The organism is Listeria marthii, from assembly GCF_014227425.1.
Classification (GTDB): Bacteria; Bacillota; Bacilli; order Lactobacillales; family Listeriaceae; genus Listeria; species Listeria marthii.
In genome coordinates, this window is the sequence record NZ_JAASWB010000007.1 from 56,624 (window position 1) to 114,294 (window position 57,671).

Sequence of the window (57,671 nt, forward strand, 5' to 3'; positions counted from 1 at the left end):
GGTGCAATCTTTTCATTTCTGAGAAAGCTTGGTAAGAAATACTTTCTTCATCAAAATTCATAATTAACACTGTTTTTTCTTTTTTCATCTGTTGTACCCCTCTCGCCTCATAAGTATTGTATTTAGGTACGTTTTATCATACCCATCTCTTATTCTACTCGCACTAACCTGCAAATAGCAATCAATAGCATTATTAAGATAGAATCACTACTTTTACAGACCTTTTTTACCAATAAAAGGGAAAAATTTAGACGTTTTGTTCGCGTAAGCTTCGAAATCTTTTCGACCTTGATATTTTTTCTCTAGTAAAGGAACACCTGAAACAAACAGTAGTAATAACGTGATAACAATCGGGCTCGTAATCAACCAGAAATCTGTCATTTGCGTTAATGCGACTAAAAATACGCCCCACCAACTAAGTGCTTCCCCGAAATAATTCGGATGCCGCGTAACAGACCAAAAACCGGTTGTTAGTAATTTTCCTTTATTCGCTGGATTCTTTTTAAAGTTCTCTAATTGCAGATCCCCGCCAACTTCAAAAATGAAGCCAATAATCCAAATAACGATACCGAGCATTTGCCACCAAGCAAAGGTTTCGGCTTCATTAGCAAAACTATGTGTAATCGGCAAAGCGATAATAAATAATAGTACCCCTTGCAGCACAAAGACATTCAGAAAGGCTTTCAAATTAACGAGTGTCGTTCCCCAGCGTTTGCGCATATTGACGTAGCGATAATCTTCTGGCTTATTCCAATTACGGCGCGCCAAATGCCAAAACAAACGGACGCCCCATATCGTAACTAAAATAAGAATGGTTATACTTTGGGCAGTTACGCTAAAAGTAGTTAAAAATCCAGTCCAAGCGACAACAACAAACCCTCCGCCCCAAGCAATATCAACGAGTGAATATTTACCCTTTATTTTCGAAATAATAAACCAAAATATAAAATAAACAAGTAAAGCAAGTGCTACTATCCCATACATCATCTTGTTTCCCCCTTTTTAATCCCTGCGACCGCGACACTTCCAAGCCCCGCGCTAATCGCAATTGCTGCCGAACTATCCACTAGATATCCAGCTTTCCCTGTTTCCTTTTCAAATTGCTTCTGCCAAATTTCCGCATCACGCTCCGAAGAAACATGCGTCATCGCCAGCTCTTGTAGTTGTATTTTCGCGACCTTTTTAATGATTTTTTTCATACTTTGTTTTTGACTAAACGATACGCCAATTAATTTCCCGTCCCCTGACTCGTCCAAGCTTACAATCGGATACAGCGATAATTTCTGTGCGATTTTACCCAAAACACGCGGAATTCTTCCAGATTGCACCATTGGCGACAAGTCCGCAACCGCGACATAAATGAAAGTCTGCCCGATTAATTGTTCGATTTTCTGGAAAACGCCTTCCCAAGCTTCCCCAGTTTCGACTAACTCCACCGCTTGCTTCACTAAAAGACCTTGCGCGACCGAATTTAGTTTCGAATCAATCACGCGAATCCAGTCCGAAGACAAATTGCGCGCTTTGATTCGCTGCTTGATCAATTGATACGTCCCACTTAATTTAGCCGAAACCGCGATAACTAAGACATGCTCATATTTATTTTCTAAAAAAGATAACAATGCATCAACCGTTCGAATCGTTGGCTGCGCTGTACTCATATCACAATGTTGCGCAAGTTTCCCTTGCATCATCGCCGGTCCAATCGTTAATTTATCAAGAAAATTTTCCTCTCCCGCTAAAATATTCATTGGCAACACATGCACTTGATGTTCCAGTAAAAATGCTTCTGGCAAATCAGCAATCGAATCCGTCACTATCGCAATCTTCGCACGTGGTTTTTTCGTTACTTCATATTGAAGCCGCATATCATCGACTTTTTGATACGTCATCACGCCATATTCCGCGAGACTACGCAAAACTTCCTGAGGCTCATTTGTATGGATGTGAATTTTTATTTGTTTTTCATTACCGGCAATTACGAGCGAGTCCCCTTTAAACGCCAGAACTTCACGTAACGTTTGGTGCGAGACAGTCGCTTGTTTGATAATAAATTCTGAACAATAGCGATAAACTGGCTCACTCGTCTCAAAATGGACATGTTCTTCCAACTGTTCTTTTACTGCCACACTGACTGGCGCAGAAACCGCTCCGCCGCAATAAGCATTCGTTAATCCCGCAATAAAATAATAAAAGCCTTTCGCCCCCGAGTCCACCAAGCGATTTTTGCGTAAAATTGGCATTTGAAATTCCGTGTTAATTAACGCTTGTTCCGCGACTATTTGCGCATTTAATAATGATTGTGGAAAAGAACGCTCCACTTCATACGTCCCAGCAAGCGCCTCAGACCAAGCTTTCATCACTGATAAAATTGTCCCTTCTTTCGGATCTAACAAGGCATCATAAGCTTTATGGACAGCCTTTTGAAACGCTTGAACTAATCCGTCAAAAGTAGATTCAAAATGATGGTAACTTTCCGCAACGGCATTTAAATATTGCGCAAAAATCATTCCGGAATTACCGCGCGCTCCGATTAAAGCCGCACTAGCCACTTCTTCCAGTAACTCCTTTGTTGAATAGTCTTTCGGGGAAACATGATCAATAATCGCTTGCATTAACGAAGCTAAATTACTACCAGTATCGCCGTCTGCTACAGGGAACACATTAATTCGATTCAGCTCGTCTTTTTTACTAATTACCTCCGCTGCCCCGTTTAGCATACTTTGTAATAGACGTTTGCTCTCGGACTCCATCATCACGAACCTGCCCCCGAGAAGAAATGCAGATTAATAAAATAGACAATTATCGAAGTCACGGTTGTTACAGATGTTCCCCAAACAAGGTCAATAATCGTCATCGTAATTGGCCAATCTTTTAATGTCGCTAAGTTCGTCAAATCATAGGTTGCATAACAAACTAAGCCAAAAAGCGCTCCTGCCAAAATCGTATAACCTAGACTTCCTTTCTCTGTCCCAGGTATTAATACAAAAAAAGTAACGCCGACAACATAAATAAAGTAAAAAATAACTGCTGGCGCTAACCGAACATCCCCCATTAAGTCCCCAATAAATTGTTGATACATTTTCTTAGAAGCTACGAGTAACCAAAAAAGATCAAAAATCAAGAACACTACTGCACTCGTTAAAAATAGCTTTAAAAATTGCGTCATTGTGATTCCCCCTTATCACTTGATAAGTGAATTTTAACATACCTCTATCCCTACTCCTAGAAGGTTGCTCAAGACTCACCGTTTGTGAATACTGCCACAAAAAAATCAACCATTTAATTAAATGATTGACTCATTATCTATATATTTCCCCTGTAATGCTCCTTGCTAAACTCATAGCGTGCAATGGCTAATTTCCGCCGTTCTTTATGGTCAACGATTGGTAATGGATAGTCTTTTCCTACCATTAAGCCATACTCGTTTTGCTCTTTTTCCGACATTTTCTCTGGTTGATGGATAAATTTATCCGGCATATTCACCAATTCTTTTACATACGTTCGAATAAATTTGCCAGTCGGATCAAATTTTTCTGATTGCGTTGTTGGATTGAAAATTCTAAAGTACGGCACCGCATCCGTTCCAGTCGAAGCCGCCCACTGCCAACCACCGATATTACTCGCCGGGTCATAATCAATCAACATTTGCTGAAAATATTTCTCGCCAAAACGCCAATCAATCAGCAAATCTTTCGTTAAAAAAGAAGCCGTAATCATTCGCAGACGATTATGCATCCATCCAGTTTCTTTTAACTGGCGCATCGCTGCATCAACGAGCGGAAATCCCGTTTGCCCTTCTTGCCAACACTTGAAAAACGCACGGCTATTTTCCCATTCAATATAACGATAATTTTCTTGGATTGGCTCATTTTTTTGATCAGGAAAAGAAACATAAATCATATTGTAAAAGTCGCGCCAACACAGCTCTTTTTCGAAAGTCGCTCGGCCTTCTGTGGCTTCCGTTTGTTGAAGCGCCTGCCAAATCGTCCGAATCGAAATTTCACCTGTACGTAAATAGCGTGATAAATGGCTTGTTTTATCCAATTCCGGAAAATCCCTCGCTTTATCGTAATCGGTTAAATCTTCTTTAATAAAGCTCGCTAACCGAGCATTTGCAGCTTGTTCGTCGGCATCAGACACGGGCAAATCATGAACTATTTCTGCAAACTGTTCTTCATATTTTGGAAATAAGCTTTCTTTCCTGATATTTTCCGGTTTTAATGTGACTTTTAATGGCATTTCTTTCATTTCTTCGCGCCATTTTTTATAGTATGGGGTGAAAATTTTATAGTATTCCGTGGGGGATTTTTTTACTTCTTCGGCTGAATGAAGATAGCTGTCGTGAAAGGCATGAACCTCGATTTGCCGTTCATCAAAAAACTGTTTCGCCGCCGCGTCCCGACTTGCTCCGTAGCCAGTTTCATCGCGATTGAAAAACACTTTATCCCATATGGGTACGGCTTCTTTCAGTTGTTGCAAACATTCCATCGGGTCGCCAAACATGATTTGCAAACGGGCAGTTTTAGCGAGTTCTTGCTGAAAATGAGCCACACTTGCAAAAAAAGCTTGGTGACTAGGACTTCCTGTGATGAACTGGGCTGGATTTACTTGGAATAACAAAATCAAATCGTCCTCTTTACTAGCATGATAGAGAGCTTTATTATCACTTACTCGGAGATCTCTTCGAAACCACATTACTGAAGTCATGCTTTCCCACCTTTCGCAAATTACTTATCGTTATTATACGAAAATCTATCGCATTTAGAAAAACAAAGGGCTTATAACACTAAAAAACCTGTTAATTTTTGCTAACAGGTTTTCTAAGGAGCATCCGTCAAAGTCCACTCAATCGTTGTCTCATAACTTTCATCTACATATGCTTCCGCCGCATCCACTTCCACAAGAATTCCGCGGTCAGCTGCCCATTCAATCGGAACAATCATCTCACTAGCCGACTGCGACTGAAAAATGGTAATTGGTTCATCGGAAAGTTGCTTTTTCTCTCCAGTGTTATCAATGAAAATCAGTCCATTTGGCAAAACATGAGCTGGATTTGTCGTTGAAGTAAGCGGTGATTTCACTGTCGCTGTTACGCTAAACTGACTGTCCGCCCCTCTTGAATCAAGCACGGATAAATCAAAGTCCGCGTTTCGTTTCGCGATATTGTTTTGCTTATTAAGGGCGATTGACTCAAAAGAAATCGTTTCTGGCACATGGTTGAATTTCAACTCTCCCGTGACTTGAATCGCAATTTCTTTCGTTAATGTACCCATTTGAATCGTCGCCGTGTAAGAACCCGTTTCTTTTTTCAAATTAGTACTAGTTACTTTCACTTGCGCCGTCAAGTCCTCGCCAGTTTCGATATTAAACGCTTTTGCAGCTGATTTCGTTAAAATTAATTGCTGCATTTCTGCATCATTCAGCTCAATGATTTCTTTTAAATTCACGGAAAAGTCAGCCGCTCGTAAGGCTTTACCATCTTGTATTTCTGTCAGATCATCTTTGATAAAAACTGGTACGCGGATGTCGACATAATTATGCGCCTTATCTTCTAAGCGAACAATTGCTTCTGCCGGCCCAAATACGCTGGTGTCTGGAACGCTTCGTAAAGTCGTTGTCACCCCTGCACCAACCGTGTTATCGGAGTGATCACTAATATTGGTTACTAGTTTTGATACATCTGGAAATGGGTCGCCGATATTTAAAATTTGCGTAACGGCCTCCCCACTCGGCGGAGTTACGTCTTCTACGGTCACACTATCTAACGTAATTCGTTTTTGATCTTGCGTAATCGTAGTAGTTAAATCAATGTAAGGCTTTATAAAACCACTGGGGATAGCTATTCGATAATCCCCCGCGCCATCTGCTTGTCCTTTTAAAAGCTTGTTCTCGCCATTTTCGGTATAAGCAATACTAATAAATGCATTCGGTGTTGCGGTCCCGGTGACTTCGTTATCTGCATCGGTCACTGGATTTATCGTTCCTTCAAGGTATCCCATCGCAATCATCCGAGCTGTATTTTGATTAAAATTCGTTGGCGTCATTCCCGCATTACTAGCAAGAATTTTCGTAGTTGTCCCCGTATAAGTCAAGCTCCCAGTAACATTTTCCCCGTTCGGTAAACTGAAAATCTGCGCTGGCAAATCAGTTCGATCAATCGTTCCTGCCGTATTCCAATAATTCACCATTTGCGCATCTAAATTAAATGTATTTCCATAAGGCCAATAAAACATTGGCGTATTCGAATTCGTCGCAATTAAAAAGCTCCGCGGGTTTTGAATATCTAACTTTGCAGTCGCATTATTAAACTGGATAACATAACCCGTCCCGCCTGTTTTATTCAAAATTAAGCGCGCATCGGGACTTACCGTAATATCATCTGCCGACCAAAGTAGCGGGTTTCCGCCAGCTGTTTTCGTCATCGTCACATCCGCACCTTCAGCAATTTTAACCGCCCCGCCCGGTGTATCTCGAAAAATATTATTGTTAGAAGTAATATCCAACTTCGCATTCTTTTTCACATCAATATCGATTGGCTTCGTTCCCGAACGATAAAACATTCCCGTCCCATTAGAAAGCACCGTCACATCGGCATTTTCTTCAACAGTAAAAGTGTTTACTTCCGCAGTTCCACCACCAAACCAAAAAGCGCTATTCGCATTGGAACTTGCATGATTAATGTTTAGCTTCCCTGATACACTCACACCTTTAATTTCAGCCACTTCATTTGGTGTTGCGGAACCACTGACAACCGATGCTATCGTTACATCATTCGTTCCTTTAAAATTTGCTGTACCGTTCAGATTATAAATCATCTGCGGCCCTTGGTAGCGAATATTTTCGTAGTTTTGCACGACATTTTTCGCCGCAGCATAAACCGAAATCGTGCCATAATAATTTTTCCCAATAATATTAATATCTTTTAAAGTCGTTTCTTTTGTTCCCGCGTTTGTATTAACGGTAATAACACTGCTTTGTGCGCCTGATGATGCCATCGTTTCTGTTAACGTATGGATTTCACCCGTTGCAGGATTTTTCCCCGATAAAGTGAAAGTGCTTTTCGAAGCCGGGATGACAATGCCTCCCGATAACTCAACATCCGCGCCTAAATAAACCGTATCAATCCCGTTGTCTTCTGAAATTGCTGTTTTCAATTCTGTAAAATTGGTCACTACCGCTTCATTCCCCGCCAATTTGGCACTCCCATTTTCCGCTGCTGTAACTACTTTAAAACCAAGAAAAAGAGCCGCCATGGTCAATACAATGATTATTTTTTTGAAAGCCATTTCGCCAGCCCCTTTCTTTATTGTTCTTTTCTTCGTTTTCTAATAAGGAAAATAATCAGCAGTAAGACAAGTAAAACACCCGCTGCAATTGCAACATAGATCCATTCGTTCGTTTGTTTTAAATCAACGGCTTTATTATTTAAAGCTTGTCCTTCTTTACCAATGGTGAAAGTTTCATCCCACTTCCATGTTTCTACGCCATCCGTGGCCGTCATTTTCAGTCGGTATTTACCTTCTTTTAGCGGCTTGTTTCCCCAGTCAATTCCAAAATCAAAATTGGAATTTGGCGCCATTGTCATATCTGCTTTTTTCGTTTGATAGAGCATTTTGTCTGAGTTATGTTGGTAAACTTTCGCGTCAATACTTAAATTTTTGATAATAACAGGTTGGTCGTTTTGTAATTTGGCAGCAACTGCAGTGTGATAGTTGATTAGCGTTGGCTTGATACTTAGTAAATTCATATGTGGTTTGACTAGTTTGTCGGTTTCAGATAACTGCATGCCAACAATATAGGAATATTCGTTTTTCAGTGAGACGCCTTTTGTTTTTTTCGCCTCGGTTGTGTTTTTCTTTTTGAATTGTATTGCGCCCAAAACAACGCCATCTATGGATTCTTCTGGCATTTCAATCGTAACTTGGACGGTTTTTTTGCCATTTACTGGAATAGTTAGGAGTTGTTGGTCGTCTGGTATTTTAGCTAGTTCTGGAAGTGGATATTTTAAACTTTTATCTTTTTTAGTTAGGTCGTTTTTCGTGTAATCTATGACGCCTGTTCGATTGGTAGATGCGTAGTTAACGGACGCTTGTACTTGAATTTCTTCACTTGAGCTATTCATTACTTCGATTTCTACGGTTTGTTTTTGTTTAGGTTTCATTTCCAAATCGAAGTAAGTTTGCTTTTTGTCTATTTGATTGGCAGGAATTTTAGCCTGCACAGAGTAGCCAACATCACCCTCTGCCGCTTTTGCTTCTGTAAAATTGCTGAATGTCACTAGTAGTGGAACAATGAACAATAAACTAAGAAAACTTTTTTTCAATTAAACCTTCCTTCCATCGTCTTTAATAAAAATTTTGCGTCTAGAAGTGAAATTCTAAACGCAAATTTTTTAAACTCCTGGCGCGTCAGATAATGTCCATGTAATCGTTGCTTCATGGTCTCCAATTGTTGCGCTCCCTGCTGGTATCGTTAGTTGTACATTGTCATTTAAACTTGCTGCGTCATTCGGTGTAGCACCAAACCAGCGATTAATCCATGTTCCCATACCTTCTGATGCTTTCGCGGAAACAACACTTACGATAGAAGTTCCATCTGTTGGTAGTTCTACAGTTTGAGCCGCAGTCGGTGTTGTCGCGGTTGTACTCGCAGAAGCAGTTTCTCCATTTTTAAAAGTTAGTTTTGCTCCTGATAGAGAAGCTGCACCATTTTCATCTTGGAATGCAGTAGCTGTGGCAGTAACTTTCCAGCCAGCTCCTGTTCCACGACGGTCAGACACTTGAATAAATGGTTTTCTGGAAGTCGATGAATAGCTTTGTTCTGTCGTCGCTACTTCTTGTTGTCCGAAATTAACCGAAGAAACGTAATCCATTGTTAATGAACCAGTGTTACCAGTTCCCGGGTCAGTTGGATTACTCGGATCTAACGGGTCAATCGGTTTCGTTGGATCTTCCGGATCAACTGGATTGACAACCCCAGTCCCCGCTTCAAATGTAATGGAAGCCTTTGATTCTCCCTCAGAAGTTACTGCAAAAGCTGATGGTGCAAAAAGTGTGACTGAACTTATGCCAATTAATCCTACAATTAATGTTTTTTTGATAATCATTTATTATTTCCCCTTTCGTCATGCGTTGGCTTCATATTATGATGAAAAAGGAGTCAATTCAATGTACAATTTATTAAAAATAGAGAAAAACATCATATACATTACATGTTTTTGTAATATTTTTTACAACGAATCGGCACTATTGCTGAGATTAGCTTGTAAAGAGAAAAATTATGTCTTTTTTGTGAACAATGCTTTTTCTAGCACAAAAAAAGCACTATCAGTTAGAAAAATCTACTTTTCTACTGATAGTGCTTTTTGTTTATTATTCTTTTTCTTCTGCAGGTGGTGCCACATATTCGCTTTCGGGTTGTTCACCGTAAAGTCCGGAAACTCGTTTGAACCAGATGAATACATGCGTTACGATTACTTTTAGTACCGCGTAGCCTGGTACTGCGAAGATAACACCTAGGATACCGAATAGATTTCCGGCTACTAGAATAACGAATAGAATCGTGATTGGGTGTACTTTTAATGTTTTACCCATTACTTGCGGCGAAATAAATTTACCTTCAAGTAATTGAACGACACACCATACGATGATTAGTTTAATTAATAACCAAGGAGATGTCACAATCGCGATAATAATTGCTGGTGTAATGGCAATTGCCGGCCCTAGGTATGGAACAATACTAGTACATGCCGCGATAATAGCAAGCGTTAATGCGTATGGTAAACCGATAATTAAATAACCGATAAATAGCAAAATACCAATACATAAGCTAACGATAATTTGTCCACGGATGTACGAACTGATTTGGTGGTTTGCTTCACCAAGTACTTGGCGAGTGTGCGCACGACCATTTACTGGTAGCATTTTAAGTAGAAAGTCTGGCAGCTTTTTCCCATCTTTTAGTAAGTAGAATAAAACGAGTGGTGTTGTAACGATTGCTAAGATAACTTCTGTTACAGTCCCGACAATGCTGCCAATGCTTGAGATAGCACTGTTAATTACGGACGTTCCTTTGGTAGAAACAGTCTTCATTATATCGCTCATATTCGTGTTTAATTTATCTTTTATTTGATCAAACAGGCTCGAGCGACTGAACTCGTCAAATTTCTGTGTAATTTGGTCCCAGTATCCCGGGAACGATTTGAACAAGCTAACGATCTGATCCTTAACAGCCGGAATAACAAAGCTAAATAGCAGAATGATTAAACCAATAATCACTAAGTATAACAAGGCAATTGCCCAGCCACGCTTCCACTTATGTTTCTCCAACCAATCAATAATTGGATTAAATAAATAGTAAGAAATCCCCGCTAAAATGATTGGTGCTGCAACGGTTTTAAGAATAACCATTAGTGGGTCGAAAATAAAGGAAATCTTCGTTAGCACATAAATATCAAGTGCCACTAATAGAAAAATTAGCAACCCTAGCACAAACTTGTTCTCAATAAAAAATTGTTTAAACTTTGTGAGTGAACCCTTCACTTTACCACCTTCTTTTGTCTAAATTTATTTTCGTTTGGTACCATTATATAGATTAATACCCTCGTTCACACTAAATTACCCATAAATTTGAAAAAAATCAGGCGTGAGTTGTATTTTTAACCTTGGATTAAACCATCTGGATCAAGTTCAAGCAACGCATGTGCAAAATAGAAATGATAATCTGCTTGGAATTTCTCGAATAATTGCGCACCTTCTTTTTGGTACATCACAAGTGGATCTTGTTGTCCGTATGCCCGCAAATGAATTCCTTCGCGCAGTTGCACCATTGCGTCCAGATGCATAACCCACATTTGGTCCATCAAATTCAAATAAACTTCGCGTTCTATTGCCACAATCGTTTCAACTGGGAATTTATTACGTTCTTTTTTATGCCAAGAAACGATTTCTTCGACAACTTCTGCTGGTTCCATTAAGGTTACTTGGTCAAAAGAAATTGGGAATTTAGTTCCGCCAAGTAATTCTTTTTGACGTGAATAATATTTCTCCAATTCTTCTTCTGGAACATCAGTTGGATGAATAAACGAATATTCGGCGACTTCACGCAGAATTTTTTCGGAAGATACACCAAGTTTATTTCTTTCTAGTAGTAAGTCGCGCTCTTTATAGACCATTTTGCGCTGTAAATCGATTACTTCATCGTAAGAAAGCAAATCTTTACGAATATCGTAGTTGGCTCCTTCTAAGCGTTTTTGCGCATTTACAACGACTCCGTGGATTTTCCGTGAGTTAACTGGTTTGCCGTCGCGTGGCGCTTTTCGTTTCAATTTCGTGGAAAGTTTCTCCCAACTTTTACTTTCAAATTGCTCTAATAAATCATCTTCTAAAGAAATCATAAACTTACTAAAACCAGGGTCTCCGCGTCGGCCAGAACGTCCCATAAGTTGTAAATCGATGCGGCGACTTTCATGGCGTTCCGTCCCGATAACAGCAAGTCCTCCAAGTTTATGCACGTCTGGATCAAGCTTGATATCCGTTCCCCGACCAGCCATATTCGTTGCTAGTGTTACCATGCCGCGTTTACCGGCTTTCGCAATAATTTCCGCTTCTTGCGCATGGTTTTTCGCGTTTAAGACTTGGTGCGGAATTCCAGCAGCATCGAGCAAGCCACTAATCCATTCGTTACTTTTAATAGAAGAAGTCCCGATTAAAGTTGGCTGCCCTTTTTCATAGCGCCATGATACTTCATAAACAATCGCGCGTCCTTTTTCCTTTTTCGTATAGAAAATATCATCCGGCATATCTTCCCGGTTTACGCGTAAATTGGTCGGAATAACTACGACGTCCATATTGTAAATTTGACGGAATTCTTCTTCTTCGGTTTTAGCAGTCCCTGTCATACCAGACAGTTTTTTATACATTCGGAAGTAATTTTGAATCGTAATGGTCGCTAGTGTACGCGATTCTTCTTTTACTTCAACGCCTTCTTTCGCTTCGATTGCCTGATGCAGCCCGTCATTAAAACGTCTCCCCGGAAGTGCACGTCCAGTATGTGGATCAATAATTAACACCTCATCATCAAGCACCACATAATCCTTATCTTTATGCATCAAGAAATGAGCCCGCATTAACAACATTGTAATCCGTAGCTCAGACTGCGCCTCTGCAGAATAAAGTGATTCCACGTGCCAAAACTTCTGCGCCTTCTCAATTCCCGCATCATTTAACCAAACAAAGCGTTTATGTTCTTCTATTTCATAATCATCTTTCATCATCTTTTTCACAAGCTCATTAGCTGTATGATAAAGTGACAAATCTTCCTCTTTACGGTCAGAGATAAGCAAAGGAGTTCTTGCTTCATCAATTAAAATTGAATCGGCTTCATCAATTAAAACAAAATCAAGTCCGCTTTGAACCTTATCTTCTTTTTGACGAACCATGTTATCACGTAAGTAATCAAAGCCAAACTCAGAAGCTGTACCGTAAATAACATCTGCTGTATAAATTGCCTTTTTTTGGTCTTTATCTAAACCAGATTCATTTAGAGCAACCGAAACGCCTAAATATTCAAGCACTTGACCAATTTCTTCCCGGTCACGTCTCGCTAAATATTCGTTGGCAGTAACAAGATGCACACGATTACCGCGCATTACTTCTATAAACATCACAAATAATGACATCAATGTTTTACCTTCACCGGTTTTCATTTCTGCCACTTTGCCATCACCAAGAACAAGTGCGCCGATTAATTGCACTACAACCGCGTCCAATCCGATAATCCGACTTGCCGCTTCTCTTGCTAATGCGAAAATATTAATTTTATCCCGATCAGTCATTGGTTTCGTCTTGAACTTTTCACGCCAAAAATTGGTTTGTTCACAAAGTTCGGATTGGTCCATATTTCTATATAAGCCCTCTTTTTTAACAATTTGGCGGGCTATTTCTCGGTACTGTTTTACTATTTTGCGATCATCATAATTCTGTCTCATTATATAATATCCTCCATACCTTCTATTATAGAATACCATAAAGTCATCTGGCAATTCATTTCGAGTCAGGAAAAGTCGCAAAACTGCTGATTTTAATATTACAAATGTATTAAATATTTCTGTTGCTAAAAATCAATAGGTTTCCCGAAGCGAAAGTTGTTGCTTAATGTTCACATCCCACTTACACCATAAAGGTCTACCTAGCAGTACATCCCAAGCCCTAAGAATGCACGTTCGCTTTTTGTTTGTTACAGAATTATTACAAATAGTTGGTATAGTCCGTTTTCCCGTTTAGAAGCGTTCCCTTGGTATTTGTTTTTTAGGTAAAAACTGGGTAAACTTAGTATTAATCACTAATAAAATTAATTCTCAAATACTAATTACGTACTGGGATTTTCTGAAAAAAGAGAGGGGTTTTATGAACATGAAAAAAGCAACTATCGCGGCTACAGCTGGGATTGCGGTAACAGCATTCGCTGCTCCAACAATCGCGTCCGCAAGCACTGTAGTAGTTGAAGCTGGAGATACTCTTTGGGGTATCGCTCAAAGTAAAGGGACAACTGTTGACGCAATTAAAAAAGCAAACAATTTAACAACTGATAAAATCGTACCAGGTCAAAAATTACAAGTAAATGAAGTTGAGGTTGCTAATGCAAAAACAGAGAAATCTGTTAGCGCAACTTGGCTTAACGTCCGTACTGGCGCTGGTGTTGATAACAGCATTATCACATCAATCAAAGGCGGAACAAAAGTAACTGTAGAAACAACTGAATCTAACGGTTGGCATAAAATTACTTACAATGATGGCAAAACCGGTTTTGTTAACGGTAAATACTTAACTGACAAAGTAGCAAGCACTCCTGTAACAACTACTCAAGAAGTGAAAAAAGAAGCTACTACTCAACAAGCGGCACCTGCTGCTGAAACAAAAACAGAAGTAAAACAAACTACTCAAGCAACTACACCTGCTCCAAAAGCAGCAGAAACTAAAGAAACTCCTGTAGTAGACCAAAACGCTACTACATACACTGTTAAAAGTGGTGACACAATTTGGGCATTATCCGTAAAATACGGTGTTTCCGTTCAAGACATTATGTCATGGAATAATTTATCTTCTTCTTCTATTTATGTAGGTCAAAAAATTGCTGTCAAACAAACTGCTAACACAGCTACTCCAAAAGCCGAAGTGAAAACTGAAGCTCCAGCAGCTGAAAAACAAGCAGCACCTGCAGTAAAAGAAAACACAAACAAAACTACTGCAACTACTGAGAAAAAAGAAGTTACAACTGAAAAACAAACACAAGCAAAAGCTCCAGTAGAAGCTGCAAAACCAGCACCTGCTCCAGCTCCAGCACCATCAAAAAATACAAACACTAACACGAATACAAGTACACCATCTAAAAACACAAACACGAATGCTAATACTAGCCAAGGTTCTACAAACAATGCGAGCGCAAGTGCTATTATCTTAGCCGAAGCTCAAAAACACCTTGGAAAAGCTTATTCATGGGGTGGTAACGGACCAACTACATTTGATTGCTCTGGTTACACTAAATATGTATTTGCTAAAGCTGGTATCTCGCTTCCACGTACTTCTGGTGCACAATACTCTAGTACTACAAGAATCTCTGAATCCCAAGCAAAACCTGGTGATCTAGTATTCTTCGACTATGGTAGCGGAATTTCTCACGTTGGTATCTACGTTGGTAATGGTCAAATGATTAACGCGCAAGATAATGGCGTTAAATACGATAACATCCACGGCTCTGGCTGGGGTAAATATCTAGTTGGCTTCGGTCGCGTATAATTAATAACTTAAAGTAACCTGTGGAGCAAGCAGTTCGCTTCACAGGTTTTTTGTTGGAAATTTTATCTTAATGAAAGACGGTGCATGATGAAAAACCAAGTAAAAGTAAAAATCTTCCCTAAGTTCACAAAAGGCTATAAAGAAGGCTATCCTTTAATTCTTAAAGAACGTATAGAAAAATGGCCGAAAGAGTTACAAGAAGGCGATGTATTCGAATTAACAGATGCCAATGGCCAATTCATTGCCAGAGGATACCACGGAGAACAAAACAAAGGCAGTGGCTGGCTTTTCACATGGGACAAAAAACAACAACTAGATGAAGACTTTTTAACTGATTTAATTACCGCTGCTATCGAAAAACGTCAATTTCTTTTTGCAGATGACTCTACTACCGCATTTCGAATTTTTAATGGTGAAGGCGATGGACTTGGCGGTTTCACGGTTGATTATTATGACGGTTACCTTGTCATTCAATGGTACAGCTTAGGCATCTACGCTTTCCAAAAAACGATTCTTGATATCTTCCTATCTTTTCCCGAGATTAAAGGTATTTATGAAAAAAGACGTTTTCAAGAAGATACAAAAGATGATTTCGTTGCCGGCCAAAAAGCAACTTTCCCACTTATTATTAAAGAAAATGGTATTAACTACGCCACTTACTTAGATGATGGTTGGATGACCGGTATTTTCCTAGATCAGCGTGATGTAAGGAGACGTATTAGTGAAGACTATTCGGTTTCAAAAAACATCCTAAACACCTTTTCTTACACTGGGGCTTTTTCTGTAGCTGCTTTATTTGGTGGCGCAAGCAAAACGACAAGCGTAGATGTGGCTGGTCGTTCGCTTAGCAAAACAAAAGAGCAAATGGAAGTGAACGGATTAGATCCAAGTGGGCAGTCTATTATCGTTGAAGATGTTTTCCATTATTTCAAATATGCCGCGCGGAAACAATTAACATTTGATTTAGTCGTTGTCGATCCACCAAGCTTTGCACGCACAAAAAAAGTAACTTTCCGTGCAGCAAAAGATTACCCGGCTATGCTTCGTGAAATCATTGACATCACTGCTCCAAACGGTACTATCATTGCTTCAACAAACTACGCAGGATTTGGTATGAAAGCATTTAAAAAATTAATCGCGGAAGCCTTCCAAACTAGCGACCGTACTTATAAAATTGTCGAAACTCATTCCCTGCCTGCCGATTTTACAGTTAATAAAAACTTTCCAGAGGGAAATTATCTTAAAGTACTTTTTCTTACTTTGGATATTTAAAAAACCAGCGACCGGATATGGTCGCTGGTTTTTATTTATTTTTCACTGGTTGGTTTGGCAAAAAACTTTCAAACCAGCTGTATAAGTCGTCCTCTTCTGCTTCGTTAACATTATGCCCAACAAAATAGCTATGCTTTTCGACATTACAGCCCATTTTCTCGAAGAATTTAGCAATATCATCTGCTTCAGCAATTTGAACGACAGCATCTTCAATACCGTGGCCGATAAAAATACGCTTATCTTTCAACATTAAATTTGCAGGTCTATCTTCTATATAATACGGCAAACGCCCGCTTAATAAGGCTGCAGCTTTATACTGGCCACCGTAACTTTGCATTATCGATATCGTTAAAACAGCCCCTTGGTCAAATCCCACCAGAAAAACTTGTTCGCGATCAATCGAAACATAGTTATTACAAATTTCATCGATAAATTGCGCAACACGTAAGCTTGCATAATCTACCTCACGCGGATTAGGGTCCCCTTCTGTTACCATATGATAAAAGCCATAAGTAGGGCCATATTCAACGTCTCCACGCATGGAAACAACAACAAAGCGGTCCATTAATAATTCTAGCTGTCCCGCCATATCAAGCTCATCTCCGCCGAAACCATGGAGTGCAAAAATCACCGGGAACGTGTCCCCATCTTTTCTACCAATTGGTTCATAAATATCATACGCAAACATTCTCATCCTATACACCAGCCCTTACTATAACAGTTTTTTTAGTTCTTCTGCCTCTTCATCAGTTAGTGTAATCCCTTTGCCCATTTTCTCGTGATCGTCTGACCAGTCGCGGATATCGTATTTCGGTGGGCGTCCGTTCCAGCTCACTTTGTTTAATTCTTTCCGCCAGCCACGTGCATTTTCAGATAATACGCCAATTTCTTCTATAATTTCATATTCAATATTCGCCAAAATAATCCTTATCCTTTCCGGTGCTATATCTACCATACTATCAAATATTTACCCCAAATCACATCGAAACAATCGCAAATTCAAAAAAAGCATCCTTCCTACTAGAATTTTTGATTTGATTGCGTTACGATTGAGAAGGAATAAAGGGTTGGAGGTGCTTAGTTATGTCGACGGAAACAACAGATTATTTGCTAGAAACATGCTTAATGGCAGGCAAAATAATGATGGAAAGTGGCGCGGAAATGTATCGCGTAGAAGATACGATGAACCGCATTGCAACCGTCGCTAGTAATAAAAAAGGGATTAGTTTCGTGACGCCGACTGGGCTTTTTATGTCGCTTGAAGGAGAACGTAATGTGCAGTTACAGCAAATTCCGACAAGAACAATTAATTTAGAAAAAGTATCAATGGTCAATGAATTTTCTAGGGATTTCGCGGAAAAGAGAATTTCCTTGCAAGAATTACATACAAAGCTTGTTAATTTAGATAAAGATGTGCGCTATTTCCCTATTTGGTTGCAGATTATCGCAGCATCACTTGTTAGTGGATCGTTGATGGTTATTTTTGGTGGCGGTTGGTTTGATTTTATTCCAACTTGTATCATTGGTGCTATCGGTTTTATCATTTTTTATTATACGCAGATTTTTATGAAGGTGAAGTTCTTAGCTGAATTTTTAGCTTCATTAACTGTTGGTCTCTTAGCTGTTTTGACGATTTCGATTGGTTGGGGAATTAATTTAGATACGATGATTATTGGTGGCGTGATGCCGCTTGTTCCCGGGGTGCCGATTACGAATGCGGTTCGGGATTTGCTTGCTGGGCATTTGCTTAGTGGAATGGCACGCGGAACGGAAGCGCTACTTACTTCTTGTGCAATAGGAATTGGAATCGCGGTTGTTTTCCGCTTTTTCTTATAAAGGAGGCGCTATGATGGATTTAGTTTGGACAATTATTATTCAATTAGTGCTGAGTTATGTTGCGACTGTAACGTTTGCGATTATTACAAATGTGCCAAAAAGAGCGCTGAATGCTTGTGGTATTACAGGAACATTCGGCTGGATGGCTTACTGGACTTTAATGCAAATGGATTCTGGGACAGGAGCATCTTCCCTAGCCGGAGCTTTTGTGGTCGCTGTGCTGAGTCACTTTTTTGCGAAACATAAAAAAATGCCGATTACGATATTCAATGTTCCGGGAATTGTGCCACTCGTTCCCGGGGGACTTGCTTACCAAGCTGTACGGAATTTTGTGTTAGGTGATTATACGGAAGCGATTGGCTTTTCTGTTCAAGTTACAGTGGTTGCTGGCGCGATTGCAGCGGGGTTAATGCTCTCGGAAGTATTCAATCATAGTATTAGGGCATTTCGTGGACGGAAAGAACGTATTTAAAAAAGCAATCTCTAGACGAGATTGCTTTTTTATTATCGAATAATTTGATTTACTTATGGCTCAGGAATCAAAACTCCATAAACAAGTATCTGGTACGTAACCACCACATCTTCACTAGTCAGTATTCCTTCGCGATTGGCTGGTATACTTTGGTAGTTTTCCCATCTCTCAATCCCGGTACTACTGAAATCGGCATTTTGCGAAATAACATAGGGAATTTGTTTCCCTTGATCATCCAGTATATTAAAGGTCATTCTTTCTGGTAACGAATACGTTTCTCCTTCTTTAGCTGGAATAACAATATCAGGCACTGCTTCACCTTGATTATAAATTTGTTGATTGTAATTTAGTCTCATATGATATTGGTCTAAATTAGGATAAACAGGCACTAAACCGCCGTTTTTATAAGTTGTTAAATCCGTTAAAACAAATGGATTTCCATTCCTATCAACAAATTTAATTGTTATTTTAACATCTTGTGCTTCTTTCGTATAGATATACATTACTTCTGTAGCTTGATTAGTAAAAGTACCATTTGCATTGTTTGGCAGTTTCGTTGTATCCAATGTATATCCATCAATTTGTAATTTGTATTTATCTGTTGAAGCATCATATGGTTCGCCAATATTACCGCTAATTGTTTGTGGAGTATGGATTTGTTTTCCATCTTGGTCGAAGTATTTAACCATTACGGTAGCTACAGGTACTTTTTGATAAATATACGTAACAACTTGCGCTTTTTCTGTAAAAGTTCCTGTTGTATTTCCGTTCACTTCTTTTAATTGGTAGCCCTCGATATTTTTCGTTGCAGTCTGATATGGTTTGCCAATGTCGCCTTCGAGTGTTTCACTAGTCGCCAGTGAATTTCCTTGTTCATCCTGATAGTTTACAGTTACAGCCCCTTTTTCAACTACGGGTGGTGTATTATTTTTACTTGTGTGTATATATCCTACATACGTATACCCTTCCATTGATTCAGGTTGTTTCGTTTCTTTCGTTCCTTTTATGACTGTTCGAGATTCTTGGGTTTTTAAGTTACTATTTTCTGTTGCTTGAACGATTGATCCAACTAATAAGCTACTACCGCCAAGGACAAGAAGAAAAAGTAACAGCTGTTTGGCGTGTCTTTTTTTCAAAGTAAGAAGTCCAATACCACTTCCTAATAAAATAAACCCTAGGATGATTAAATAACTATTTGGGCCAACATCTCCCGCTTTTACTAGTGTCCCATTTTGATTATTATTATTGTCAGAAGTATTATCTGTATTTGTAGTTGGTCCTGATGTGTTTTTTTGATACACAAAGGAATAATTTTCATAATCACTTGTAAGTGTTTCGTTTGGATTTCCTTTGATAATACTATTTTTTTGCGTTGCTGTTAATGTGCTGATATCAATGTAACTGTACGTAACATTGCTCGTATCAGTTTCAGCAGCATTCACCGGTGGATTTTCAAAAAGAAAACCTGTGAAAAATAATATTACTGCGAATACGCAAAGAAAGTATTTTTTCCTCATAGTACTATCCCTCCTCATATAACTAATTTCTCATTCTAACTGCTCACTCTTCCTATCAAAAGGGAGAGCCAAACTCGCGCTTAATTGAGCTAAGCAATTATATATTAGGCAAAAAACATTATCAATGGGTTGAGATATGTCTATTTTGTGAACAAAAATATTTTTTTTAAACTATTTAAATAGTCTTATACTGGGAGTAATATTATTTCTTTCCACAGTTCCGTATAGCCTAAACAGCAGAACTATATTTAAAATCTGTACATAATTGGGCTAAGTATTATATAAGAATCCTAAATTATTATCAAGTATATAAATATGTCTATTTTGTGAACAAATCCATATTTTTATACAAATTACACCCAATAATAATTTAAACTGCTTTGATACTCAAAAAAGAAGCTAGATAAAATGATTTCTCACTTTCTCTAGCTTCTTTTTATTTTAACGTCTAGCTATATTCACTGTTGTAAACACGAATTTATCATAACGGTGGCGCGATCTGGAAAATTCAAACGCGAGACCATTGTTTAAATACACGGTTTGTTCTACTTCGACAACGGGATCATCCGAAGCGCAGTCGAGATACTGCTGATCAAGCAGTGTCGCTTTATCTGCGCGAATTTGTTTATACGAACTTGCAATTTTTAGGTTCAAATCGTCTTGAATATACGAATAAATTGATCCTTCTAAAATTTGCTGATTGATGCCTGGGATAACCCCAACTGGCATATACGTATGTTCTAGCACGTATGGTTCATCTTTGACCAAGCGAACCCGAAGAATATCATAGATTGGTGTTTCCATCTCGATATGAAGACGTTCGGCAATTTCTTCGGTTGGAAAAATGACTTTAAACTCAATTACTTTGCTAATAACTTTTTTTCCGTTCAAAAGTTTAGTGAAGCCATTTACTTCTTGATTGTGAATCTGTAAGCGGTCCGCGTCCAGTGCCGATTTGATAATGAAAGTACCATGTCCGCGTTTCCGGTATAGTAAGCCTTCAAGTACGAGTACCTCAAGCGCCTTTTTCATTGTCATTCGACTACAATCAAACTCTTTCGCCAAAGTTATCTCATCAGGAATAGGTTGATTTAGCGGATAGGCGTGATTCATAATTCTTTTGCGGATTTCTTCAGCAATAAAGCTATATTTCGTCTGGTTCTGAGCCACGGAAGTTCACCTCTTTACACATAATACTTTTATTTTATCACATTTAGTCTTCAAAACCATTGTTTTCTGAAAGTTCTTTGTACCAATGGCCGGATGCTTTCACGGTACGTTTGAAGTCATTGTCCAAATCAACTTCCACTAAGCCATAACGGTTTTTGTAAGCATTCGCCCAGCTCCAGCAATCCATGAACGTCCAAAGGTGATAACCATGACAGTTAGCGCCTTCTTCAATTGCTTTATGAAGCCATTTCAAATGACTCTTAATGAAGTCAATTCGGTACGTATCTTCAATCATTCCGTCTGCATTACGATAGCGACTTTCGCCTTCCACACCCATACCATTTTCGGAAATAAAGAACGGAATATTATCGTAGTTGTCGCGCAGATTAATCGCAATATCATAAATCGCTCTTTCGAAAATTTCCCAGCCACGATACGGATTCATTTTACGGTAAGGCATTTCATAATTATCAAAAAGATGTTCTGGCATAAATGGCGCATCCGGGTGAGCTGCGTATTCTTTCGCTTTCACACGGCGCGGCTGGTAGTAGTTCACACCAAGAATATCAATAATGTTGTTTTTAATAATCGCTAAATCCTCTTCCGTATATTCTGGAAGCGCATCATGCTCGCGGATAATTTCTACTAAATCAGCCGGGAATTCCCCTTTTGTAACAGGATCAAGGAAACTGCGGTTGAAAATTAGATCCGCAATATGAGCCGCTTTTAAATCAGCCGGATTTTGGCTTCTTGGATACGATGGTGTTAAGTTTAAAATGATTCCGATTTGGCCTTCTGGAATTTCCAGCGCGTGGAATTCTTTCACAGCAAGCGCATGTGCCAAAGTAGTATGGTAAGCAACTTGTGTCGCGCGTTTAAAATCAACGACATTCGGATAGTGCATATCATATAAATAGCCCGCTTCAACCGGAACAATCGGCTCATTAAAAGTAAACCAATGTTTCACACGATCACCGAATAATTCAAAACAAGTTTTCGCAAAAGTTGCATACGCGTCCACTACTTCACGGCTTTCAAAACCGCCTTTTTCTTGCATCGACATTGGCATATCAAAATGATATAAATTCATAAATGGTTCTACGTCATTTGCAAGCATTTCATCAATAACACGATTGTAAAAATCAACTGCTTTTGGGTTCACTTCGCCAATACCATCTGGAATAAGGCGTGACCACTGAATCGAGGTACGGAAAGAATTATGTCCCGTTTGCTTCATCAAAGCAATATCTTCTTTATATTGATAGTAAAAATTAGATGTATTTGTAGGACCAACATCATTAAAGAAACGACCTGGCTCTATTTTATACCAATGATCCCAAATGCTTGGTTTTCTGCCGTCTACATCTGCTGCGCCTTCTGTTTGTGGGCCGGATGCCGCACTTCCCCACCAAAAATTCTCTGGAAATTTATAAGTCATTTTTTTACCTCCAACTATTATTTGTTTTTATTATACCTTATTTATTTAAAAGTATAAACTTATTTATCCAAAAGTTTGTTTTTAATTTTTATTTCTTACACGTATTGCCAAAAATCGGCTAATCCGCTACAATAATAGAGTCGTATAAGTTCGGTAATATGGACCGTTCGTTTCTACCAGGCAACCGTAAAATGCCAGGCTACGAGCTATTGTAAAATTTAATAGGGATTTTTTTGCTATTTTTATTTATTATTCCCTTTTTTACCTAGGCTCTTTCCGTTATGTGCGACAACATAAATAGGGAGGCTTTTTTTAATGGATAAATTTTTCAAACTACGCGAGAACAAGACGACTATTCGGACAGAAATACTCGCGGGGCTTACGACTTTCTTGTCGATGGCTTATGTACTTTTCGTCAATCCATCCATGCTTGCAACAACCGGAATGGAATTAAAAGCAGTTTTCGTGGCAACGATTCTAGCTTCTGTTGTTGGATCACTTGCAATGGGACTTATTGCTAATTACCCAATCGGACTTGCTCCGGGAATGGGATTAAATGCGTTCTTTGCTTATACAGTTTGTGCGCAGTGGGGAATTCCTTGGCAAACCGCGCTAGCTGGAGTACTTGTTTCAGGTTTAGTGTTCATCTGTTTAACTCTTTCCGGAATTCGTGAAAAAATTGTAAATGCAATTCCAACTGAACTAAAATTCGCTGTTGGAGCCGGAATTGGCTTTTTCATCGCCTTTCTAGGTCTTAAAAATGCGGGAATTATCGTGCCAAATGAATCCACTATTTTAGCACTTGGTGACTTGCATTCTGGCCCGGTTTTACTAGCTGTTTTCGGGATTGTTATTACCGTGGCTTACATGACGATTGGTTGGAAAGGTGCGATTTTCTTTGGGATGGCGACGACTGCTATCGCCGGAATGTTATTTGGTTTAATTGACGTGCCTACACAAGTTGTGTCATCTGTACCAAGTATTGCGCCAACTTTTGGTCAAGCTATTATCCATTTGCCGGATATTTTCACACCGCAAATGTTGATTGTTATTTTGACATTTTTCTTCATTGATTTCTTTGATACCGCTGGAACGCTTGTTGCTGTTGCGACACAAGCCGGCTTTATAAAAGATGATAAAATCCCGCGTGCCGGTCGTTCACTTTTCTCTGACTCGATCGCAACTGTTTTTGGTGCGATTTTCGGGACATCGACAACCACTTCTTATGTAGAATCTACTGCTGGTGTTGCGGTTGGTGGTCGGACTGGTTTAACTGCCGTTGTTATCGCCATCTGTTTCTCGCTGTCACTATTCTTCTCGCCGCTTCTTGGTGTAATTACAAGTGCGGTTACGACGCCGGCGCTTGTTATCGTTGGGATTTTAATGATTGGAAATGTGGCTCATATTGACTGGACAAAATTCGAAGTAGCCGTTCCGTCCTTTTTCGTTATTTTAATGATGGTTCTTACTTTCTCTATTGCAACAGGTATCGCGATTGGCTTCATTTTCTACCCAATCACAATGGTACTTAAAGGTCGTTATAAAGAAGTTCATCCGATTATGTATGTGATGATGGTGCTGTTTATACTGTACTTTATGTTTGTCGTTTAGACAGCAAAAAAACCGGGGATTCCGCATCCTCGGTTTTTTCTTTTAATCGTAATACACTATCATGTAGCTTTTGCCTTTTTCCTCGTCATACCCTTGCACAAAATCGGTTTCTTCGAGCTGCTCTAAATCCTTCACGACAACCGAAATATTTTTGCCAAGTTTGATCGTTTTGCGAATTTTTTTCGATAATTTTTCACGTTTTTCTTCATCTAATTGGAACATTTCTGGAAAACGGACATTGTTTTCGCGTTCGAACGTATCGACCATTGTATTGAATTCGGTAATTTCCTCTGGTTTTTCAATCGTCGTACGGGCAAATTCAGCAATATTTAACGTCTCTTCCCCTGCCAAATATTCCGTCGTCGCTTTGACAAAATTAGATTTATCTAGCAGCGACTCCTCGCGTTGCTTAATATAATCCGTACAAACCTCCACAAAACCTTCCGTATAAAACTTCTCATCGGTAATCTTATCAATACTTAAAAACTTATCTTTCCAATAAACAGAATCACCACGGTTAAGCCGATCTAAAATCAACACTTTATTCCCCGTGTCATGATCCACATTAAAAATCAAACAACCTTTATCCAAATCTGTTCCAGTAATCCCTTTATCATAGCCAATTTGGAATTCTCTGCCATTAAAATCATTTTTCAGAAAGACTTCTTTGTTTTCGACTTTGAAAATTCCGATGCCATTTGTGAAATCACCATCAACGACGCAACCTTCAATAAAGAAAATCCAGACGTCACCACTTTTAATATTCGGGTGGGTTGTTTCGCTGTATAAATGCTCTAAAATTTTCTTCGATTCATCTAGAAACTCTTCCTCCGCTATAAACATATTTGCAGCAAAAGTTCGGACTTCGTTAAAATCCAAATCAGTTTCGTGACTAAATTGGTAATATTCATCTTTTGTAAATGGTTCTAAGAAAATAGAAGATAATGTTTGGTTCATTTCTGACCCGATATCAGCAAGTACATTCGCTGAGACTTCGGTTCCTTCTTCTCTCGCTTTATTTCCAGCAAAGTGGACCACGAGTTTCGTAATTTTTGCGTAAGAAAAATCTGGCATTCTTGTATCATCCTAACTTTTATAAAATAGGTATTTCCTGTATACTAAATTTATTATGAACAAATGGAGGTTACATAATGATTCCAGCTGATTTTGAAGATCGCGTCTATACGGTCGTGCGCCAAATCCCGCGCGGTAAAGTGACGACTTATGGGCAAATCGCCTATATGATTGGTTTTCCGAAAAACGCCAGACTCGTTGGTGCTACGCTAAAACATTCAAAGCGTGACCAAATTACGCCGTGCCATCGTGTCGTAAATGCAGCTGGCAGGCTTGTCCCAGGTTGGGAAGAACAACGCGAACTGCTTTTACTTGAAGGAGTGACGTTTAAAGAGAACGGGCATGTCAAAATGAAAGATCACTTTTGGCAATAAGCACTATATCCGCGCCCAATATCTTGAACGCCATGCGAGTCGGATCCATACACAAATGGAATCTGTAACTCTCTAGCTAACGCCACGATTTCTTTTGGCGGATACGTTTCCCCGCAAAGTGGCTTAAATAGGCCTGCTGTATTAAAATCAAGCTCATAATCCCGCTTTTTCACTAAAGCAAGCACCGCCTGAAATTCCGCGATTACTTCCGCCGAAAAATCACGTCCATCCGCTCCAAAAAACTGCTGAAACTTCTGACACAATGAAATATGTCCAATTCTCCGCGGCTTAAATAGTCCTAAATCCGCTTCAATCGACCGTTTCACACCTTCTAAATAAGTGAGTTGTGCCTGTTCAAATCCACCATAAAACTGCACAATTCCTTCATTATAATCTTCCGCCGAAAAATCAATCGAACGAAAACCGCCTTGCCCCTCTAAAAAATGCAGCGACAACACACCATCATCCGTTTCTGGCCCATATTCATTCAAAAAATCGCGTGTGAAATCCTCATAGCCAATCAAATAATCCACTTCAAACCCGATATGTATTAACAAATCACTCGCATATTTTTTCTTCATCTGATTCATTTTCTTAAAATAATAAGGTAAATCACTCATTGCCATGCTCGCCGTTGTCACTGCTTCACTATCCCCAGCAGTATTTTTCATAAATTCACTCGAAAGCGGCGCGTGCTCAACAATAGAATACTCATCAAAATCCAGTTCAATCGCTTTTAAAATCATTTCCTCCACATCATCATGCGTACCGTGGGGACAAAACTCTGTATGCGTGTGCCCGTCTCTTTTCATATTCAACCCTCTTTCAAAATTCTTTTCCCTAAGCGTGCTAAATGGTACACTAATTATACCATATGGAACTATTTTTCTATTCATTATTTACAAAAACGCTTTAACGTGCTAATATGCTAATAAACTAAAATATCGTAAAGGAGCTAACCAGATGAACTTAAATAAGAACTTGCCAACTGGAACACGTGATAAACTTTTTCGCGAAGCACAGGCCGCATACAAAATTGAGCAACAAGTGAATCATTATTTTGAAAAACGTGGATTTAAGCGGATTGAAACACCTGTTATCGAATTTGAAGACGTCTTTTCTTCGGAACATCAAGCTGACGCCAAGTTATATCGTTTCTTTGATGAAAAAGGTCGCTTGACAGTTCTTCGGCCAGATATGACCCTTCCAATTGGTCGAGTCGTTAGTACAACTGGTGTCACGCTCCCGCTCAAACTTTCTTACAGCGGAAAAATCTTTCGCGCAAATGAAGATTTTGGTGGCGAACAAAATGAACAGACCCAAGCCGGAATTGAAATTATTGGTTATCCTTCCATTAAAGCTGAGATTGAATGTATTTTAAGTGGCATTGGTGTTTTAAATACACTAGAAATTCCGAATTTTCAAATCGAACTCGGTCATGCCGCAATTTACAGGCGTGTTGTACATCTTTTAAACCTTCGCGAAACAGCCGAAATTGATTTCCGCCTGCTGATTCAAAATAAAAGCCTCACTGGCATTCAACAGTTCGTTGCTGATAATCCGAGCACGCTGGACGATTTTATTCTGGCATTACCACGATTATTTGGCCCAGCGACAGCGATTTTACAACAAGCAAAAAACTTAACCACAGATAAAGGAATTTTAACCGCACTGACCGAAATGGAAACTATTGTAGGAGCTGTTTCTTACGCAGCCGATATTAGTGTTGACTTAGGACTCGTGCAAGATTTTCATTATTATACAGGTATTATTTTCAGAGGATATGCCGACCTTGCTGCCGATAATTTTTTAAGTGGCGGTCGTTACGATCACTTACTAGAACAATTCACCAGCTCCCCCTCTCCAGCAGTTGGTTTGGCACTTAATCTCGACTCCCTCACAACCCTACAAAACCGCGCTGGCATCATCAAGAAACAACCTCCAACAACACTTTTAATCCACTACGACCTAGACGCACTCCAACAAGCCGAAAAACTCATGCAAGAAACACCAAACAGCGAATTAAGCTTTTTTGAAACACCAACAAACGCTATCTCTTTTGCGAAAAAATGGCACATCCCAACCGTCGTTCACGTTTCCAGCCAAGGAAGCCAAACTATTTTTCAAAAGGAGGCGGACCTATGAAAGCTTTGAAAATCGCTTTAACGAAAGGCCGACTAGAGAAAGATGCCATTGTCCTTTTGGAAAAAGCAGGGATTGATTGTTCTTCGATGACTGATAAAAAGCGCAAATTGATTTTCCATAGCAGCACCCAGCCGATTTCGTTTATTTTAGTAAAAGCGGTTGATGTCATGACTTACGTGAAACACGGCGTCGCGGATATTGGTATCGTTGGAAAAGACGTGCTGATGGAAGCCTCCAAATCACATTATGAAATGCTCGACCTTGAAATCGGCAAATGCCAGTTCTGCCTTGCTTCTACGCCAGATTTTGATCCAAGCAGCTATCGTCGAAAAATCATCGCCACCAAATATCCAGCAGTGGCTTCCAAATTTTTTCGCGAAAAAGGCGAAGATGTAGAAATTATCAAAATCGAAGGCTCCGTCGAAATCGCGCCTGTACTCGGTCTTGCTGACGCCATCATTGATATCGTCGAAACCGGCTCCACTTTAAAAGAAAACGGCCTACTTATTTACGAAAAAATGTATCCCATCTCTGCCCGCCTGATTGTCAACAAAGCTTCCTTAAAACAAAATAAAACGCAAATTTTCCATTTAATCGACCAATTAGAACAAGCGATAAAGGAGGAGCGTACCCCGTGAAAATTCTAACCGGAACAACAGCGTCCATATTAAACGAACTCAAAACTGAAACCACAACGAGCACCTCACACCAAGTCGAAACCACAGTAAAAGCGATTATCGAAAAAGTAAAAACAGCTGGCGACCAAGCCTTACTCGACTACACAGCCCAGTTCGATGACGTCAACCTAACCGAACTTCGCGTTTCAAACACCGATATCCAAGCAGCCACAGCCAAAGTCGAGCCCGCCTTCCTAGAAGCCCTTCACCAAGCAAAAGCAAATATTGAAAGTTTCCACAGCAAGCAAAAACAACACGCATTCCTTGATAGCGAAAAAGATGGCGTCATTCGCGGCCAATTAATACGCCCACTCTCAACCGTCGGCGTATATGTTCCCGGTGGCACCGCAGCCTATCCATCATCCGTTTTAATGAATGTTCTACCTGCCAAAATCGCTGGTGTGGAACGGATTGTGATGATTACGCCTCCCGGGAAAAACGGCATCAATCCTCACGTTTTAGCAGCCGCACAACTTGCTGGCGTGGACGAAATTTACCAAGTTGGTGGTGCGCACGGAATTGCCGCACTTGCTTACGGAACCGAGTCCATTCCTAAAGTAGATAAAATCGTCGGCCCGGGAAATGTCTATGTCGCCGCCGCTAAACGAGAAGTTTTTGGCTTGGTTGATATCGATATGATTGCCGGTCCATCCGAAATCGTCGTGCTCGCAGATGAAACGGCTAATCCTACTTTCATCGCTGCTGACTTACTCTCCCAAGCAGAGCACGATACATTAGCCCGTGCTATTTTAATTACCACAAGTGAAAACATCGCCCAACAAACAAAAGCCGAAATAACTAAACAACTCGAAACCCTGCCACGAAGAGCCATCGCCCAAGAATCCATTGAGACGCAAGGCAAAATTATTATCGCAACAAACACGAAAGAAATGTTCGATATCATGAACGAAATTGCTCCAGAGCACCTAGAAGTCCAACTAGAAAATCCAATGAATTATTTGCATCAAATTAAAAACGCCGGCTCTATTTTTCTAGGAAGCTATGCCTCAGAACCACTTGGCGACTATTTTGCCGGACCGAATCACGTCTTACCAACAAGCGGCACTGCCAAATTCTTCTCCCCACTTGGCGTAGAAGATTTCACGAAACGTTCCGCTTTTATTTCTTATACGAAAGAAGCACTTGCAAAAGAAAAAGACGCCATCATCCTACTTGCTAATAAAGAAGGTCTCGACGCCCACGCCAAAGCTATTCAAATTCGTTTTGAGGAGGAAATTTAAATGAGAACCGCAACTAAAACCAGAGTTACCGCCGAAACTTCCATTGAGCTTTCCATTAATCTTGATACCCAAACAGAATCCACTATTTCCACTGGAGTCGGATTTCTAGATCATATGCTCACCTTATTCGCCAAACACAGCCGCATCACTTTAAATGTAAATGCAATTGGCGATACATACATCGATGCGCATCATACGGTTGAAGACATCGGCATTACACTCGGTCTTTGTCTAAAAGAAGCACTCGGCGATAAAGCTGGCATCAACCGCTACGGTTCCGCTTATGTGCCAATGGACGAAGCACTTGGCTTTTGTGCGCTTGATTTAAGTGGCCGTTCCTATCTTGTTTTTGACGCCGAACTAACAAACCCCAAACTAGGCGATTTTGACACAGAATTAGTAGAAGAATTTTTCCAAGCAGTCGCCTTCAACAGTGAAATGAACCTCCACTTGCGCGTTCTTTACGGTAAAAATACTCACCATAAAATCGAAGCTCTTTTTAAAGCATTCGGTCGTGCTCTCCGTGAAGCAATCACAATTAATCCTGAAATCCAAGGCGTAAATTCGACTAAAGGGGTTCTGTAAATGATTGTTATTATCGACTATGATACAGGAAACACGAAGAGTATCAGCAAAGCACTGGATTTTATTGGACTAGAAAACAAAATTTCTAGCAATCAAGCAGCAATCAAACAAGCCGATGGTGTTATTTTACCCGGAGTTGGCGCCTATCCAGAAGCTATGCAAGAACTCACTCGGCGTGGGCTTGATGTGACCTTAAAAGAAATCGCAGTCGCTGGAAAACCAATTCTCGGCGTTTGCCTCGGTATGCAACTTTTGCTTGAATCGAGCAGCGAGCATACTTTCACAAAAGGACTCGGTCTTATTCCTGGTCGTGTCGAAAAACTACCTGACAAACCCGAATTTGCCGTTCCTCACATGGGCTGGAATCAACTAGAAATCAAACGCACAACCCCACTCACGAACCAACTCGGTGGCGAATATGTTTACTATGTCCATTCCTATTATGCCGACTGCCCAGCGGAGTACATTATCGCAACAAGCAGCTATTCCGTCGAAGTTCCCGGCATGATAAATAACGGCAATATCTACGGCGCCCAGTTCCACCCAGAAAAAAGCGGCCAAATCGGACTAGAAATTTTAAAAGGTTTTAAGGAGGTCATCGAATCATGCAAATCTTCCCAGCAATAGACTTGAAAAATGGACAATGCGTCCGGCTTTTCCAAGGTGATTTTTCCAAAACAACCGTGGTAAATGAAGACCCGATTGCTCAAGCAAAAGCCTTTGCAACAGACGGCGCCACCTATTTGCACATTGTTGACCTAGACGGTGCGCTGGAAGGACGTCCAGTCAACCTCGAAATCATCCAAAAAATGCAAACAGCTGCCAAAATCCCCGTCCAAGTTGGCGGTGGAATTCGTAGCATGGCACAAGTGGACTATTATCTCGAATCCGGCATCGACCGCGTCATCATCGGTTCAGCCGCGCTAACAGATCCAGATTTCCTCCGTGCTGCCGTCCAAAAATACGGTTCAAAAATAGCTGCCGGAATCGACGCCAAAAACGGCTTTGTAGCAACAAGCGGATGGCTCGATGTAAGCCAAGTTAGCTATTTAGATTTAGCCAAACGAATGGAAGACATGCATGTCGAAACCATCATTTACACCGATATTAGCCGCGATGGCACACTTACAGGGCCTAATTTAGAACAAATGGCTGCATTGCAAAAACATGTCAGCATCAATTTAATTGCATCTGGTGGCGTAAGTAGCCGTGCCGATTTAGAAGCACTCGCGGAGCTTGGTTTGTATGGAGCCATAGCCGGGAAAGCCCTTTATAATGGAAATATTTCAATGTCAGATGTCACCGAGGTGGAACAACATGCTTACTAAACGAATCATCCCCTGCCTTGATGTCACAGCCGGTCGCGTCGTAAAAGGTGTTAATTTTGTTTCCTTAACCGACGTCGGTGATCCCGTCGAAATCGCCAAAGCCTATAATGAAGCTGGCGCCGATGAACTCGTTTTCCTTGATATAACAGCAACCGTCGAACTGCGCCAAACAATGATAGATGTCGTCGAAAGAACCGCCGAGCAAGTTTTCATCCCACTCACGGTTGGCGGCGGCATAAGTAGCGTCGCTGATATGAAAGAGCTCCTCCAAGCTGGTGCCGATAAGATTTCCCTCAATTCCGCTGCGATAAAACGACCCGAACTCATCCAAGAAGGCGCCGCAAAATTCGGCAATCAATGTATCGTTGTCGCCATTGACGCTAAATGGAACGGTACAAACTGGCACGTCTTCACGCGCGGTGGCCGAAACGATACCGGACTGGATGCCATTGAATGGGCCAAAAAAGCTGTTCAACTTGGCGCCGGTGAAATCCTCCTAACTAGCATGGACGGCGACGGTACCAAAAACGGCTACGATATCCCACTCACAAAAGCAATTTCAGAAGCTGTTTCCGTTCCCGTCATCGCTTCAGGCGGATGTGGTAATGCCTCCCACATGGTCGAAGTGTTCGAACAAACAAACGCAACCGCCGCACTCGCAGCCAGCATTTTCCATTACGGTGAACTGAGCATCAAAAACGTCAAAACTACCTTACTCGAAAAAGGAGTGAATATCCGCCCATGATTTCCGTCGATTTTTCTAAAGGTCTTATTCCAACCATCATCCTAGACGACCAAAACGGCGAAGTTCTCATGCTCGCCTATATGAATGAAGAAAGCTATAAAAAAACGCTCGAAACTGGCTACACGTGGTTCTTTTCGCGCTCCAGAAATGAACTTTGGAACAAAGGCGCAACAAGCGGCCACACCCAAAAAGTAAAACAAATCTGGACCGACTGCGATAATGACACCTTGCTCATCCGTGTAAACCAAATCGGCCCAGCCTGCCATACCGGTAAAAAAAGCTGCTTTTTCAATCTCATAAAGGAGGACTTTTAAATGCTAAATGACCTATATGAAGAAATTAAACTGCGCAAAGAACAACCAAAAGAAGGCTCCTACACTAACTACCTATTCGAAAAAGGACTCGATAAAATCCTCAAAAAAGTTGGCGAAGAAACTACCGAGGTCGTCATCGCCGCTAAAAATGATAATCAGGAATTAATCGCCGAAGTTTCCGATTTAACCTATCACGTGCTCGTGCTCTTAGCCGAAAAAAACATTCCGCTATCAGCCATCCAAACGGAACTTCAAAAGCGCGAAGGTAAACTCAGCACTACTCGTGACCGCAAAGAAATTAGCGATTTATAAAAACATGACATTTTCGTAACCTTAAAGATTATTATTGTAAGAAAAAGCGCATGATTTTTTAAACCATCTTTTATATACTTGTTTACGTGGAGAGCTTTTATTTTTCCCAAAAGAAAGCAAGTAATGTTAGAGCAATAATTCTAGTATCCGAATTAGTCTTATCCCTTGGCTCGCTTTAACATTATTACTCCCTAATACTCCCTTAACCGCATCCCCCTGGTGCGGTTATTTTTTTCGCACTTTGCCTGATAATTCCTCCACCCAAATATAAGCAAACGTTCTCATTAACTACATTTTAAAAAATTTCAGAAAAATTGGTTTTTATGCTTGAAAATATTCTCAACAATGTGTAAACTAACAACATAGGTAAGAAAAGTTGACCTACTTGGCGCAAATAAGCCGATGTTTTTTCACTTTATAACATCACGTGTATTTGCATTAGGTTTTCTACTTTTCCTTATAGTCAAAATATTTAAACAAGGAGCGATTATAGTATGGCACAAACATCCACTATCCAAAACGACACAAAGGCAGCCGAAGAATATGCAGCTCGAGTGTTTGAAACAATTAAACAACGGAATCCTGGCGAAACGGAATTCCACCAAGCAGTTGAAGAATTCTTAAACTCTGTTATCCCAGCCCTTGCAAAAGAACCTAAATACGAAGCAAATGGTATTTTAGAACAGTTAACAGAACCCGAACGCCTTATCAGTTTCCGAGTTCCATGGGTGGATGATTCTGGTAAAGTACACGTAAATCGCGGTTACCGCGTCCAATTTAATAGCGCAATTGGTCCATATAAAGGTGGTCTTCGCTTCCACCCTTCCGTTACTGGAAGCATCGTCAAATTTCTTGGCTTTGAACAAATTTTCAAAAACTCCTTAACTGGCTTACCAATCGGTGGCGGTAAAGGTGGATCTGACTTTGATCCAAAAGGAAAAACAGATGCAGAAGTAATGCGTTTCTGCCAAAGCTTTATGACAGAACTACAAAAACATATCGGTCCAGATACAGATGTTCCAGCTGGTGATATCGGTGTTGGCGGACGCGAAATCGGCTACTTATTCGGCCAATACAAACGTCTTCGTGGCGCTTATGATGCTGGTACAATTACTGGTAAAGGCCTTACTTACGGCGGTAGTTTAGCTCGTACAGAGGCAACTGGATACGGTCTTGTTTACTTCACCGTTGAAATGTTAGAAGCAGCTGGCGAATCTATCCGCGGCAAGAAAATTGTCGTTTCTGGCTCAGGTAACGTAGCTATTTATGCCATCGAAAAAGCACATGAATTAGGTGCTAAAGTTGTTGCATGTAGCGACTCTGCTGGTTTTGTTTATGACAAAGAAGGCATCAAAGTAGAAACAGTAAAACAATTAAAAGAAGTAGAACGCAAACGTATTAGCGAATATACAACAATCCACCCTTCTGCTGAATATTATGCAGGCGGCGACGTATGGTCCGTTCCATGTGACATCGCGCTACCATGTGCAACTCAAAATGAAATCAACGCCGATCAAGCCCGCGCGCTTGTAAAAAATGGTGTTATCGCTGTTGCAGAAGGCGCAAACATGCCATCTACACTTGAAGCAGTTGACATTTATCACGAAAACAAAGTACTATTTGGCCCAGCAAAAGCGGCAAACGCTGGCGGTGTAGCTGTATCAGCCCTTGAAATGGCTCAAAATGGCACTCGCATGAGCTGGTCGTTCCAAACAGTTGACGAACATTTACAAAACATCATGAAAGATATTTATAAAAATTCAAGTAATGCAGCAAGCGAATACGGTGCTCCAGGTAACCTAGTTATCGGCTCCAATATCGCAGGATTCTTGAAAGTTGCAGACACGATGATTTCTCACGGTATCATTTAATTCAAAAAAGCCCTTCTCTCTTTTGAAAGAAGGGCTTTTTGTTATCTCATTAACTTCCGTAAAATAAAAGAAAGTCCAAACCACAGAACAATACTAATCAAAATCGTTATCAGCCAACCAAAAACATTATGTTCTAACGGAAGCGGCATATTCATTCCAAAAAATCCCGTAATAATCGTCGGAACCGTCAATAAAATAGATAAAGCCGTCAAAATTTTCATCGTATCATTCAGATTATTATTCAAAATATTATTATACGTACCTGACAATTGCTGTAAGATTTCTGAACTTAATCCCGTCATCTCCACAAGCTGTTTTGCTTCTATTAAAGCATCCTCAAACTGCTCTTTTTCTACTTCATTTAGTTCCCGGTAAATCATATGCGATTTCATTTGTTCCAGCAACGCCGCATTTTGCTTAGACGCCGAAACAAAATAAACAATTCCCGTTTCCAAATCCGACAATAACAACAAATTTTTCTTCGTCGTTTTAATTTTCAATTTGTCATTAATCAATCTTCTCTCCATATCCATTTCTTCCACATACGGAAAAAACGCATCCATAACAAAATACAAACTACTAAATAAAAACTGAAAAATAGTGACTGCGTCTGAATCCGCTAAATATTGCTTCATTTTCCGCGTAATATACTGATTATCATTGTTCGTAATCGTAATTAATTGTTCATCTTTTATAATAAAAACCATCGGAATTGTTTCATAATGATTATCAAGTTTTCTTTGATCCGGTACATTAAATACAACCACAAACGTATTTGTCTTTTGGTCATATTCAAAATGGGCTCGTTCATTTCTATCAATCGAATAAGCAATTACCTCATTATCAATTTGATACTTTTCATAAAAATCTGCTAAGTTCTCCGTATTATCTGTATCGATATTAACCCAATTATATTTTCCATTCCCAAAAACGGTTTGAATAGACATTTACTTCTCCCTACTTTCCTTGATGTCATAAAAAAAGAGAGCCTCAATACCTGAGCATCTCTAAATCTACATAATTATAGCACAGAATCTGGGAAATTCTGTGCTACAACTATCTTAAAAGGAGTGTTTATTTGAAATAAGCAATTATCAATATTTCTATGGGGGAAGTAATTTATTTTAAATTAGCTTATTTCAAATGACAATCTCTATGGGATAATTATATCTTACATTACTTTTATGTCTAAGTCAATACTTTTGTTACAGTAATATTTCATATAATGCTAATAAAGTGTATTAATAATAAAGTGTAATATTAATGCAATAAACGTGATATTTTTCCATCTTTTCTTTACTATGCTATAATTAACTAGGAAATATCTTATTTATAGGAGGAATTGGCATGTCAAAAAATGAAGCAACTGCTTATATTGGTACATATACCAAAGTCGAAAGCCAAGGTATCTATCGCTTAGTAATCGACAAAACGACTGGCGAAATTAAAGAAAATAAATTAGCTGGAAAAATGGACAACCCAACATATCTTAAAATTTCAGATGACGAAAAATTCGTTTATTCTGTAGCAAAAGATGGCGATAAAGGTGGCGTTGCTGCTTTTTCTATCGAAGAAGATGGCTCTTTAACTTTCATCGGCCAAGAGGTTCAAGCTGGTAACCCGCCATGTTACGTTGATGCATCCCATGATGGTTCAATCGTCGTTTCCGCTAACTACCACTTAGGTACAATCGTAAGCTATCCAACAGAAAACGGCGCATTAAAGCCTTCTGTTTCCACAATTCAACATACTGGTAAAAGTGTCCACGAACGTCAAGAAAAACCACATGCGCACTTTGCTGGCTTCACTCCAGACCAAAAATACGTTATCACATGTGACCTTGGAACGGACAAAGTAACTACTTACTCCGCTACTGCAGGCAAACTTGAAAAAGTAACGGAATTAGATGTAAAACCTGGAAGCGGCCCTCGTAACCTTGTTTTCCATCCAAATGCTAAATATGTGTATATCATGACGGAATTAACTTCCGAAGTTGTTTTCGCTGAATATGACAAATCTACTGGTGCGTTAAACGTGATCCAAACAATCGCATCTCTTCCAGAAGGTTTTGACAAAGAAAATAAAGGTAGCGCAATCCATATTTCTCCAGATGGTCGTTTCCTATATGTTTCTAACCGCGGCCAAGATGCTATCGTTAGCTATGCTGTTGCCGAAAACGGTACATTAACACTTGCAGCTACAACTCCAGTGGAAGGCGTTGGTCCACGTGACTTCGACCTTGACTTCACTGGCGAAATCCTAGTGGCAACAAACGAAAACAGCAATAACGTGACTGTTTTTGGTGTTAATAAAGAAACTGGCGCTCTTACTTTACTTCAAAAAGACGTAAAAGTTCCAGAACCAGTTTGCATTAAATTCGTAAAATAATAATAAAAATCCAGAATGGCGTTTAAACCATTCTGGATTTTTTTATACTAAAACTGCTTTTCCTGCTTCAATGTAACTTAAATCATTCACAGCCTCAATGGTCCATTTGCCATTTTCAAAGCCAAGTCTTGTAACGCTCGCATTGGCTAGTTCTGGGTTAATTAATGACTTGTCAAAGAAAGAAATAATCGTATTGATCGCCATGCCATGAGAAACAACTAAAACATTAGCATTATCCGATTTGTTTTCCGCACTAACTGTTTCTAGCGCATTTTTCAATCTACCAACCATCGTATCCCAAGATTCCGACATCCCAGTTTCATCAATTTTTTCCACCGTTTCAGATATGATTTGGTAACCATCATCACCAAATTTTTCAAAAGCTTCTTCTACTGACTTAAAGCCCAAATATTCCATTACTTGGCCAAACATAATATCTTCATACTCGCCTTCAAATTTACCAAAGCCAAACTCGCGAAAATCACGTAATTCATTGATTTCTAAATGCGTTTGTTTGCTTTCGCGTAACACGATTCCAGCCGTTTCAATCGTCCGACCACGGTCACTCGTATAAACTGCATCAAATGGAGTCCCGCGAAGCCCACGTCCTAAAAATTCCGCCACTTCGATTCCTTCATTTGTTAATGGCGTATCTGACCACCCTTGCACGCGACGAGATGTATTAAACATCGTCTTGCCGTGTCTAACTAAGTACACATTCAGTTTTCCTGCTGTCATTTAAACTCCCCCTTATGCTTTTTTACCAGCTTCTACATACGACATATTCCCCGGTTCTTCAATCGAATAAGCCCCATTTTCAAAAATAACTTTAGTCACGCTGGCATTTTCAATAATTCTTATATTTTTACTCGGATCAATCATTTTAATAATGCGATGAATAACCATACCATGTGCAACAACTAAGACTTCTCCACCACCACGATTTTGCGCATCTGTAAGAATGGCATCAAGCCCAGCAGTTAATCTTTCTTCAAAAATAGCAGCGTTTTCTGTCATTCCAGTTTCGTCCATTTTGTGCACCGTATCAATCACGATGTTAGCATTTTTTTCGGCATTTTTTTCATAATAGCTTTCAATCGAGTCAAAACCGTGCGCCTTTGCAACCATTTTTAACACTGCTTGGTTATATTCCCCTTCAAATTTACCGAAACCAAATTCCCGCATTTCAGCCAATTTTTCCAGTTTTAAATGTTGGTTGTCACTTTCATTCATGACAATTCGAGCTGTTTCAATCGCGCGTCCTCGGTCACTTGCGTAAGCTGCTACAAAATTAGTCCCCTTCAAGCCCCGACCTAACTCATGCGCAACAAGTGCCCCTTCTTCGGTTAAAGGCGAGTCAGCCCAGCCCTGCACCCGATCAAGTGTGTTTAAAATCGTCTTTCCATGTCGCGTTAAATAAATAACTACCCTACTTGCTGATTCCATGTATACACTCCTTTAAATTATCACTTCTCCCTTTAATAGTAGCAATCTTAGGAGTTAATGGCAAACTAATTTATTTTAAAGTAAAGATATCTTTACTTTTGTAAATTTTATTATATAATCTAAGTAAAGATATCTTTATTTGGTGGTGATTTAATGATCGTGACAAATAAGCTTAAAAATTTAAGAGAAGAACGAGATATCGCTCAAAATGAATTAGCTAAAGCGTTAGAAGTATCTCGACAAACAATACACGCGATTGAAAAAGGTAAATATAATCCTAGTCTAGAACTGAGCTTGAAGATAGCCAAATACTTTCATTTATCGGTTGAAGAAATCTTTAACTTAGAGGGAGAATGACAATGAAAAAATATACTATAAATAGAATTATTATTACCCTGTTGCTCATGATATATGTGGTTTCAATACTAGCCATAATCAAGGGCGAAAAGCCATTTGAAACTACCAATTTTTTAGAATTTATGCTAATTGGAGTTATTGTGGTGAGCCTAACTGTTTTCGGGAGTAAAAATACTATCAAGAAACAATTTGAAGAGGATAAAGTGGAAAAAGATGAAAGATATCTAAAAAACAGAAATATATTTTCTTATTATTTCGTCATTTCCTTGGGGGTATTTATTCCAATTATACTTGGATTTGCAAGCATTATCGACGTGAAACAACTATCCTTAAGTAACATTGCAACCATATTCCTTATCATTAGTATTGTATACCTGGTGGCAATTGAAGTTATAAGAAGAAAGCTCTGAAATCTCCCTAATCAAAAAGGAAACTTAACCTCAAAAAACACTTCCTCCAAAATCGAGAAAGTGTTTTTAATTTCTTTTAATGAACGCCCTTCATATACTTTTTCAAGAATGGTGCGATAATGAATAATGCTATTGCAAAGGCTATTGCTACGAAGCCTGTGATTCCGAAGTAAGCAATTTCTGTATCAGCATTAAAGTATTGTGTTAATTGGGCGTTGAATGATTGGCCCATCGCATCTGACAAGAACCATAAGCTCATTGTTTGAGAGGCAAATGCTTTTGGTGCTAGTTTGGTTGTTGCGGATAAGCCAACTGGTGAGATAAACATTTCCCCGAAAATACAGATGAAGAAACTTAGTACTAACCAAAGCGGGCTTACAAGTGTTGTCGTATTTCCGTGCAAAATACCTGGAAGCATCATAACAACGAATGATAAACCTGCGAAGAATAGTCCGAGTGCAAATTTACGTGGTGTAGATGGTTGTCTGTCTCCTAGTTTCGTCCAAATCCATGCGAAAATTGGTGAAAGCGTAATGACAAATACTGGATTAAGCGACTGGAAATTAGCCGGATTTAAGTTCATACCCCAAATAGATAAATCCGTTCTTTCTGCCGCGAAAAGTGCCAATGTTGACGAGCCTTGTTCTTCAATCATCCAAAATAATACTGCGACTAAAAATAACGGTATGTATGCAGTCAAGCGTGATTTTTCGTCCGCTTCTGTTTTCTTGCTAGTCATCATCATAATAAAGTAAAAGAGTGGAACCCCTACGCCCATCACCGTTACAGCAAGAATAATCGTATCAATTGTTAAGCTGCCTGTAATCAAACGCAAGACAGCAATTAATAACCCTATTCCTAAAACAATGCCAATTATTTTGAATGTTAGACTTTTTGCTTCAGATCTTTGAAGCGGATTTGGCGCTTTTTTGCCAGCATCTTTTAAGTAACGTTTTCCTGTTAGAACATAAACAACGAGTGCAATTGCCATACCGACTGCTGCCACACCAAAACCAGCATGGTAACTTCCAGCGTTATCAGAAACAGCCGAAACGATTGGTGGAGCAATAAATGCACCTAAGTTAATCCCCATGTAAAAGATACTAAAGCCAGCATCGCGACGATTATCTCCTGCTGGATATAAATCCCCAACGACATTAGAAACGTTCGGTTTAAGTAGACCAGTTCCGAGAATAATAAACGCCATCGATCCAAATAGTGCCGCTGCTCCACCACTTGGTATTGCTAGAACAATATGACCAACCATAATCAGTACGCCACCGTAAAAGATGGTTTGACGCGCCCCCAAGACACGGTCAGCAAACCAGCCGCCAATGACGCCTGACATAAATACTAGTGAACCATAGATAGACATAATCGCCGTTGCTGTTGATTGGCTAAATCCAAGTCCACCATCTGATACCGCAGTATACATATAGTAAAGTAATAACGCGCGCATTCCGTAATAGGAGAATCGCTCCCAAAATTCGGTATTAAATAATGTTGCCAGGCCACGCGGGTGCCCGAAAAATGTTTTTTCCTTCTTGGTACTCAAGAAAATTCGCCTTCTTTCTTTTGTTTTTTATTCAAGTTAGCAAATTTCTTCTCTATGATTTACGCAAAAGTTTCGTTATCCATTATAAAGCATTTGTATAAATTTGACGAGATACTTCTAAAGTTTGATTGCCACGCTCTGAAATATTCGTTAAACCGTGACGTTCCAGTTGATCGACAAGAAGGTCTACAACTTCATCGCCAAGTCCATAATCACTAAATCTAGTCCCAGCCCCTAAACTTTCAAAGAACTCACGTGTTTTCAGAATCGCTGCATCTATTTTTTCTTCATCATTACCACTCGTAATTCCCCATACTCGTTCCGCATATTGCACTAATTTATCATGCTTTTCACTGCGACGAACATTTAAAAGGGCTGGCAGAACAATGGCTAAAGTGCGGGCATGATCAATCCCATAAAGCGCTGTAATTTCGTGACCTAAACTGTGGCTCGCCCAGTCTTGCGGAACACCTCTTGATAACGTCCCATTAAGCGCATTGGTAGCAGACCACATAAAAGTAGCACGCGTATTGTAATCATGATTATCTTCTTCAATCACGGCTGGACCAATTTCGATTAAAGTTTGTAGCAAGCTTTCGGCATAACGATCTTGTAGTAACGCGCCTACTGGATAAGTCATATATTGTTCCATGACATGCACATATGCATCCATAATGCCGTTTGCTAGTTGACGTTTTGGCAGTGTGTACGTAAGTTCTGGATCAAGCAAAGAGAAAACTGGGTACGTATAAGCGCTACCGAAGCCAAGTTTCGCTTTCTTCTCTACAAAAGTGATTACTCCGCCGCTATTCATTTCAGAGCCCGTTGCAGGAAGAGTTAGTACTGTCCCAAACGGAAGCGCCTTTGTAATCGGACGTTTTTCGCCGATGCCGCTACCAAAAATATCCATTGGTTCGCCGTCAAATAACGCGCCAGCTGCAACAAATTTTGTGCCATCAATAACAGAGCCGCCACCAACCGCAAGTAAAAAGTCGTAGTTTTCTTCTTTTACTAATTTGATTGCTTTGATTAATGTTTCGTATGTAGGGTTGGCTTCAATACCACCAAATTCGCCAACTTCTCGTGATTTAAGAACTTCTTTTACTTTATCAAGTGTCCCGAATCTTTTCACACTTCCGCCGCCGTATAAAATCAATACTTTTTTATCTTGCGGAATTACTTGATTTAATTCTTCTAAACGATTTTTACCAAAAATAATATGAGTAGGATTATAATAATCAAAGTTCAACATTTCTTTTTGCATTTAAACGTCCTTCTTTCTGTTTACAAATTTACATAGCATAGTTAATAATACACTTTTTCTATAAAATTTAAACCTTATGCCAAAAGTTTCCATTTATATAAGTAAATAATCGCATTTTTTCCGAATTATCGCACCAGATAACAGTGATTTTCTATACAAAAGTCCTACTTTACGTTAAAATGAAAGGGAAGAAGAATGGAGTGAAGAACATGTTGATAAAAAACCTTTGTATCCCTAAAATAAATTTAACAACCGTCCCTGGAGATGCTACGTTACAAGAGGCTATCCATTTACTAGAAGAATCTGGTTATCGCTGTGTTCCTGTATTAGACGAAAAAGGTGAAAAATTCTTAGGTAATATTTATAAAATGCATATTTACAAACATGCGGCTAACGGTGGAAGCCTTAGCGATCCTGTAATGAGCCTAATCAAAAATGCAACGAAACATATTTGTGTCAATGCATCTTTCTTTGAAGTCTTTTTTACAATTAAAGAGCTACCATATATTGCGGTTCTAAATGAACAAGGTAACTTTTATGGTATTTTAACGCACGGAAAATTACTTGGTTTGCTACAAGACGGCTGGAATGTCCAAACGACTAGCTATGTTCTTACTATTGCAACAGGTGAAGTTCAAGGTGCCTTAACAAAAATCACCAAAATCATCGACCGTTACTCGAGCATCGCGAGTTTGATTACACTAGATAATCAAACAGAAGACTTCATTCGCCGCGTACTTGTTTCCTTGCCAGTTGGCGTAACAGAAGACACGAAAAACGAAATTATCACCCACTTAGAACGTAAAGGGCTTCGTGTTGTTGAAACGGAGAAAATCAAGAAATAATGAAACAGCTTGGAAATAAGGATAAGCCCTTCATTTCCAAGCTGTTTTTTTGTGCATATTTATTCGGTATCCTGATTTTTCTTTGCTGTTCGTCTTCCAATAAAGTATGTTGCAGTAAGAATCAGTAAGAGCAATAGAACGCCACCTGTAATATACATCCATGTGTAGTCCTTCTCTAGTCCTAATGCTACTTTGTTGGCTTTTTTTGCTTCATCCGAAGTAATAGTGAACTCTTCCGTCCACTCCCATTTATCATCCGCGTTTCTAGCGACTAAATGCAACTTATATTTTCCCGGTTTTAACTCTTGGTTTTCCCAGTCTACACTGTAGTTAAAATTGGAGTTTGGCGCCATCGATAAATCTGTTCGTTTAGCTTCATGCAATACTTCCTCGCTGCCTTGTTTATATATTTTGGCATCCACGGCCAGTCCACCAACTAAGGTCGCTTTTGTATTTTGCAAATTCATTTCTACTACATTGCGGTAATTTCGTGTTGCTGGTTTAATTTGATTCAATTCTAGCTCTGGCTTTACGACGGTAGTTTTTTCAGTTAATTTCACACCGATTACGTAGGCATATTCATTTTTAATTTGAACATCGTTTTTATCGGCATCTTTCTCTTTGTCTTCGGCTTTCTTTTCCTTAAAATGTAATCCGCCTAAAATAATACCGTCATAATTTTCAGCGGGCATTTGAATCGTGGCCGTCCATGTTTTGGTTTCGTTTGGTTCAAGTGTCACCTCGGAGGCACTTTCTTTCGCTATATCCGCAAAGGGATATTTTAATGTTTTGTCTGGCTTCGTGTTTGGTATGGAGTAATCGACGTAGCCCATCTCATTGGTAATAGCCGTGTTGGCAACGCAATTAACCGTGATTTCTTTCTTACTATGATTGGTGATTTCCACTTTTAATGTTTGTTTCTGCTTTGGTTTCATTTGTAAATCGAAATAGGTCACACTCGATGCCTGATTATCAGGAAGAATTGCTTTTACGGAAAAACTACTATTTTCAGTTGCATCTACCTGCTGACCTGGAAAACAAAGTATCGCGAGTGTACAAGCGAAGATGATTGCGCATATTTTTTTCAAGTCACTTTTTCCTCCTAGTTGCTCAATGTAAAAAGAGAAAACAACATTAACTAATGAAGTTTTCTCTTTTTGAAAAATGTTAAACTCCTGGTGTATCGCTTAAAGTCCAAGTTAATGTACTTTCGTAAGTTCCGTCAGCTACTACAACATTTTGTGGAATAGATAATTTAGGTTTAGACGTATCTGTTGCAGAACTTGCTGCAGAACCAAAGCTATCTGTCCATGTCCCCATTCCTTCATCATCATTAAAGTTCGTTGGTGTAGCTGTTTGGTTATCTTTGGCTGCCATTACCGGAACTGCTGCTCCGCCAGTCATAGAAATCGTTACGCTATCATATCCTGTTGGTGCTTGTGCGGTGGAAGTCGCCGAGCCAACAGTTGATTTCGGAATTGTAAGCTCTGCGCCTGGGATTGTTTTTGCTGGTGTGGAAGCATCTTTGAATTCGCTACCTGTCACGGAAAGAGTCCATCCTGTATTGGTACCACGAACATCGCTAATTTGCGCATAAGGTGTTACTTTTTTAGATACAGAAACTTCTCCTGGTAAATCTTGTTGTCCGTTACCATTTGTATCTACATAAGTAGAAATCGTATCATCTGCTGCATGAACATTTAATGCGCCAGAAGATAAGCTAGATACGTTATGTGTACCAAAATCCCAATCAGATACCGCTAAAATCCAAAGCCCGTCGGAACCTACTGGCGGATCAGTTGGATCTGGAATAACTGGGTCTGGATCAACTGGATCTGGGTTTACTGGAGTCGGATCTGGTGTGGTGCTTTTATCAAATTTTACAATCCCTTTTGAATCTTTCGTTACGGAAGTGGCAGCTGAAGCAAAATCTCCAGAAAGTACTGGTGCCACAATCAATCCTAGTGCTAATAAACTCGCTGTTGTTACTTTTACTGTTCTACTTGTCATTATTATTCTCCTCTTTCTGTTATCCTTTTTTTGTCGTTCTGTTTCACCGAATTTCTTTCCTCACCTCCTTAAAATAGCCTTTTTTCGCAATTAAAATGAAACCAAACCCTAGTAAAACAAGATAAAAATCAGCTGTATCTCCTGTTTTCGGCAGTCTTTTTGGAGGAACTTTGGTCGGAAAAGTGCCGCTTCTGTCATCTGTTCCAGTTTTTGGTTTTCGGGGGTCATGCGTGAAAATCACTCCCGCTTTACTTGTCGCCTTATCCGTATTCGCTTTTACATAAAACGGCGAGGCGCACACAAATAAACAACAGATTAAAATGAATCCCATTTTTTTCAATTTAGATAGCTCCTTTTGTTTGTTGTAGCTGATTATGGTCGAGGCGCATCTTCTAGTGTCCAGGTGATTTTCGACTCATAGGAATCGTTCACTAGCGCATCATTTGGCTCTATTTCCATGGTTAAACTGTCCTCCAGATTGACGATGGTGGAATCATATTTCGGGTCTGTCACAGCTGATTGTTTCTTTTCGATAGGTTGATTCGTCGTATTTAAATAAATCGGACTGCTGGAAGGCGATTTGCTTTGATATTTTAGCGAGGTTTGTAGTATATCGCCGCCGCTATTGGTAAATGGTGTCATCGCTCCGGTTATCGTCCATCCTTGTCGCACAGTTCGTCTATCTATCACCTCTAACTCGGCCTTACCAGACGAACCATAGCATTTAAGCGTTTGTTTCTTATCTGAAATTGGCACAGAGTCTGCATTTGCGTCTATATCCATTCGAAATTCATCTGGGATTTGCAATTCCAAAAGTTCTTTTACGTGAACAATGACTGTAATAGGTACTGCATCTTGCTCATAGTATCCACTTTTAGGCGAAGAAAGAGTTACAACATAATCTCCCGCCGTATTAAGTCTTACTTTATATATAAAGTCATCTCTTAGTGTTCCTTCACCTGTCAAAGTTGCATTTACATCTGCTCGAAATTGAGTAGCATTTACTTTATCTCCTACTAAATAGGTGTATTCTGCATCTGCGGTTATGACTGGTGGCTTATACTTAATCGTTACCATAATATTGGCCTCCGCATTTCCTTCAATATTAGAAGCTTTGACAGCAACCCAGTAAATACCTACAGTGTTTAGATTCTTTAGTTTCACATCAAAATCGCTTGTAATTGTTGTTGGTTGATCTGTTATCAAATTGACATCGTTTAGAAATTGTTGTTCCGTAAGTGATGTACCTATCTCATAAGTAAGGCCTGAATTGTAAGACACAACTTGTGGTGGGCCAATATAAGTTAATGGCTGAAAAATCTTACCCCTGTAGTCCACTATGCTATTGCTACCATTTAACGGAAAAGCCTCGTCCCACGAATAGGTAACTCCTGGAGACAAAGGAGAGTAATAAAACGGTTTTTTAGCCATTTCTTCTGCTGAATATGTAATTTTAGAAGTAATAGGATCAATAGTTGCTTTGGGGCTAGTAGCAGTTATTTTAACTGGCTTGGTTGTTCCGAAAATAGATGGCTGTATAGAAAATTCATACTTACTAGAAGTAACTACCGGTTCCATATCTACTGTTTCGTATCGAACATATAATCGCTGTAAATTAGGCATTTTGTTATTTGTAAGGCTAGATAAATCAGTAATATGATTCTCATCCAAATTAAATATCTTTATTTTAGTACTCGCAAATTTAGCAAGTGGCGAAACATCTGATATATTATTTCTTTCCAAAGATATTTCTTCTAAATTAGGTAATTTATTAGGCAGCTTTGGAAAAAGGGATAAATCAGAAATGTTATTACCTCCTAAGTCTATATACTTAAGCGTTGGTGTACTCAGTTCAGTAAGAGGTGAAATATCTGAAATATTACCATTATTAATAGCTAACCGATATAACTGTGAGTATCCATTTGGTGCCTTTAAAAAAGGAGATAAATCCTTACATTGTTTATTACTATATAACCGTACATCGTAAAGATTAGGTAAATATTGAATGCCTTCGATACTTCCTATAGTAGCAACTGAAGTTAAGAAGACTATTTTATTTAACTCCACTTCAGTAACAACATCATCCACTTTCCAATCCGTTTTAGTAGGTGTTTGAAAATTGTTATTTTCTACTCTTGCTAGTTGGTTTGCGATAGTTTTTGCCATCCCTTCATCGGGAAACAAATCTGCTATCGTGCTATTTGCTGGAATTGTTAGTGGGCTAGCTTTCAAATTTTTAGGTGCATTTACGCTTTTTAACGTGGGCGCCTTTTTCTTCGCATCATCTAATAGTTCCGAACTCTTAGGTAGCTCTTTTTCCGTTTCCATAGCCCTCGAATAAACCGGAGCGATAAGCGCTAAAATTAAAACAAAAAGCAGAACTATTTTCCAATTGATTTTCATTGTTTTTATGTCTCCTTTTAAATGCTAGTTAGCTGGTTTTCATAGTGACTTGCTACCTTTTTCTGTACGATAAATGTTTTTTTATATGGTTTTAAAATTTCTTGTTCTAATAAGCGGATACGTTGCCGGTAAAAAGCCGCTTTCGATAATGTACTGTATTCAATTAACACTTTTAACGTCACTTCTGGCGGTAAGGTAATGTTTCCATTTTTATCCGTTTTCCCAATGAGTTCTCCCAAATATTTCATCGCATAATATAGTTTTTCCTTGTGTTCCTTACTATTAAGTAACGCCCTATAATACAAATGGCGCCCAATTCTCTTTAGAAAAAAATATTGAAATCCAAAATTTTCCGGAAATAGCGTTAATGCATATTCGACATCTTCTTTCTTATACTCATACACTTCACAACTATCTGAGAGAGCGATATTCGTTACAACTTGTGGCGCGTCTTCTAAAATGGAATAGCTTAGAAAAATACCTGGCTCAAAAATAGACAAGAGTTTTTCAGGAGCTTCACATGTGTAACTGCTTATATAACCATCTATTAATAAAACAACATTACTCAGCTTAGAAGAATTGTCCATTAAATTTTCGCCACGTCTTAATTTACGTTTTGTATGCCTAATCCCATATTTTTGCATCATGTTAATAAATTCTTTATATGTAAATAATTCTTCCACTAAAATCCACTCCTCTTCTAGAATAATTTAGTAAGCAATACGCGGTTAAGCTTGGCGAGAACTCAACTTATGTTACCATGTGTGCGATTACCAATATTCTCTATAGAGATGGAAAAATAGGCTTTCTAACAGCAAATCTTGGAAATCCCATGCTAAATTCCTCGTAAATAAGTAAAAATCTTGTTTGTTTTTTTGTCACAAATAAATATCCCCCCTGCTTTTAAAGAAGCAATATCGGTCATTCACGAATTTCAAGATACGCCAAATAATGCTCTTACCACAGGGAACAAGTTCCACATCGGTGAGCACGCTTATACAGGCAGAAGATTTCTGTTCTTGTCCGCCTTTCACAATTGGCCGTTTGAATAATAAAAATCATTTTGTGTGATATTTCACCTTGTCATTCTTTCCCGTTTTCGATATAATTACTTTTGTAACGATAATGAAAATCATTTTCAATTAGGGAGGAAATACACAATGTTTCAAAAGCATAAATGGGCTACTATTCTAATGACTGTACTTTTAGCGGTAGTTTTAACGGCTTGTGGCAATTCTTCGGATAAAGACGCGAGCAAAAATAAGGAAGACGCAACAAAAACGATAACTGATACAATGGATCGTAAAATACAAGTTCCAACAACACCGAAAAAAATCGTCGCACTTCAAAACGTAAGTGAAATGGAAATTCTAGGCGTTAAACCAGTTGGAACAACAGATTATTACATCACTACATATCCTGAAGCAACAAAAGGGACAGAAAGTGTTGGTAATGACAAACCTAGCATTGAAAAAATTGCTAATTTAAACCCAGATTTAATTATTATTAGTGATTACCAAAAAGACCTTTTAGAGAATTTAGAAAAAGTTGCTCCTGTTTATATCACGCATTTTGGTGATACTCCTGACAAACAACTTTCTAACATTGCAGATCTTTTAAATAAAAAAGCTGAAAAAGAAAAATGGGACAAAGATTACGCAGCAAGTTCCAAAGAAGCTAAAGCAACATTAAAAGATGCTGGCGTGGAAAACGAAAAAGCGGCAGTTATCCAATTTTATGGTAAAGAAATCTATGTTCACGATGCAAAAGTTTTTGATGGACTATACTCCGGTGCAGGTTTCACACCGACCGATGCCGCAAAAGCAAACAAAGAAACGAAAGCTATTTCTAGTGAAGCAATTCCTGAGTATGCAGCAGGCGCGGATCGTCTATTTATTTTAATGCCAGCTGATGGCAACACAGATTCTGTGGATGAAATGCTTAAAGGCGTTTGGAAAGATATTCCAGCTGTGAAGAAAAACCAAGTATACAAAGTTGATAATACTAAATGGAGCGACTATAGTGCCGCTGCCCAACTATATCAAATGCAAGATGCTGTAAAACAAATTACTGGTAAATAATAAAAAAACTCGATTCTGTCAGCAGAATCGAGTTTTTTTATTTATTTAGAAAACCATAAATGTCGTTATTCACTTTACCAAAGGAAGCAATATGATTTTGGACGTTGGAGAATAAAACAACGTAAGTTCTGCCGGTGTGGCTAACACTGTTAGACACATCCCATCCGGTTACTACCCCGTGACTATTATAACTCCCTGGATCCACATAGAATCCCATTCCATAAGTTGACTTACTACCTGGTGTGAACATTTTCTTCAAACTTGCTTCTGAAATTAATTTTTTATCCATTAATGCTTTGTCAAATAAATACAAATCCGTTGCATTCATACTAATATCCCCTGATCCGTATAATTGCGATAAGTCTACAAGTTTTGGACTTTGGAAAATTCCGTTGTCGTCAATTTTGTATCCTATTGATACGTTTTTGCCCCCATCGACATCTTTCTGTAAGTATCCAGTGTGCTTCATACCTGCTGGGTCAAAAATATTTTCTTGTAAATAGGTTGCCAGTGGTTTTCCACTAACTTTTTCTACAAGATAACCAACCACAGTGTAATTAGCATCCATATAATCCCATTTCCCAGGTTGTGATTTAATTCCCCTCTTCTCAATAGCTTGAATCAATTGATCCGGCGTCATATTGCTGGTTAATTTCGGACGCCCGACAATCCCAGATGTATGGTTTAAAAAGTTCTTAACTAAAATCTTATTACCATTAGGAAAACCAGGTAAATACTTCGAAATTGGATCATTCGTATTTATTTTACCTTTTTCTTCTAATTGTAAAAGAGCTGTTGCTATTATCGCCTTTTGAGATGAACCAATATAGAACAACGTATCTGGTGTGTTCAATACTTCTTCATCACGATTGGCATACAAGTACCCCTTTTGTATGATAATTTCTCCGTCGCGAACAACAAGTGCTGAACCACTAAATCCGATTTTTTGTAAATAGTCATCAATTTCTTGATTTTTTACAATCGTTTCTTTTGGTTTTTCTTCTGCTGGCTCTGGTTCTTTAGTTTCTTCTTTTTTGGTCCCTGAGTCTTCTGGTGGCTTTGCGGTAGTTGCTGCTTTCTTCTTAGTTGGTGAGGATACTGTTTGCTGTTGTTTACTTTTAAATTCAAATATCATCCAGCTAGTGGCAATAAACAGTAGAAATACAGTACTCAACACGATAATCAAGTTCTTGCGTCTTTTTTGTTTACGTCTTTCGCGTCGATTCATTTCATCACTCCTGGTCTAGTCTAATCGTTAAATGACTTTCCCAAAAGAGAATGTATTAGTAGAAATTATCCCGAACTTCTAATAATACCTAACACTCCACATATATCGTAAATTATTCTTCGTGATAAATCAATACGGAAATGTACCTATGTTTTAAAAAAATTATTCAGTGGTATAATAAGGAAGGATAAATTGATTAAAGCAACAACAAATTGCTATAAAGGAGACTAGATAAAAATGGTACAAATTACAAAAGGTAAATTTGATGGTTTACAAAGACTCTCCAACGAAAAAGGTGTTATTGCAGCGCTTGCCATTGACCAACGTGGCTCACTCAAAAAAATGATTCAACAAGCAAAAGGAACGGAAAATAAAAAGGACGTGGAAGACTTCAAGCAACTTGTTTCTGAAGAATTAACTCCTTATGCTTCTGCTATTTTGCTTGATTTAGAATATGGTACTCCAGCAATCAAAGCTCGCCACGAAGGTAGCGGACTTTTAACTTCTTATGAAAAAACCGGCTATGACGCAACTACTCCTGGTAAACTTCCTGATTTAATTGAAGATTTATCAGCACTTCGTATTAAAGAAAATGGCGGAGATGCTGTTAAAATTCTAGTTTATTATGATCCAGATGAGCCAGCTGAAATTAATGAAATCAAATATGCCTTTTTAGAAAGAATTGGTGCAGAATGTCGCGCAGTTGATATTCCATTTTTCTTAGAGCCCATTACTTATGATGCAAAAGTTACTGATTCTGGTTCATTAGAATATGCTAAATTGAAACCAGCGAAAGTAAAAGCTTCTATTAAAGAATTCTCTAAACCTCGTTATGGTGTAGATGTACTTAAACTTGAAGTTCCGGTTAATTTTAAATATGTGGAAGGTTTTGCGGAAGGTGAAGTCGCTTATACGCAAGATGAAGCAGCTCGTCATTTTGAAGAGTGCTCCGATTTAAGCCCACTTCCATTTATTTATCTAAGTGCTGGTGTAACTTCTGAAATGTTCCACAAAACCATTCAATTTGCTAACCAACATAACGTGCAATACAGCGGCGTTCTTTGTGGGCGTGCAACTTGGGCTGATGGTATTGAAGTGTATGGTAAACAAGGCGATGACGCTTTACGCGAATGGCTTCGTACACAAGGGAAAGAAAACATTACTTCGCTTGATAAATTACTTGCTGAAGGTGCCGTTCCTTGGTGGACAAAATATGGTTCTTTCGAAGATGTACATGTAGTAGAAAAACAATAGTATTCAAAAAGCCTCCAGTTAATTTAATTAGCTGGAGGCTTTTTTTGTTATATTTCAGCTTGGTTTAAATAGTTATAGGCAAACTGGGCGTATAGCTCGGCGCCATTTTTCATGACACTTTCGTCGATATTAAATCGGCCGTGATGGTGCGCCCATTCTGTGTCTTTTTCTGGATTGCCACAGCCAACGAGTGCAAAACTGCCGGGAGCTTCGTCTTGGAAATAGCTGAAATCTTCCCCGCCGGTTGTTGGGCGTTCAAAGTAAAGCATCTCTTCGCCGAATGATTCCGTGATTGTTTTTTGGACGAGTAAGGCGCTTTTTTCGTCGTTGATTACTGGTTGTGTGCCTTGTTTGTAAATCATTTCAGCTGTACCACCATAGATAGCGGCGGTTTGTTTGGCGTAGTGTTCGATTGATTTTGCAACTTTGGCGCGCGTTGTGTTGTTGAAACAACGAAGCGTTCCTTCTAAACGAGCATTTTCAGCGATAACGTTGTAGCGAGTACCGACGTCCATTTTGCCGATTGTTACAACGACTGGATCGAGTGGGTCTGTTTCGCGTGCTACGATGGCTTGGAGATTCATGACGAAAGAGGAAGCGATAACGGCCGCATCGATTGTGTCATGCGGCATTGCTCCGTGACCTCCTTGGCCTTTGAAATCGATTTGGATAATATCTGCGGAGGCGAATGTAGAGCCAACTACGCAAGATATCTTCCCGCTTGGAGTTTGGGACCAGATATGAATTCCAAACACGTGGTCCACGCCTTCCATTGCTCCTTGGGCAATCATTTCTTTGGCGCCCTCGGCAATTTCTTCTGACGGTTGGAAAATGAAGCGCACCGTTCCGGGTAGCTCGTCTTTTACTTCCACGAGTGCTTTCGCCGCGGTTAATAACATAGCCGTGTGGGCATCGTGACCACAGGCGTGCATTTTGCCATCTTCTGTGGATTTATATGGAAGGTCTTGGTTTAGCTCTTGGACTGGGAGTGCGTCCATATCCGCTCGTAAAGCGACTGTTTTCCCGGGTTTCCCGCCTTTGAGTTCTGCGATTAATCCGGTCGGTTCAGTGCGCCGATACGGAATGCCCAGTTTATCTAATTCTTTAGCAACTTGATCGGTTGTGCGAAATTCTTGCCATTGGAGTTCGGGATGCATATGCAAATCACGGCGGAAGGCTATCATTTCGGTTTCATTATTTAAAACTACTTGTTTTATTTTCTGATTCATTCGCGCTTTCCTCCGTCCATTTTTTTACTGTTTCCAGTACAACTTCGATTCCTTTTTGGAGCTTGTCGTAATCGGTCCATTCTTCTGGGGCATGGCTTATGCCGTTATGGCTAGGGACAAAAATCAGACCCACTTCGGTTAAACTGGCGAAAATCATCGCGTCGTGTCCGGCCCCGCTAACCATTGTCCGGTATTTAAAGCCGAGTTGGTCAGCACTTTCGGTCAAGGCTTGGTGAATTTCTTTTGATAAATGGGTTGGTTGCTGGTAAATCATATCTTCTATTTCGCAAGTAATGCCATTTTTTTCGGCAGCTTGGATAATTTCCTTCGTTTTTGTTAATGTATTTTGGACGTGAATTTCGTCTTTTGCGCGGATATCTACAGTGAAAACGACTTTATCTGGAATAACATTTGCGCCATTTGGATAAACGTTTAGTTTGCCGATAGTTAGCACGGTTCCGCCGCCTTCATGAATAGCGAGTTCTGGCAATTGCCCTAAAATTTCGACAGCTGAAACTAGCGCATCTTTTCGGTCAAGCATTGGGGTTGTGCCTGCATGGCCGGCTTGCCCTTTTACGGTTACTTTGATTTGTGTTAAACCAACTACTGTATCGACTAGCGCTACATCTTCATTGGCGTTTTCGAGGATGGGACCTTGTTCGATATGCAGTTCGATAAATGCTTTGATAGACTCTTTTGTGCGAATCGCTGTATGTACTTGGTTTGCGTCAAAACCCACACTCGCCATGGCTTCCGCGGCTGTAACGCCAGCTATATCTTGCATTTCGTGCAGCATTTCTTTTGTTACTTTGCCCGTGATTGCTCGCGAGGCAAGGAGCCCTGCGCCGAAACGAGAACCTTCTTCTTCCACCATTGCAATAATTTCGAGCGGAAAATGTGGCTTAATTTGTTGTTCATGGAAAACGCTAGCTACTTCAAGGCCAGTAATAACGCCAGCTGGTCCATCAAAAGCGCCTCCATTTGGTACGGAGTCAAAATGAGAACCGACGATAACTGCTGGTAAATCTGGATTTTCGCCTTCTAATCGTCCGTAGATATTCCCAATCGCATCTTCCGAAACAGTTAGACCTACTTTGGCCATTTCTTGTTTTAAATAGTTGCGCGCCTCGTGGTCTTCTTTACTATATGTAAGGCGAGTGGTTCCCTGACCCGGAGTTGCTGTAAATCTATCTAAATTCTCTATGTGGCTTTTTATTCTTTCAAGATTTGTTTGCATCAAGCACACCTCCTTTTCTCTATTTTACAGGAAACTTGAAAAAATGCTCGCTAAAACAACTTGCATAAAAAAAGTGATCCCTATTTTCTAGGGATCACTTGCGAATTATTTAGCGAATTGTGGTAAGAACTCTTTGTGCGCTTCTAGCATTTCATCTAGGATTGTTTTGGCTAAGTCGCCGCTTGGAACGAGTGGGTTGGAAGTGAAGGCTTGAAGTGCAGTTGCGTAATCGCCTGTCACTGCTGCTTCGATAGTTAATTCTTCCATGGATTTCATCACTTGTAGTAAGCCGCGTTGTGCTGGTGGGAATTTACCAAAGTTGATTGGTTCCGCACCGTGCGCACGAATGACACTTGTGATTTCTACTGCACTATCGTAAGGAACATCATCAATTGCGCCATTGTTACGTGTTGATACGACCATTACCGTACCTTTGTTGTTGTAAATCGAGTTGATGATTTCGCATGCTGCGTCACTATAATGTGCGCCGCCGCGTTTCGATAATTCTTCTGGTTTGTAATCAAGATTTGGATCTTTATATAATTCGAATAAGCTGTCTTCTAGTTTTTTCACGACTTCTCCGCGAGTACCTTCGTTTTTGAAAGATGCAAGTTCTTCTTCAAGCATTGCATCTGTCATGTAGTAGTAGCGGTGGTATGGGCAAGGAAGCATTTTTAGATGTTTTACTTGCTCATATAAGAAGCGCATGTTTTTAATGTTTTCAACGACTTTTCCTGGGTTAGCATCTGGCGCGTAAAGGCCGTCGATAACTTTTTCTGTTAATTCGGTGCCATCTTTGTCGAATACGCGGTGCCAGTGCAAGTGGTTGATTCCTGCAAATTTGAAGAATAAATCTTCTTCTGGTTTGCTGAGAACGTCGGATGCACTTTTCACAGCTCCGATTGGCACGTTACAAAGACCGATAACTTTATCCCAGTTGCCGTAACGAAGAACTGCTTCTGTTACCATACCTGCTGGGTTTGTAAAGTTGATTAACCAAGCATCTGGGCAAAGTTCGCGCATATCTTCTACAATACCAAGAATAACTGGAATCGTACGGAATGCTTTAAACATCCCACCCGCACCGTTTGTTTCTTGGCCGATAATGCCATGACTAAGCGGAATTCTTTCATCTTTAATACGAGCGTCTAATAAACCTACGCGGAATTGTGTTGTTACAAAATCTGCATCTTTTAAAGCTTCACGACGGTCGAGTGTTAAATGTACTTCGCAGTCAATGTTCGCTGCTTTGACCATACGTTTTGCCATATTGCCAACGATTTCTAATTTTTCACGACCAGCTTCAATATCTACTAGCCAAAGTTCTCTGATTGGAAGTTCATGATAGCGTTTAATAAATCCTTCAACAAGTTCTGGTGTGTAACTGGAACCCCCACCAATTGTAACGATTTTTACACCTTTTTTCATAATATACTTACCTCCTAGAATTTTAAAGCGTTTTCTTTTCTTCTAGTTCATCATAATTCATGTAATGCATTACAGGTCAAGCACTTATTTTTAATTTATCCAAACTGACTATTTGGCGGGCTTTTTTGGTATACTAAATACAGAGCTACGAGAAATCGAGGTGTTTTGCAATTGGCAAATATACAAGAAATCGCGAAACTGGCGGGTGTTTCATCGGCGACAGTTTCACGAGTAATTAATAATCGCGACTATGTAAGTGATGAAACGAGAAAACGCGTCCAGACAATAATTGACAAGTTAGATTACGTTCCGAATATAAATGCTGTGTCATTGAAAAAAGGCGCAACCAAATTAATTGGCATGGTCATTCCTAGCTTTACAGATTCTCTTAATGTATTTTTAAAAAGTTTTACGATGATAGCGCAGGAGCATGGCTATAATGTCACGTTGTTTATGACGCGGATTGATCCGGATAAAGAACTGGAAGCCTTAGAAATGCTGCGCCAAAAACAAATCGATGCGCTCGTTCTGGTGATTCGGTCGAATGATTGGAAAACGATTGAGCATTATACAAAATACGGCCCGATTGTCACTTGGCAACGTGTCGAAAGTGAAAAGATTCCTTCTGTATTTATGAATCAATACGACGGATATACACTTGCACTGGAGCATTTATATGCAAAAGGTTACCGGAAATTTGTGAATGTGTACGGCAATACGACTGGGCTCAATACGCAAAGTCGCATGCTTGCTTTTAAAGATTTTTGTGCGCGTTATGAGCTTGATCCGCATGAGTTTAGACAGTTTTATGGGCAAGGTTCTCGGCAAGACGGGGAAAAAATTGCGCATTGGTTTGCGGAAGCGGAGCATAAACCTGATGCCTTTTTGACACCGAATGATTATTTTGCGGCTGGGCTGTTGACGGAAGCGAGGCGGCTTGGTTATAGTGTGCCAGAAGATTTTGCGATTTGTGGTTTTGATAATATGGAAGTGGCGCATTTGCTTGATATTACGACGATTCACTACCCAGTAAATTTGCAAGCTGAAAATGCTTTTACATTAATCATGAACCAATTATTTGGTAGTAATTTGCCGTTACTCGATTTAGATTTTCATTTAGTAGAACGAAAAACGACATAATAAAAGGTTTCCTCCGAATGTGCGAGGAAACCTTTTTTTGTTAGTTTTTGAAAGAATGGATTGGTGCTGGGATCCGACCACCGCGGGCAATAAAATCAACGGAAGATTTACCGTTTACTGGCATTACTGGTGCCGTTCCGAGTAAGCCGCCGAATTCGACCATGTCGCCAACTTTGGTTCCGCTTGCTGGAATAACTCGAACCGCGGTTGTTTTATTGTTAATCACGCCAATTGCGGCCTCATCAGCAATCATCGCTGCTAATGTTGCGGCAGTGGTATCGCCTGGTACGGCAATCATATCCAGACCAACCGAGCAAATTGCCGTCATCGCCTCTAATTTTTCAAGATTGAGCGCACCTTGTTGCACAGCTTCAATCATACCAGCGTCCTCAGAAACAGGAATGAATGCGCCTGATAAACCACCAACATGTCCGCAAGCCATAACCCCGCCTTTTTTCACGGCATCATTTAAAAGGGCTAATGCGGCAGTTGTTCCGTGAGTTCCGACCATTTCTAGCCCCATCTCTTCTAAAATGTGCGCAACCGAATCACCAATCGCCGGTGTTGGCGCAAGTGATAAATCAACAATTCCAAAAGGAACGCCGAGTTTTTCGGAAGC

The 57,671-nt window shown here is 39.6% G+C and carries 55 protein-coding genes, 1 pseudogene and 1 riboswitch (2 of these 57 running past the window's edge); of the genes and pseudogenes, 24 read left to right on the forward strand and 32 right to left on the reverse strand.

Features of this window, described 5'->3' with window-relative positions:
- The 10 genes from HCJ55_RS12465 to secA2 all read right to left on the reverse strand — a co-directional run.
- Positions 1-88, reverse strand: partial view of a DUF1269 domain-containing protein gene (locus HCJ55_RS12465; protein ID WP_008947020.1) — the 5' portion only. The gene continues 455 nt to the left of window position 1, outside the view; the window shows 88 of its 543 coding nt (coding positions 1-88); it begins with the start codon at positions 86-88; its stop codon lies beyond the left edge, outside the window.
- A gap of 125 nt (positions 89-213) precedes the next feature.
- A complete protein-coding gene (locus tag HCJ55_RS12470; RefSeq protein ID WP_185518521.1) occupies positions 214-984 on the reverse strand; it encodes a DUF1295 domain-containing protein in 771 nt (256 codons plus the stop codon).
- A complete protein-coding gene (locus HCJ55_RS12475) occupies positions 984-2,750 on the reverse strand; it encodes a DAK2 domain-containing protein (protein ID WP_185518523.1) in 1,767 nt (588 codons plus the stop codon). Before HCJ55_RS12475 ends, HCJ55_RS12470 begins: the two co-directional genes overlap by 1 nt.
- A gap of 2 nt (positions 2,751-2,752) precedes the next feature.
- Positions 2,753-3,166 carry a DUF2177 family protein gene (locus tag HCJ55_RS12480; RefSeq protein WP_008947016.1) on the reverse strand — a complete coding sequence of 138 codons (414 nt, stop codon included), beginning with the start codon at positions 3,164-3,166 and terminating at the stop codon, positions 2,753-2,755.
- 137 nt (positions 3,167-3,303) lie between these two features.
- Positions 3,304-4,707, reverse strand: a complete 1,404-nt coding sequence (locus tag HCJ55_RS12485; protein ID WP_185518425.1) for a cryptochrome/photolyase family protein — start codon at positions 4,705-4,707, stop codon at positions 3,304-3,306.
- A 113-nt stretch (positions 4,708-4,820) separates the two neighbouring features.
- Positions 4,821-7,286, reverse strand: coding sequence for a M26 family metallopeptidase (locus HCJ55_RS12490; RefSeq protein WP_185518427.1), 2,466 nt, complete (start codon positions 7,284-7,286; stop codon positions 4,821-4,823).
- Between the two features lie 17 nt (positions 7,287-7,303).
- Positions 7,304-8,323, reverse strand: a complete 1,020-nt coding sequence (locus tag HCJ55_RS12495) for a WxLIP family cell surface protein (protein ID WP_185518429.1) — start codon at positions 8,321-8,323, stop codon at positions 7,304-7,306.
- A 69-nt stretch (positions 8,324-8,392) separates the two neighbouring features.
- Entirely contained in the window at positions 8,393-9,106 is a 714-nt protein-coding gene (locus HCJ55_RS12500) for a WxL domain-containing protein (protein WP_185518431.1), read from the reverse strand.
- Between the two features lie 265 nt (positions 9,107-9,371).
- Positions 9,372-10,541 (reverse strand): AI-2E family transporter, encoded by a 1,170-nt coding sequence (locus tag HCJ55_RS12505; RefSeq protein ID WP_008947011.1) that lies wholly within the window; start codon positions 10,539-10,541, stop codon positions 9,372-9,374.
- 116 nt (positions 10,542-10,657) lie between these two features.
- Positions 10,658-12,988, reverse strand: coding sequence for an accessory Sec system translocase SecA2 (gene secA2, locus HCJ55_RS12510; RefSeq protein ID WP_008947010.1), 2,331 nt, complete (start codon positions 12,986-12,988; stop codon positions 10,658-10,660).
- Between the two features lie 424 nt (positions 12,989-13,412).
- Between secA2 and HCJ55_RS12515 the strand changes: the two genes are divergently transcribed.
- Both HCJ55_RS12515 and HCJ55_RS12520 read left to right on the forward strand, forming a co-directional pair.
- The gene (locus HCJ55_RS12515; protein ID WP_185518433.1) at positions 13,413-14,795 is read left to right on the forward strand and encodes an invasion associated endopeptidase; all 1,383 of its coding nucleotides are present in this window, start codon (positions 13,413-13,415) and stop codon (positions 14,793-14,795) included.
- Between the two features lie 87 nt (positions 14,796-14,882).
- Entirely contained in the window at positions 14,883-16,067 is a 1,185-nt protein-coding gene (locus HCJ55_RS12520; RefSeq protein WP_185518525.1) for a class I SAM-dependent rRNA methyltransferase, read from the forward strand.
- Positions 16,068-16,098: 31 nt separating this feature from the next.
- Here the strand turns inward: HCJ55_RS12520 and HCJ55_RS12525 are convergent, their stop codons facing one another.
- Both HCJ55_RS12525 and HCJ55_RS12530 read right to left on the reverse strand, forming a co-directional pair.
- Complete coding sequence (locus HCJ55_RS12525) at positions 16,099-16,755, reverse strand: alpha/beta hydrolase (protein ID WP_185518527.1); 657 nt, start codon at positions 16,753-16,755, stop codon at positions 16,099-16,101.
- A gap of 24 nt (positions 16,756-16,779) precedes the next feature.
- Positions 16,780-16,986: a YdbC family protein gene (locus HCJ55_RS12530; RefSeq protein WP_008947006.1), complete on the reverse strand. Its 207-nt coding sequence runs from the start codon at positions 16,984-16,986 to the stop codon at positions 16,780-16,782.
- Between the two features lie 164 nt (positions 16,987-17,150).
- Here HCJ55_RS12530 and HCJ55_RS12535 point away from each other — a divergent pair, with 164 nt between their 5' ends.
- Positions 17,151-17,903, forward strand: coding sequence for a threonine/serine exporter family protein (locus HCJ55_RS12535; protein WP_008947005.1), 753 nt, complete (start codon positions 17,151-17,153; stop codon positions 17,901-17,903).
- Between the two features lie 13 nt (positions 17,904-17,916).
- Positions 17,917-18,375, forward strand: coding sequence for a threonine/serine exporter family protein (locus HCJ55_RS12540; RefSeq protein ID WP_003723383.1), 459 nt, complete (start codon positions 17,917-17,919; stop codon positions 18,373-18,375).
- Positions 18,376-18,428: 53 nt separating this feature from the next.
- On the opposite strand, the gene HCJ55_RS12545 is transcribed toward HCJ55_RS12540, so the two are convergent.
- The 3 genes from HCJ55_RS12545 to gmuD form a co-directional block, all read right to left on the reverse strand.
- Positions 18,429-19,892 (reverse strand): MucBP domain-containing protein, encoded by a 1,464-nt coding sequence (locus HCJ55_RS12545; protein WP_185518434.1) that lies wholly within the window; start codon positions 19,890-19,892, stop codon positions 18,429-18,431.
- Between the two features lie 441 nt (positions 19,893-20,333).
- The gene (locus HCJ55_RS12550) at positions 20,334-21,062 is read right to left on the reverse strand and encodes a GntR family transcriptional regulator (protein WP_003721369.1); all 729 of its coding nucleotides are present in this window, start codon (positions 21,060-21,062) and stop codon (positions 20,334-20,336) included.
- A 43-nt stretch (positions 21,063-21,105) separates the two neighbouring features.
- Positions 21,106-22,500 carry a 6-phospho-beta-glucosidase GmuD gene (gmuD, locus tag HCJ55_RS12555; RefSeq protein WP_046336136.1) on the reverse strand — a complete coding sequence of 465 codons (1,395 nt, stop codon included), beginning with the start codon at positions 22,498-22,500 and terminating at the stop codon, positions 21,106-21,108.
- 120 nt (positions 22,501-22,620) lie between these two features.
- Positions 22,621-22,722, forward strand: a riboswitch (purine riboswitch).
- A 93-nt stretch (positions 22,723-22,815) separates the two neighbouring features.
- Between gmuD and HCJ55_RS12560 the strand changes: the two genes are divergently transcribed.
- Entirely contained in the window at positions 22,816-24,111 is a 1,296-nt protein-coding gene (locus HCJ55_RS12560; RefSeq protein WP_008947001.1) for an NCS2 family permease, read from the forward strand.
- A gap of 42 nt (positions 24,112-24,153) precedes the next feature.
- Here HCJ55_RS12560 and HCJ55_RS12565 read toward each other — a convergent pair whose 3' ends face one another.
- On the reverse strand, positions 24,154-25,185 hold the full coding sequence (locus tag HCJ55_RS12565; RefSeq protein WP_185518436.1) for a nucleoid-associated protein: 1,032 nt from the start codon (positions 25,183-25,185) through the stop codon (positions 24,154-24,156).
- Between the two features lie 77 nt (positions 25,186-25,262).
- Between HCJ55_RS12565 and HCJ55_RS12570 the strand changes: the two genes are divergently transcribed.
- Entirely contained in the window at positions 25,263-25,559 is a 297-nt protein-coding gene (locus HCJ55_RS12570; RefSeq protein WP_008946999.1) for an MGMT family protein, read from the forward strand.
- Here HCJ55_RS12570 and hisJ read toward each other — a convergent pair.
- On the reverse strand, positions 25,544-26,371 hold the full coding sequence (gene hisJ, locus HCJ55_RS12575) for a histidinol-phosphatase HisJ (RefSeq protein WP_185518438.1): 828 nt from the start codon (positions 26,369-26,371) through the stop codon (positions 25,544-25,546). The two genes, HCJ55_RS12570 and hisJ, sit on opposite strands and share 16 nt — an antisense overlap.
- A 151-nt stretch (positions 26,372-26,522) precedes the next feature.
- Between hisJ and HCJ55_RS12580 the strand changes: the two genes are divergently transcribed.
- The 10 genes from HCJ55_RS12580 (at position 26,523) to gdhA (ending at position 34,777) form a co-directional block, all read left to right on the forward strand.
- The gene (locus HCJ55_RS12580; RefSeq protein ID WP_008946997.1) at positions 26,523-27,704 is read left to right on the forward strand and encodes an ATP phosphoribosyltransferase regulatory subunit; all 1,182 of its coding nucleotides are present in this window, start codon (positions 26,523-26,525) and stop codon (positions 27,702-27,704) included.
- Positions 27,701-28,342 (forward strand): ATP phosphoribosyltransferase, encoded by a 642-nt coding sequence (gene hisG, locus HCJ55_RS12585; protein ID WP_008946996.1) that lies wholly within the window; start codon positions 27,701-27,703, stop codon positions 28,340-28,342. Before HCJ55_RS12580 ends, hisG begins: the two co-directional genes overlap by 4 nt.
- Entirely contained in the window at positions 28,339-29,622 is a 1,284-nt protein-coding gene (gene hisD, locus HCJ55_RS12590) for a histidinol dehydrogenase (protein WP_185518440.1), read from the forward strand. Before hisG ends, hisD begins: the two co-directional genes overlap by 4 nt.
- Entirely contained in the window at positions 29,623-30,207 is a 585-nt protein-coding gene (gene hisB, locus HCJ55_RS12595) for an imidazoleglycerol-phosphate dehydratase HisB (protein ID WP_185503137.1), read from the forward strand.
- The gene (hisH, locus tag HCJ55_RS12600) at positions 30,208-30,834 is read left to right on the forward strand and encodes an imidazole glycerol phosphate synthase subunit HisH (protein ID WP_185518442.1); all 627 of its coding nucleotides are present in this window, start codon (positions 30,208-30,210) and stop codon (positions 30,832-30,834) included.
- Positions 30,813-31,535 (forward strand): 1-(5-phosphoribosyl)-5-[(5-phosphoribosylamino)methylideneamino]imidazole-4-carboxamide isomerase, encoded by a 723-nt coding sequence (gene hisA / locus HCJ55_RS12605; RefSeq protein WP_185518443.1) that lies wholly within the window; start codon positions 30,813-30,815, stop codon positions 31,533-31,535. The genes hisH and hisA overlap by 22 nt, the downstream gene beginning before the upstream one ends.
- Positions 31,525-32,280 carry an imidazole glycerol phosphate synthase subunit HisF gene (gene hisF, locus HCJ55_RS12610; protein ID WP_185518445.1) on the forward strand — a complete coding sequence of 252 codons (756 nt, stop codon included), beginning with the start codon at positions 31,525-31,527 and terminating at the stop codon, positions 32,278-32,280. Before hisA ends, hisF begins: the two co-directional genes overlap by 11 nt.
- Entirely contained in the window at positions 32,277-32,594 is a 318-nt protein-coding gene (gene hisI / locus HCJ55_RS12615) for a phosphoribosyl-AMP cyclohydrolase (RefSeq protein WP_008946990.1), read from the forward strand. The genes hisF and hisI overlap by 4 nt, the downstream gene beginning before the upstream one ends.
- Positions 32,595-32,906 carry a phosphoribosyl-ATP diphosphatase gene (hisE, locus tag HCJ55_RS12620; RefSeq protein ID WP_008946989.1) on the forward strand — a complete coding sequence of 104 codons (312 nt, stop codon included), beginning with the start codon at positions 32,595-32,597 and terminating at the stop codon, positions 32,904-32,906.
- A gap of 494 nt (positions 32,907-33,400) precedes the next feature.
- Complete coding sequence (gdhA, locus tag HCJ55_RS12625) at positions 33,401-34,777, forward strand: NADP-specific glutamate dehydrogenase (RefSeq protein WP_185396771.1); 1,377 nt, start codon at positions 33,401-33,403, stop codon at positions 34,775-34,777.
- A 41-nt stretch (positions 34,778-34,818) separates the two neighbouring features.
- Here the strand turns inward: gdhA and HCJ55_RS12630 are convergent, their stop codons facing one another.
- Positions 34,819-35,724 (reverse strand): magnesium transporter CorA family protein, encoded by a 906-nt coding sequence (locus HCJ55_RS12630; RefSeq protein WP_008946988.1) that lies wholly within the window; start codon positions 35,722-35,724, stop codon positions 34,819-34,821.
- A 400-nt stretch (positions 35,725-36,124) separates the two neighbouring features.
- Between HCJ55_RS12630 and HCJ55_RS12635 the strand changes: the two genes are divergently transcribed.
- Positions 36,125-37,165: a lactonase family protein gene (locus HCJ55_RS12635; protein ID WP_185518447.1), complete on the forward strand. Its 1,041-nt coding sequence runs from the start codon at positions 36,125-36,127 to the stop codon at positions 37,163-37,165.
- Between the two features lie 42 nt (positions 37,166-37,207).
- Here the strand turns inward: HCJ55_RS12635 and HCJ55_RS12640 are convergent, their stop codons facing one another.
- Both HCJ55_RS12640 and HCJ55_RS12645 read right to left on the reverse strand, forming a co-directional pair.
- Complete coding sequence (locus HCJ55_RS12640; RefSeq protein ID WP_185504431.1) at positions 37,208-37,903, reverse strand: histidine phosphatase family protein; 696 nt, start codon at positions 37,901-37,903, stop codon at positions 37,208-37,210.
- Positions 37,904-37,915: 12 nt separating this feature from the next.
- Positions 37,916-38,611, reverse strand: a complete 696-nt coding sequence (locus tag HCJ55_RS12645; RefSeq protein ID WP_185518449.1) for a histidine phosphatase family protein — start codon at positions 38,609-38,611, stop codon at positions 37,916-37,918.
- 153 nt (positions 38,612-38,764) lie between these two features.
- Between HCJ55_RS12645 and HCJ55_RS12650 the strand changes: the two genes are divergently transcribed.
- Together HCJ55_RS12650 and HCJ55_RS12655 are read left to right on the forward strand one after the other, a co-directional pair.
- Positions 38,765-38,968 (forward strand): helix-turn-helix transcriptional regulator, encoded by a 204-nt coding sequence (locus HCJ55_RS12650; RefSeq protein ID WP_008946984.1) that lies wholly within the window; start codon positions 38,765-38,767, stop codon positions 38,966-38,968.
- 2 nt (positions 38,969-38,970) lie between these two features.
- Entirely contained in the window at positions 38,971-39,378 is a 408-nt protein-coding gene (locus HCJ55_RS12655) for a 2'-O-methyl transferase (protein WP_185504433.1), read from the forward strand.
- A gap of 76 nt (positions 39,379-39,454) precedes the next feature.
- On the opposite strand, the gene HCJ55_RS12660 is transcribed toward HCJ55_RS12655, so the two are convergent.
- Positions 39,455-40,933, reverse strand: coding sequence for a peptide MFS transporter (locus HCJ55_RS12660; protein WP_185504434.1), 1,479 nt, complete (start codon positions 40,931-40,933; stop codon positions 39,455-39,457).
- Between the two features lie 82 nt (positions 40,934-41,015).
- Positions 41,016-42,197, reverse strand: a complete 1,182-nt coding sequence (locus HCJ55_RS12665) for an iron-containing alcohol dehydrogenase (RefSeq protein ID WP_185518451.1) — start codon at positions 42,195-42,197, stop codon at positions 41,016-41,018.
- 209 nt (positions 42,198-42,406) lie between these two features.
- Here HCJ55_RS12665 and cbpA point away from each other — a divergent pair, with 209 nt between their 5' ends.
- Positions 42,407-43,042, forward strand: coding sequence for a cyclic di-AMP binding protein CbpA (gene cbpA / locus HCJ55_RS12670; RefSeq protein WP_008946979.1), 636 nt, complete (start codon positions 42,407-42,409; stop codon positions 43,040-43,042).
- 59 nt (positions 43,043-43,101) lie between these two features.
- On the opposite strand, the gene HCJ55_RS12675 is transcribed toward cbpA, so the two are convergent.
- The 5 genes from HCJ55_RS12675 to HCJ55_RS12695 form a co-directional block, all read right to left on the reverse strand.
- Positions 43,102-44,130 carry a WxLIP family cell surface protein gene (locus HCJ55_RS12675; protein WP_185518453.1) on the reverse strand — a complete coding sequence of 343 codons (1,029 nt, stop codon included), beginning with the start codon at positions 44,128-44,130 and terminating at the stop codon, positions 43,102-43,104.
- Between the two features lie 79 nt (positions 44,131-44,209).
- Complete coding sequence (locus tag HCJ55_RS12680; protein WP_185518455.1) at positions 44,210-45,052, reverse strand: WxL domain-containing protein; 843 nt, start codon at positions 45,050-45,052, stop codon at positions 44,210-44,212.
- Positions 45,053-45,095: 43 nt separating this feature from the next.
- Positions 45,096-45,392 (reverse strand): EF2685/EF0750 family sortase-dependent surface protein, encoded by a 297-nt coding sequence (locus HCJ55_RS12685; protein ID WP_185518457.1) that lies wholly within the window; start codon positions 45,390-45,392, stop codon positions 45,096-45,098.
- A gap of 32 nt (positions 45,393-45,424) precedes the next feature.
- Complete coding sequence (locus HCJ55_RS12690; RefSeq protein ID WP_185518459.1) at positions 45,425-47,455, reverse strand: leucine-rich repeat domain-containing protein; 2,031 nt, start codon at positions 47,453-47,455, stop codon at positions 45,425-45,427.
- Between the two features lie 17 nt (positions 47,456-47,472).
- Positions 47,473-48,138: a cyclic nucleotide-binding domain-containing protein gene (locus HCJ55_RS12695; protein WP_185503127.1), complete on the reverse strand. Its 666-nt coding sequence runs from the start codon at positions 48,136-48,138 to the stop codon at positions 47,473-47,475.
- Between the two features lie 231 nt (positions 48,139-48,369).
- On the opposite strand from HCJ55_RS12695, the pseudogene HCJ55_RS14040 reads away from it, so the two are divergent.
- Positions 48,370-48,456: pseudogene (locus HCJ55_RS14040) on the forward strand (PTS glucitol/sorbitol transporter subunit IIA); the annotation flags it as partial.
- Positions 48,457-48,615: 159 nt separating this feature from the next.
- Positions 48,616-49,536, forward strand: a complete 921-nt coding sequence (locus HCJ55_RS12700; protein WP_008946971.1) for an ABC transporter substrate-binding protein — start codon at positions 48,616-48,618, stop codon at positions 49,534-49,536.
- A 37-nt stretch (positions 49,537-49,573) separates the two neighbouring features.
- Here the strand turns inward: HCJ55_RS12700 and HCJ55_RS12705 are convergent, their stop codons facing one another.
- Entirely contained in the window at positions 49,574-50,764 is a 1,191-nt protein-coding gene (locus HCJ55_RS12705) for a serine hydrolase domain-containing protein (protein ID WP_185504441.1), read from the reverse strand.
- 237 nt (positions 50,765-51,001) lie between these two features.
- Between HCJ55_RS12705 and HCJ55_RS12710 the strand changes: the two genes are divergently transcribed.
- Positions 51,002-52,018, forward strand: coding sequence for a tagatose-bisphosphate aldolase (locus tag HCJ55_RS12710; protein ID WP_185506710.1), 1,017 nt, complete (start codon positions 51,002-51,004; stop codon positions 52,016-52,018).
- 47 nt (positions 52,019-52,065) lie between these two features.
- Here HCJ55_RS12710 and HCJ55_RS12715 read toward each other — a convergent pair whose 3' ends face one another.
- The 3 genes from HCJ55_RS12715 to HCJ55_RS12725 form a co-directional block, all read right to left on the reverse strand.
- Entirely contained in the window at positions 52,066-53,247 is a 1,182-nt protein-coding gene (locus HCJ55_RS12715) for a M20 family metallopeptidase (protein ID WP_185518461.1), read from the reverse strand.
- Entirely contained in the window at positions 53,213-54,484 is a 1,272-nt protein-coding gene (locus tag HCJ55_RS12720; protein WP_185518463.1) for a Zn-dependent hydrolase, read from the reverse strand. Before HCJ55_RS12720 ends, HCJ55_RS12715 begins: the two co-directional genes overlap by 35 nt.
- Positions 54,485-54,589: 105 nt before the next feature.
- Positions 54,590-55,912 carry a 6-phospho-beta-glucosidase gene (locus HCJ55_RS12725; RefSeq protein ID WP_185518465.1) on the reverse strand — a complete coding sequence of 441 codons (1,323 nt, stop codon included), beginning with the start codon at positions 55,910-55,912 and terminating at the stop codon, positions 54,590-54,592.
- A gap of 171 nt (positions 55,913-56,083) precedes the next feature.
- On the opposite strand from HCJ55_RS12725, the gene HCJ55_RS12730 reads away from it, so the two are divergent.
- The gene (locus HCJ55_RS12730; RefSeq protein ID WP_185480663.1) at positions 56,084-57,052 is read left to right on the forward strand and encodes a LacI family DNA-binding transcriptional regulator; all 969 of its coding nucleotides are present in this window, start codon (positions 56,084-56,086) and stop codon (positions 57,050-57,052) included.
- A 40-nt stretch (positions 57,053-57,092) separates the two neighbouring features.
- Here the strand turns inward: HCJ55_RS12730 and HCJ55_RS12735 are convergent, their stop codons facing one another.
- Positions 57,093-57,671: the end of a PFL family protein gene (locus HCJ55_RS12735; RefSeq protein WP_039387087.1), read on the reverse strand. It continues 777 nt past the right edge of the window; only the last 579 of its 1,356 coding nucleotides appear in the window; its start codon lies off the right edge, out of view; it ends in the stop codon at positions 57,093-57,095.

What these genes read in the sequence shown, in the direction of transcription:
- HCJ55_RS12470 (WP_185518521.1), bottom strand. Translation starts at nt 984, where the DNA reads ATGTATGGGATAGTAGCACTTGCTTTACTTGTTTATTTTATATTTTGG.
- HCJ55_RS12475 (WP_185518523.1), bottom strand. Translation starts at nt 2,750, where the DNA reads ATGGAGTCCGAGAGCAAACGTCTATTACAAAGTATGCTAAACGGGGCA.
- HCJ55_RS12480 (WP_008947016.1), bottom strand. Translation starts at nt 3,166, where the DNA reads ATGACGCAATTTTTAAAGCTATTTTTAACGAGTGCAGTAGTGTTCTTG.
- HCJ55_RS12485 (WP_185518425.1), bottom strand. Translation starts at nt 4,707, where the DNA reads ATGACTTCAGTAATGTGGTTTCGAAGAGATCTCCGAGTAAGTGATAAT.
- HCJ55_RS12490 (WP_185518427.1), bottom strand. Translation starts at nt 7,286, where the DNA reads ATGGCTTTCAAAAAAATAATCATTGTATTGACCATGGCGGCTCTTTTT.
- HCJ55_RS12500 (WP_185518431.1), bottom strand. Translation starts at nt 9,106, where the DNA reads ATGATTATCAAAAAAACATTAATTGTAGGATTAATTGGCATAAGTTCA.
- secA2 (WP_008947010.1), bottom strand. Translation starts at nt 12,988, where the DNA reads ATGAGACAGAATTATGATGATCGCAAAATAGTAAAACAGTACCGAGAA.
- HCJ55_RS12515 (WP_185518433.1), top strand. Translation starts at nt 13,413, where the DNA reads ATGAAAAAAGCAACTATCGCGGCTACAGCTGGGATTGCGGTAACAGCA.
- HCJ55_RS12520 (WP_185518525.1), top strand. Translation starts at nt 14,883, where the DNA reads ATGAAAAACCAAGTAAAAGTAAAAATCTTCCCTAAGTTCACAAAAGGC.
- HCJ55_RS12525 (WP_185518527.1), bottom strand. Translation starts at nt 16,755, where the DNA reads ATGTTTGCGTATGATATTTATGAACCAATTGGTAGAAAAGATGGGGAC.
- HCJ55_RS12535 (WP_008947005.1), top strand. Translation starts at nt 17,151, where the DNA reads ATGTCGACGGAAACAACAGATTATTTGCTAGAAACATGCTTAATGGCA.
- HCJ55_RS12540 (WP_003723383.1), top strand. Translation starts at nt 17,917, where the DNA reads ATGGATTTAGTTTGGACAATTATTATTCAATTAGTGCTGAGTTATGTT.
- HCJ55_RS12545 (WP_185518434.1), bottom strand. Translation starts at nt 19,892, where the DNA reads ATGAGGAAAAAATACTTTCTTTGCGTATTCGCAGTAATATTATTTTTC.
- gmuD (WP_046336136.1), bottom strand. Translation starts at nt 22,500, where the DNA reads ATGACTTATAAATTTCCAGAGAATTTTTGGTGGGGAAGTGCGGCATCC.
- HCJ55_RS12560 (WP_008947001.1), top strand. Translation starts at nt 22,816, where the DNA reads ATGGATAAATTTTTCAAACTACGCGAGAACAAGACGACTATTCGGACA.
- HCJ55_RS12565 (WP_185518436.1), bottom strand. Translation starts at nt 25,185, where the DNA reads ATGCCAGATTTTTCTTACGCAAAAATTACGAAACTCGTGGTCCACTTT.
- HCJ55_RS12570 (WP_008946999.1), top strand. Translation starts at nt 25,263, where the DNA reads ATGATTCCAGCTGATTTTGAAGATCGCGTCTATACGGTCGTGCGCCAA.
- hisJ (WP_185518438.1), bottom strand. Translation starts at nt 26,371, where the DNA reads ATGAAAAGAGACGGGCACACGCATACAGAGTTTTGTCCCCACGGTACG.
- HCJ55_RS12580 (WP_008946997.1), top strand. Translation starts at nt 26,523, where the DNA reads ATGAACTTAAATAAGAACTTGCCAACTGGAACACGTGATAAACTTTTT.
- hisG (WP_008946996.1), top strand. Translation starts at nt 27,701, where the DNA reads ATGAAAGCTTTGAAAATCGCTTTAACGAAAGGCCGACTAGAGAAAGAT.
- hisB (WP_185503137.1), top strand. Translation starts at nt 29,623, where the DNA reads ATGAGAACCGCAACTAAAACCAGAGTTACCGCCGAAACTTCCATTGAG.
- hisH (WP_185518442.1), top strand. Translation starts at nt 30,208, where the DNA reads ATGATTGTTATTATCGACTATGATACAGGAAACACGAAGAGTATCAGC.
- hisA (WP_185518443.1), top strand. Translation starts at nt 30,813, where the DNA reads ATGCAAATCTTCCCAGCAATAGACTTGAAAAATGGACAATGCGTCCGG.
- hisF (WP_185518445.1), top strand. Translation starts at nt 31,525, where the DNA reads ATGCTTACTAAACGAATCATCCCCTGCCTTGATGTCACAGCCGGTCGC.
- hisI (WP_008946990.1), top strand. Translation starts at nt 32,277, where the DNA reads ATGATTTCCGTCGATTTTTCTAAAGGTCTTATTCCAACCATCATCCTA.
- hisE (WP_008946989.1), top strand. Translation starts at nt 32,595, where the DNA reads ATGCTAAATGACCTATATGAAGAAATTAAACTGCGCAAAGAACAACCA.
- gdhA (WP_185396771.1), top strand. Translation starts at nt 33,401, where the DNA reads ATGGCACAAACATCCACTATCCAAAACGACACAAAGGCAGCCGAAGAA.
- HCJ55_RS12630 (WP_008946988.1), bottom strand. Translation starts at nt 35,724, where the DNA reads ATGTCTATTCAAACCGTTTTTGGGAATGGAAAATATAATTGGGTTAAT.
- HCJ55_RS12635 (WP_185518447.1), top strand. Translation starts at nt 36,125, where the DNA reads ATGTCAAAAAATGAAGCAACTGCTTATATTGGTACATATACCAAAGTC.
- HCJ55_RS12640 (WP_185504431.1), bottom strand. Translation starts at nt 37,903, where the DNA reads ATGACAGCAGGAAAACTGAATGTGTACTTAGTTAGACACGGCAAGACG.
- HCJ55_RS12645 (WP_185518449.1), bottom strand. Translation starts at nt 38,611, where the DNA reads ATGGAATCAGCAAGTAGGGTAGTTATTTATTTAACGCGACATGGAAAG.
- HCJ55_RS12650 (WP_008946984.1), top strand. Translation starts at nt 38,765, where the DNA reads ATGATCGTGACAAATAAGCTTAAAAATTTAAGAGAAGAACGAGATATC.
- HCJ55_RS12655 (WP_185504433.1), top strand. Translation starts at nt 38,971, where the DNA reads ATGAAAAAATATACTATAAATAGAATTATTATTACCCTGTTGCTCATG.
- HCJ55_RS12665 (WP_185518451.1), bottom strand. Translation starts at nt 42,197, where the DNA reads ATGCAAAAAGAAATGTTGAACTTTGATTATTATAATCCTACTCATATT.
- cbpA (WP_008946979.1), top strand. Translation starts at nt 42,407, where the DNA reads ATGTTGATAAAAAACCTTTGTATCCCTAAAATAAATTTAACAACCGTC.
- HCJ55_RS12680 (WP_185518455.1), bottom strand. Translation starts at nt 45,052, where the DNA reads ATGACAAGTAGAACAGTAAAAGTAACAACAGCGAGTTTATTAGCACTA.
- HCJ55_RS12690 (WP_185518459.1), bottom strand. Translation starts at nt 47,455, where the DNA reads ATGAAAATCAATTGGAAAATAGTTCTGCTTTTTGTTTTAATTTTAGCG.
- HCJ55_RS12700 (WP_008946971.1), top strand. Translation starts at nt 48,616, where the DNA reads ATGTTTCAAAAGCATAAATGGGCTACTATTCTAATGACTGTACTTTTA.
- HCJ55_RS12705 (WP_185504441.1), bottom strand. Translation starts at nt 50,764, where the DNA reads ATGAATCGACGCGAAAGACGTAAACAAAAAAGACGCAAGAACTTGATT.
- HCJ55_RS12710 (WP_185506710.1), top strand. Translation starts at nt 51,002, where the DNA reads ATGGTACAAATTACAAAAGGTAAATTTGATGGTTTACAAAGACTCTCC.
- HCJ55_RS12715 (WP_185518461.1), bottom strand. Translation starts at nt 53,247, where the DNA reads ATGAATCAGAAAATAAAACAAGTAGTTTTAAATAATGAAACCGAAATG.
- HCJ55_RS12720 (WP_185518463.1), bottom strand. Translation starts at nt 54,484, where the DNA reads ATGCAAACAAATCTTGAAAGAATAAAAAGCCACATAGAGAATTTAGAT.
- HCJ55_RS12725 (WP_185518465.1), bottom strand. Translation starts at nt 55,912, where the DNA reads ATGAAAAAAGGTGTAAAAATCGTTACAATTGGTGGGGGTTCCAGTTAC.